Source organism: Limnohabitans sp. JirII-29, assembly GCF_003063395.1.
Classification (GTDB): Bacteria; Pseudomonadota; Gammaproteobacteria; order Burkholderiales; family Burkholderiaceae_C; genus Limnohabitans.
On the sequence record NZ_NESB01000014.1, the window covers coordinates 1 to 49859 of the forward strand.

General features: G+C 56.0%; 55 protein-coding genes, 2 tRNA genes and 3 pseudogenes. 40 read left to right on the plus strand and 20 right to left on the minus strand.

Features of this window, described 5'->3' with window-relative positions; all coding sequences use genetic code 11:
- Window positions 1–224 precede the first annotated feature (224 nt).
- Window positions 225–374: pseudogene (locus tag B9Z39_RS17305) on the minus strand (IS110 family transposase); the annotation flags it as partial.
- A 69-nt stretch (window positions 375–443) separates the two neighbouring features.
- Here B9Z39_RS17305 and B9Z39_RS16205 point away from each other — a divergent pair.
- A protein-coding gene (locus tag B9Z39_RS16205) for an IS3 family transposase (RefSeq protein ID WP_369908148.1) occupies window positions 444–1573 on the plus strand; the annotation gives its coding sequence in 2 pieces (ribosomal slippage) (window positions 444–693 and window positions 693–1573; 1131 coding nt in all).
- Window positions 1574–1635: 62 nt separating this feature from the next.
- Here B9Z39_RS16205 and B9Z39_RS16210 read toward each other — a convergent pair.
- Window positions 1636–2004: pseudogene (locus B9Z39_RS16210) on the minus strand (transposase); the annotation flags it as partial.
- 164 nt (window positions 2005–2168) lie between these two features.
- Here B9Z39_RS16210 and B9Z39_RS16215 point away from each other — a divergent pair.
- From B9Z39_RS16215 to pdxA, 13 genes are all read left to right on the plus strand, one after another.
- Entirely contained in the window at window positions 2169–2576 is a 408-nt protein-coding gene (locus B9Z39_RS16215; RefSeq protein ID WP_108302618.1) for a hypothetical protein, read from the plus strand.
- Window positions 2577–2852: 276 nt separating this feature from the next.
- On the plus strand, window positions 2853–3467 hold the full coding sequence (locus tag B9Z39_RS16220) for a LysE family translocator (protein WP_108302620.1): 615 nt from the start codon (window positions 2853–2855) through the stop codon (window positions 3465–3467).
- 97 nt (window positions 3468–3564) lie between these two features.
- Window positions 3565–3933, plus strand: coding sequence for a VOC family protein (locus B9Z39_RS16225; protein WP_108302622.1), 369 nt, complete (start codon window positions 3565–3567; stop codon window positions 3931–3933).
- Window positions 3934–4009: 76 nt separating this feature from the next.
- Window positions 4010–4399, plus strand: a complete 390-nt coding sequence (hisI, locus tag B9Z39_RS16230; RefSeq protein ID WP_100146259.1) for a phosphoribosyl-AMP cyclohydrolase — start codon at window positions 4010–4012, stop codon at window positions 4397–4399.
- The gene (locus tag B9Z39_RS16235) at window positions 4396–4788 is read left to right on the plus strand and encodes a phosphoribosyl-ATP diphosphatase (RefSeq protein ID WP_369908149.1); all 393 of its coding nucleotides are present in this window, start codon (window positions 4396–4398) and stop codon (window positions 4786–4788) included. Before hisI ends, B9Z39_RS16235 begins: the two co-directional genes overlap by 4 nt.
- A gap of 8 nt (window positions 4789–4796) precedes the next feature.
- Entirely contained in the window at window positions 4797–5183 is a 387-nt protein-coding gene (locus tag B9Z39_RS16240) for a hypothetical protein (protein ID WP_100146480.1), read from the plus strand.
- Between the two features lie 10 nt (window positions 5184–5193).
- Window positions 5194–5550: a histidine triad nucleotide-binding protein gene (locus B9Z39_RS16245; RefSeq protein WP_100146481.1), complete on the plus strand. Its 357-nt coding sequence runs from the start codon at window positions 5194–5196 to the stop codon at window positions 5548–5550.
- A gap of 30 nt (window positions 5551–5580) precedes the next feature.
- A complete protein-coding gene (gene tatA, locus B9Z39_RS16250) occupies window positions 5581–5811 on the plus strand; it encodes a Sec-independent protein translocase subunit TatA (RefSeq protein ID WP_100146260.1) in 231 nt (76 codons plus the stop codon).
- 19 nt (window positions 5812–5830) lie between these two features.
- Window positions 5831–6301, plus strand: coding sequence for a Sec-independent protein translocase protein TatB (gene tatB, locus B9Z39_RS16255; protein WP_100146261.1), 471 nt, complete (start codon window positions 5831–5833; stop codon window positions 6299–6301).
- On the plus strand, window positions 6294–7070 hold the full coding sequence (gene tatC, locus B9Z39_RS16260; RefSeq protein WP_108302624.1) for a twin-arginine translocase subunit TatC: 777 nt from the start codon (window positions 6294–6296) through the stop codon (window positions 7068–7070). Before tatB ends, tatC begins: the two co-directional genes overlap by 8 nt.
- 18 nt (window positions 7071–7088) lie before the next feature.
- The gene (locus tag B9Z39_RS16265; RefSeq protein WP_100146263.1) at window positions 7089–8231 is read left to right on the plus strand and encodes a Do family serine endopeptidase; all 1143 of its coding nucleotides are present in this window, start codon (window positions 7089–7091) and stop codon (window positions 8229–8231) included.
- The gene (locus tag B9Z39_RS16270; RefSeq protein WP_108302626.1) at window positions 8228–9001 is read left to right on the plus strand and encodes a Nif3-like dinuclear metal center hexameric protein; all 774 of its coding nucleotides are present in this window, start codon (window positions 8228–8230) and stop codon (window positions 8999–9001) included. Before B9Z39_RS16265 ends, B9Z39_RS16270 begins: the two co-directional genes overlap by 4 nt.
- A gap of 2 nt (window positions 9002–9003) precedes the next feature.
- Window positions 9004–10077 carry a 4-hydroxythreonine-4-phosphate dehydrogenase PdxA gene (pdxA, locus tag B9Z39_RS16275; RefSeq protein WP_108302628.1) on the plus strand — a complete coding sequence of 358 codons (1074 nt, stop codon included), beginning with the start codon at window positions 9004–9006 and terminating at the stop codon, window positions 10075–10077.
- A gap of 3 nt (window positions 10078–10080) precedes the next feature.
- Here the strand turns inward: pdxA and mscL are convergent, their stop codons facing one another.
- Window positions 10081–10500 carry a large conductance mechanosensitive channel protein MscL gene (gene mscL, locus B9Z39_RS16280; RefSeq protein ID WP_100146266.1) on the minus strand — a complete coding sequence of 140 codons (420 nt, stop codon included), beginning with the start codon at window positions 10498–10500 and terminating at the stop codon, window positions 10081–10083.
- Window positions 10501–10653: 153 nt separating this feature from the next.
- Here mscL and petA point away from each other — a divergent pair, with 153 nt between their 5' ends.
- The 6 genes from petA (at window position 10654) to B9Z39_RS16310 (ending at window position 14765) form a co-directional block, all read left to right on the plus strand.
- Window positions 10654–11253, plus strand: a complete 600-nt coding sequence (petA, locus tag B9Z39_RS16285; RefSeq protein ID WP_100146267.1) for a ubiquinol-cytochrome c reductase iron-sulfur subunit — start codon at window positions 10654–10656, stop codon at window positions 11251–11253.
- Window positions 11254–11267: 14 nt separating this feature from the next.
- Window positions 11268–12677, plus strand: coding sequence for a cytochrome bc complex cytochrome b subunit (locus B9Z39_RS16290; RefSeq protein ID WP_100146268.1), 1410 nt, complete (start codon window positions 11268–11270; stop codon window positions 12675–12677).
- A 21-nt stretch (window positions 12678–12698) separates the two neighbouring features.
- Window positions 12699–13457 (plus strand): cytochrome c1, encoded by a 759-nt coding sequence (locus tag B9Z39_RS16295; RefSeq protein WP_108302630.1) that lies wholly within the window; start codon window positions 12699–12701, stop codon window positions 13455–13457.
- A 94-nt stretch (window positions 13458–13551) separates the two neighbouring features.
- Window positions 13552–14163 carry a glutathione S-transferase N-terminal domain-containing protein gene (locus tag B9Z39_RS16300; protein WP_100146270.1) on the plus strand — a complete coding sequence of 204 codons (612 nt, stop codon included), beginning with the start codon at window positions 13552–13554 and terminating at the stop codon, window positions 14161–14163.
- 5 nt (window positions 14164–14168) lie between these two features.
- Window positions 14169–14654, plus strand: a complete 486-nt coding sequence (locus tag B9Z39_RS16305) for a ClpXP protease specificity-enhancing factor (RefSeq protein ID WP_108302632.1) — start codon at window positions 14169–14171, stop codon at window positions 14652–14654.
- 35 nt (window positions 14655–14689) lie between these two features.
- A tRNA-Thr gene (locus B9Z39_RS16310) sits at window positions 14690–14765 on the plus strand.
- A gap of 42 nt (window positions 14766–14807) precedes the next feature.
- Here B9Z39_RS16310 and B9Z39_RS16315 read toward each other — a convergent pair.
- Entirely contained in the window at window positions 14808–15194 is a 387-nt protein-coding gene (locus B9Z39_RS16315) for a DciA family protein (RefSeq protein ID WP_158236146.1), read from the minus strand.
- A 112-nt stretch (window positions 15195–15306) separates the two neighbouring features.
- Between B9Z39_RS16315 and secA the strand changes: the two genes are divergently transcribed.
- From secA to B9Z39_RS16335, 4 genes are read left to right on the plus strand one after another with little or no spacing between them, the layout of a single operon-like run.
- A complete protein-coding gene (secA, locus tag B9Z39_RS16320) occupies window positions 15307–18051 on the plus strand; it encodes a preprotein translocase subunit SecA (protein WP_108302634.1) in 2745 nt (914 codons plus the stop codon).
- Window positions 18052–18056: 5 nt separating this feature from the next.
- Complete coding sequence (argJ, locus tag B9Z39_RS16325) at window positions 18057–19298, plus strand: bifunctional glutamate N-acetyltransferase/amino-acid acetyltransferase ArgJ (protein ID WP_108302636.1); 1242 nt, start codon at window positions 18057–18059, stop codon at window positions 19296–19298.
- A 1-nt stretch (window position 19299) separates the two neighbouring features.
- Window positions 19300–20187, plus strand: coding sequence for an ATP-binding protein (locus B9Z39_RS16330; RefSeq protein WP_108302670.1), 888 nt, complete (start codon window positions 19300–19302; stop codon window positions 20185–20187).
- Window positions 20188–20196: 9 nt separating this feature from the next.
- Window positions 20197–20667: a (deoxy)nucleoside triphosphate pyrophosphohydrolase gene (locus tag B9Z39_RS16335; protein ID WP_108302638.1), complete on the plus strand. Its 471-nt coding sequence runs from the start codon at window positions 20197–20199 to the stop codon at window positions 20665–20667.
- Between the two features lie 26 nt (window positions 20668–20693).
- Here B9Z39_RS16335 and B9Z39_RS16340 read toward each other — a convergent pair whose 3' ends face one another.
- From B9Z39_RS16340 to B9Z39_RS16370, 7 genes are all read right to left on the minus strand, one after another.
- Window positions 20694–20891 (minus strand): DNA gyrase inhibitor YacG, encoded by a 198-nt coding sequence (locus tag B9Z39_RS16340; protein ID WP_100146276.1) that lies wholly within the window; start codon window positions 20889–20891, stop codon window positions 20694–20696.
- A 3-nt stretch (window positions 20892–20894) separates the two neighbouring features.
- Window positions 20895–21647 carry a cell division protein ZapD gene (gene zapD / locus B9Z39_RS16345; RefSeq protein ID WP_100146483.1) on the minus strand — a complete coding sequence of 251 codons (753 nt, stop codon included), beginning with the start codon at window positions 21645–21647 and terminating at the stop codon, window positions 20895–20897.
- A gap of 87 nt (window positions 21648–21734) precedes the next feature.
- Window positions 21735–22352, minus strand: a complete 618-nt coding sequence (coaE, locus tag B9Z39_RS16350) for a dephospho-CoA kinase (RefSeq protein WP_108302640.1) — start codon at window positions 22350–22352, stop codon at window positions 21735–21737.
- Between the two features lie 12 nt (window positions 22353–22364).
- Complete coding sequence (locus tag B9Z39_RS16355) at window positions 22365–23183, minus strand: A24 family peptidase (protein WP_233249051.1); 819 nt, start codon at window positions 23181–23183, stop codon at window positions 22365–22367.
- Window positions 23180–24388, minus strand: coding sequence for a type II secretion system F family protein (locus tag B9Z39_RS16360; protein ID WP_108302642.1), 1209 nt, complete (start codon window positions 24386–24388; stop codon window positions 23180–23182). The genes B9Z39_RS16355 and B9Z39_RS16360 overlap by 4 nt, the downstream gene beginning before the upstream one ends.
- Window positions 24381–25601 carry a GspE/PulE family protein gene (locus B9Z39_RS16365; RefSeq protein ID WP_100146279.1) on the minus strand — a complete coding sequence of 407 codons (1221 nt, stop codon included), beginning with the start codon at window positions 25599–25601 and terminating at the stop codon, window positions 24381–24383. The genes B9Z39_RS16360 and B9Z39_RS16365 overlap by 8 nt, the downstream gene beginning before the upstream one ends.
- Before the next feature lie 116 nt (window positions 25602–25717).
- Window positions 25718–25794 (minus strand) — tRNA-Pro (locus B9Z39_RS16370).
- Window positions 25795–26013: 219 nt separating this feature from the next.
- Here B9Z39_RS16370 and B9Z39_RS16940 point away from each other — a divergent pair.
- Together B9Z39_RS16940 and B9Z39_RS16380 are read left to right on the plus strand one after the other, a co-directional pair.
- Window positions 26014–26364, plus strand: coding sequence for a hypothetical protein (locus B9Z39_RS16940; RefSeq protein ID WP_146183351.1), 351 nt, complete (start codon window positions 26014–26016; stop codon window positions 26362–26364).
- 226 nt (window positions 26365–26590) lie between these two features.
- Entirely contained in the window at window positions 26591–26974 is a 384-nt protein-coding gene (locus B9Z39_RS16380; protein ID WP_100146281.1) for an H-NS family nucleoid-associated regulatory protein, read from the plus strand.
- On the opposite strand, the gene B9Z39_RS16385 is transcribed toward B9Z39_RS16380, so the two are convergent.
- Window positions 26975–27904 carry a polyprenyl synthetase family protein gene (locus B9Z39_RS16385; protein WP_100146282.1) on the minus strand — a complete coding sequence of 310 codons (930 nt, stop codon included), beginning with the start codon at window positions 27902–27904 and terminating at the stop codon, window positions 26975–26977.
- 199 nt (window positions 27905–28103) lie between these two features.
- Here B9Z39_RS16385 and rplU point away from each other — a divergent pair, with 199 nt between their 5' ends.
- The 4 genes from rplU to proB all read left to right on the plus strand — a co-directional run bounded on the left by rplU (window position 28104) and on the right by proB (window position 30967).
- Window positions 28104–28415: a 50S ribosomal protein L21 gene (gene rplU, locus B9Z39_RS16390; RefSeq protein WP_100131651.1), complete on the plus strand. Its 312-nt coding sequence runs from the start codon at window positions 28104–28106 to the stop codon at window positions 28413–28415.
- Between the two features lie 12 nt (window positions 28416–28427).
- Window positions 28428–28685: a 50S ribosomal protein L27 gene (gene rpmA, locus B9Z39_RS16395; protein WP_100146283.1), complete on the plus strand. Its 258-nt coding sequence runs from the start codon at window positions 28428–28430 to the stop codon at window positions 28683–28685.
- 63 nt (window positions 28686–28748) lie between these two features.
- Window positions 28749–29816: an Obg family GTPase CgtA gene (cgtA, locus tag B9Z39_RS16400; protein WP_108302646.1), complete on the plus strand. Its 1068-nt coding sequence runs from the start codon at window positions 28749–28751 to the stop codon at window positions 29814–29816.
- An 11-nt stretch (window positions 29817–29827) separates the two neighbouring features.
- On the plus strand, window positions 29828–30967 hold the full coding sequence (gene proB / locus B9Z39_RS16405; protein WP_100146285.1) for a glutamate 5-kinase: 1140 nt from the start codon (window positions 29828–29830) through the stop codon (window positions 30965–30967).
- Window positions 30968–31006: 39 nt separating this feature from the next.
- On the opposite strand, the gene B9Z39_RS16410 is transcribed toward proB, so the two are convergent.
- A complete protein-coding gene (locus tag B9Z39_RS16410) occupies window positions 31007–31633 on the minus strand; it encodes an RNA pyrophosphohydrolase (RefSeq protein ID WP_100146286.1) in 627 nt (208 codons plus the stop codon).
- A gap of 107 nt (window positions 31634–31740) precedes the next feature.
- Here B9Z39_RS16410 and B9Z39_RS16415 point away from each other — a divergent pair, with 107 nt between their 5' ends.
- Window positions 31741–33486: a proline--tRNA ligase gene (locus tag B9Z39_RS16415; protein WP_108302648.1), complete on the plus strand. Its 1746-nt coding sequence runs from the start codon at window positions 31741–31743 to the stop codon at window positions 33484–33486.
- Between the two features lie 33 nt (window positions 33487–33519).
- Here the strand turns inward: B9Z39_RS16415 and B9Z39_RS16420 are convergent, their stop codons facing one another.
- The 3 genes from B9Z39_RS16420 to B9Z39_RS16430 are packed head-to-tail and all read right to left on the minus strand — an operon-like array spanning window position 33520 to window position 35988.
- A complete protein-coding gene (locus B9Z39_RS16420; RefSeq protein ID WP_158269524.1) occupies window positions 33520–34752 on the minus strand; it encodes a cytochrome-c peroxidase in 1233 nt (410 codons plus the stop codon).
- A 7-nt stretch (window positions 34753–34759) separates the two neighbouring features.
- Window positions 34760–35173 (minus strand): hypothetical protein, encoded by a 414-nt coding sequence (locus tag B9Z39_RS16425; RefSeq protein ID WP_100146289.1) that lies wholly within the window; start codon window positions 35171–35173, stop codon window positions 34760–34762.
- Window positions 35170–35988 (minus strand): amidohydrolase family protein, encoded by an 819-nt coding sequence (locus B9Z39_RS16430; RefSeq protein WP_100146290.1) that lies wholly within the window; start codon window positions 35986–35988, stop codon window positions 35170–35172. Before B9Z39_RS16430 ends, B9Z39_RS16425 begins: the two co-directional genes overlap by 4 nt.
- 171 nt (window positions 35989–36159) lie before the next feature.
- Between B9Z39_RS16430 and B9Z39_RS16435 the strand changes: the two genes are divergently transcribed.
- Window positions 36160–36837, plus strand: a complete 678-nt coding sequence (locus B9Z39_RS16435; protein ID WP_108302652.1) for a lytic transglycosylase domain-containing protein — start codon at window positions 36160–36162, stop codon at window positions 36835–36837.
- A gap of 12 nt (window positions 36838–36849) precedes the next feature.
- On the opposite strand, the gene grxD is transcribed toward B9Z39_RS16435, so the two are convergent.
- The 4 genes from grxD to hemA form a co-directional block, all read right to left on the minus strand.
- On the minus strand, window positions 36850–37167 hold the full coding sequence (grxD, locus tag B9Z39_RS16440) for a Grx4 family monothiol glutaredoxin (protein ID WP_100146292.1): 318 nt from the start codon (window positions 37165–37167) through the stop codon (window positions 36850–36852).
- Between the two features lie 25 nt (window positions 37168–37192).
- Window positions 37193–38032, minus strand: a complete 840-nt coding sequence (gene prmC / locus B9Z39_RS16445; protein WP_108302654.1) for a peptide chain release factor N(5)-glutamine methyltransferase — start codon at window positions 38030–38032, stop codon at window positions 37193–37195.
- Window positions 38029–39138: a peptide chain release factor 1 gene (gene prfA / locus B9Z39_RS16450; RefSeq protein ID WP_100146294.1), complete on the minus strand. Its 1110-nt coding sequence runs from the start codon at window positions 39136–39138 to the stop codon at window positions 38029–38031. The genes prmC and prfA overlap by 4 nt, the downstream gene beginning before the upstream one ends.
- Before the next feature lie 63 nt (window positions 39139–39201).
- Window positions 39202–40461: a glutamyl-tRNA reductase gene (gene hemA / locus B9Z39_RS16455; RefSeq protein ID WP_108302656.1), complete on the minus strand. Its 1260-nt coding sequence runs from the start codon at window positions 40459–40461 to the stop codon at window positions 39202–39204.
- 63 nt (window positions 40462–40524) lie between these two features.
- Between hemA and B9Z39_RS16460 the strand changes: the two genes are divergently transcribed.
- The 8 genes and pseudogenes from B9Z39_RS16460 to B9Z39_RS16495 all read left to right on the plus strand — a co-directional run.
- Entirely contained in the window at window positions 40525–40770 is a 246-nt protein-coding gene (locus B9Z39_RS16460) for a hypothetical protein (protein WP_233249052.1), read from the plus strand.
- Window positions 40771–40836: 66 nt separating this feature from the next.
- A complete protein-coding gene (locus B9Z39_RS16465; protein ID WP_108302658.1) occupies window positions 40837–44706 on the plus strand; it encodes an FAD/FMN-binding oxidoreductase in 3870 nt (1289 codons plus the stop codon).
- Between the two features lie 15 nt (window positions 44707–44721).
- Entirely contained in the window at window positions 44722–45138 is a 417-nt protein-coding gene (locus B9Z39_RS16470) for a gamma-butyrobetaine hydroxylase-like domain-containing protein (protein ID WP_108302660.1), read from the plus strand.
- 14 nt (window positions 45139–45152) lie between these two features.
- Complete coding sequence (gene ubiE / locus B9Z39_RS16475; protein ID WP_100146299.1) at window positions 45153–45884, plus strand: bifunctional demethylmenaquinone methyltransferase/2-methoxy-6-polyprenyl-1,4-benzoquinol methylase UbiE; 732 nt, start codon at window positions 45153–45155, stop codon at window positions 45882–45884.
- 28 nt (window positions 45885–45912) lie between these two features.
- Complete coding sequence (locus tag B9Z39_RS16480) at window positions 45913–46884, plus strand: Tim44 domain-containing protein (RefSeq protein ID WP_108302662.1); 972 nt, start codon at window positions 45913–45915, stop codon at window positions 46882–46884.
- A gap of 58 nt (window positions 46885–46942) precedes the next feature.
- Window positions 46943–47515: a hypothetical protein gene (locus B9Z39_RS16485; protein ID WP_108302664.1), complete on the plus strand. Its 573-nt coding sequence runs from the start codon at window positions 46943–46945 to the stop codon at window positions 47513–47515.
- On the plus strand, window positions 47512–49080 hold the full coding sequence (gene ubiB / locus B9Z39_RS16490) for a ubiquinone biosynthesis regulatory protein kinase UbiB (protein ID WP_108302666.1): 1569 nt from the start codon (window positions 47512–47514) through the stop codon (window positions 49078–49080). The genes B9Z39_RS16485 and ubiB overlap by 4 nt, the downstream gene beginning before the upstream one ends.
- 22 nt (window positions 49081–49102) lie before the next feature.
- Window positions 49103–49732: pseudogene (locus B9Z39_RS16495) on the plus strand (sodium:solute symporter); the annotation flags it as partial.
- Between the last annotated feature and the right edge of the window lie 127 nt (window positions 49733–49859).

Here is a 49859-nt window from a genome sequence, read left to right on the forward strand (position 1 = left end):
CTTGAATTCAAGTGAGTGAGTGCGGCGAATGAGAGTTTTGGGATGCATAGGTGTCCACCAAATTTAAGTGGACACCATCGTCTGGCCAAATAGATTTAACTTCAATATGGGATAACTGGACGCTCACCTTTTATCGTTGCCTATTGAGATCAAGGCATGTGGACGGCAAAACTACGAACGGTCATACGAGGCTGCGTTGCTTGCAGCGGACCCTGATGAACGGATCCGGGCAAGTCTTCGAGGTGTTTGTGCGCTTGGCGGCGCACGGTGGCGGCTTTGAGTGGCAGCACGATACGCAATTCAGACAACAGTCCCCGGATGCGATTGATCAACGCGGTGCGCTGCTCCACATAACCTTGGCTGGCACGGTGCACATGACCTGCCCCCAGCCAGCCGTACCAAGGTAATGGCAGTTAGTCCGCAAATTTTGGAGAATTGCGGATATGAAGACCACACGATTTACAGATGAGCAAATCATCGCTTTCCTCAAGCAAGCCGAAGCCGGCATGTCTATCAAGGAGCTATGCCGCAGCGGCGGCTTCAGTCAGCCAACCTTCTACAAGTGGCGCTCCAAGTTCGGTGGCATGGAGCCCTCAGATGCTTCTAGGCTGAGAGACTTGGAGTCCGAGAACACCAAACTCAAAAAGCTATTGGCCGAGGCCCATCTGGATATTCACGCCCTCAAGAGCGTGTTCGGCGTAAAGCGCTAGCCCCACAGGTCAAACGCGAGGCGATTGGCAAGATGATCCAAGACCATCAACTGTCCGAGCGCCACGCCTGCCGTCTTGTGGGGCTAAGCCGAGACAGCTATCGCAACCCACCTCAGCCAGATCAACTCACCCGTGATCTGTGCGAACGCATCGTGGACATTGCTCACGTAAGGCGCAGGTTTGGTTATCGGCGCATCCATGACTTGCTGCGCCCAGAATTCCCACATGTGAACCACAAGCGGGTGTATCGGCTTTACAGAGATGCCAACTTGGCCGTCCGCTGTCGCAAGAAGGCGAAACGACCATTAAATGAACGCGTGCCACTGCAATTGGCGCAAACCGTGAATGAGGTGTGGAGCATGGACTTTGTCTCAGATAGCTTGTCCAACGGTCGCAGGATCAAATGCCTCACAGTGGCCGATGACTTCAGTCATGAGTGCGTAGACATTGCGGTGGACTATGGCATTTCAGGCCAATACGTGACTCGTTTGCTGGACCAAGCGGCAATCTTCAGAGGCTACCCGCTAGCAGTACGAACAGACAACGGCCCTGAGTTCACGAGCCGAGCCTTCATGGCTTGGGCAACGGCGCATGGTGTGAGGCATATCTTGATTCAACCAGGACGCCCCATGCAAAACGGCTACATCGAGAGCTTCAATGGGAAGTTTCGTGACGAGTGCTTGAACGAGCAATGGTTTCAGACCTTGTCTCAAGCCAGAACGTGCGTTGCTGAATGGCGCAGGGACTACAACGAAGTCAGGCCACACAGCAGCTTGGGTCGAATACCACCGGCTCAATTCGCGCAGCGGCATCGGATTAATTCAAATGCTGCTGCAAATACAAACCATCAAGTTTTGGAATAACCTTGGCCCCTCGGACTAACTTCTAAATCAGTGGTACGGCTAGTGGGGGCAGGTCACACAAACAGGCGCGACTGCTGCTCGATGCTCTTGACTGGCACAAACCGCATGTTGGGGCGGGTCACCGCCTCACAGATGGCTGTCGCGTCTGCGGCGTCGTTCTTGCCGCGTTTGCCGCTCATGCGGTAAGGCACGACGAACTTGAGTGCCATAAGCCGCACGGTGTGGCCAAACTTGGCAAACTCCATTGCCCAGTAGTGGGCACCGGAGCAGGCTTCCATACCGGTCGTGGAGGGCGGCAACTGTGCCATAAGCTCTATCAGTTTGCCGCGTGGTACTTCTGGGCGTATCAGGGCAGGTTTGCCAGCTTCATCCACACCATGCACGGCAAAAACGTTCTTTGCCAGATCAATGCCAACGGTTACGATATTTATAAGATTCCCTTTCCGAATACAAGTGAGCAGATGAAAAGTACGACCTCTCCATCGTGGCACTCAGTTGCCGTTGACCGCAACCCTGACGCGGCGCGGATCACTTGGAACAGGGAAGTCCCTTTCATTCGTTAGGCAGCGCCATTCGCAACTCCGGAAACTCCAGCATGACTCAATGCTTCACCTACCTTTTCAAGCGGTCGTTCGAGTTCGTACCGATTGAAAAACTCAACACACTGCCAAAGCAGGTCCGTGGCTTGTACGTTCTGTACAGAGCGGAAGCAGAGAAAAAGATGGAGGTTGTTTATGTCGGAATGGTGCGCGGAGACAAAGCTGGAACGAAGGGACGACTAGAAACCCATCGGAGAACCAAGAAGGATTTGTGGACACACTGTTCGGTGTTCGAGGTCTGGGACAACATCACCAAGGAACAAGTTGAAGAGCTTGAAGGCCTTTTCCGGCACATCTATCGCCGTGATTCCATGGCGAACCAACTAAACAAACAGAGGGGCTACGGTCCGCTCTTCAAGTTGGCGAAGCAAACCAAGGCAACAGGCGAGCAAAGCGCTGCCTAACCCCTACAGGGACATCCCACGTAGCCAAGCACCGCAGGCGCGAGTTATTCACTGTTGACGTCTTTCTTGCACAGGCATGACGGGGATGGTGCGATACAACGGGAACGGAAGTTGGGTGTCAGTTGCTCCTTCGCTCTGGTGGCTTAGCTGGGGTGCGGCTTGCTAGCAGGAGATTAGACTGCGACAGAACTCCAAACCAGCGATGGGCTTGCATTTTCAACGCTTTCAGATGAAGAATTTAAGGCTCAATCATTTGCTGAAAGAAAGGCGCTTCACATGTTCACCACCGAGTTTTTGATCACATCGCTCATCGTTGTTCTCATACCCGGCACCGGGGTTGTGTTCACCGTCTCTACAGGCTTGTCGCAAGGGCGTCGTGCGAGCGTCCTTGCTTCTTTGGGGTGCACTTTGGGCATCGTTCCGCATTTGTTGGCCACCGTGTTGGGCTTGGCCGCTGTCATGCACACAAGTGCGCTTGCCTTTCAGCTTCTTAAGTACGCAGGTGTCGCGTATCTTTTTTATCTGGCGGTGGTCACGTGGCGTGACCAATCTGCGTTTACCGTACAGCCCATTCGGGCCGATGGTGGTGCGTTGGGCTTAGTCACCAAAGCGTTCTTGCTCAATATTCTCAATCCCAAGCTGACCATCTTTTTTCTGGCTTTTCTGCCACAGTTCATACAGCCAGATGGCGGAGCACCGCTGCTGCAACTCATGGGGCTAAGTGGCGTTTTCATGGTCATGACTTTTGGCGTATTCGTCGTCTATGGCTTGTTAGCGCATGCGTTTCGCAAGTCGGTCATTGAGTCTGCGCGCGTCCAAGCTTATTTGCGCCGTAGTTTTGCGGCGGCATTTGCCGGTCTTGGCACGCAACTGGCGTTTTCTGAACGTTGAATTCATCTCACCCGTAACCTTCAAAAAATAGAGAATCATTGTTGTTGCTACTCAACAGCGTCGCCGTAAGTCAACCTAAACCTCGAAAGGAAAACGTATGAACAACCCCGTCGGCTGGTTTGAAATTTATGTGCAAGACATGGCGCGCGCCAAAGCGTTTTACGAGGCGGTGTTTGACACCACGCTGTCTCAGCTCGACAACCCAGAGCTTGAGATGTGGGCTTTCCCCATGGACATGGCCACTTCCGGTGCTTCTGGGGCGCTGGTTCGCATGCCTGGTTTCCCCTCGGGTGCCAACAGTGTGCTGGTGTACTTCAAGTGCGCTGACTGTGCTGTAGAGGCTGACAAAGCCATCAAAGCGGGCGGCACAGTCCAAAAGCCCAAGATGTCCATTGGGCCGTATGGCCATATTGCGCTTGTCGTGGATACAGAAGGCAACATGATTGGTCTTCACTCCATGCAGTGATTTTTTGTGGTGGGCATGGCGTCAATCCATTGCCACCGCAAAGGCAATGCCGGCCAATGTCCTAAGATCACCCCTTATGAATTGGCTAGAAAAAATCAAATGGGACGACAAGGGCCTGGTCCCCGTCATCGCGCAAGAAAACGACAGCGGCGATGTGCTGATGTTTGCCTGGATGAACCGTGAGGCTCTGCAAAAAACAGCTGAGCTTAAACGTGCGGTGTACTTCAGCCGCTCGCGCAACAAGTTGTGGTTCAAAGGCGAAGAGTCAGGCCACGTGCAAACCGTGCATGACATTCGCCTGGACTGTGACAACGACGTGGTGTTGCTGCGTGTGACACAGCTGGGCCATACCCCCGGCATAGCCTGCCATACTGGGCGACACAGTTGCTTTTTTCAACGCCTAGAAGGCAACGACTGGCAAGCCTGCGAGCCCGTGCTCAAAGACCCCGAATCGATTTACAAATGACCGCCATGAGTTCGACCGACGTCAACAATTTAGACACTTTGCAACGCCTCGCTACAGTGATTGAAAGCCGCAAACCCGCCAACGGCGGCGACCCTGAGAAGAGCTACGTCTCACGCTTGCTGCACAAAGGGCCAGATGCTTTTTTGAAAAAGATTGGCGAAGAAGCCACTGAAACCGTGATGGCCGCCAAAGATGTGGACCATGGTGGTGACCCCGCCAAACTGGTGTACGAAGTGGCTGATTTGTGGTTCCACAGCATGATTGCCTTGGCCCACTATGGCTTGACGCCTGCCGATGTGGTGAACGAATTGGCGCGTCGTGAAGGGCTGAGCGGTCTGGAAGAGAAGGCCCTGCGCAAAGCCCAGGCACGCGAACAGACGGGCGAATGACGCACGCCATGGCACTGCCGCCTGATACCTCCGCACAGAACGACTCGGTCCAGACCATCAGTCTGGTGAGCTACGTGCTGCACTTGATCGTGGCGGTGAGTGCGGTGGTTCCGGGCGCTCAGGTGGGGCCTGCTTTGCTGGTGGTGGCCTTGATTTTGGATATGGTGAAGAAGGAAGACGCCCAGGGTACGTGGCAGGCTTCTCACTTCAGCTACCGCATTCGCACAGTGCTGTGGGTGGCGGCTTTGTATGTGGTCACGGCACCGCTGTGGTTCTTGTTCTTTTTTCCAGGCTGGATGGCCTGGGCCTTGATTTCAATTTGGTTTCTCTACCGCATCGTGCGGGGTTTGGTTCGCATGAACAAGCAGCAGCCGATGGATGATTTCGTTCTTTAAAGTGATCAGCATGACGAGTGACAACTGTATTTTTTGCAAAATCATTGCGGGCCAAATTCCCTCGCGCAAAGTGTATGAAGACGATGAGGTGTTCGCCTTTCACGACATCAACCCTTGGGCACCCATTCATTTTTTGATGATTCCCAAGCTGCATATCCCCTCCATGGCGCACGTAGGCCCTGAGCATGAGGGCTTATTGGGGCGCATGATGTTGCTGGCCCCTAAGCTGGCTTTGCAAGAAGGCGCGCGCCCTTACCCGGAGGGTGGGTTTCGAATTGTGACCAACACCGGTGCTGAAGGTGGGCAAGAAGTCCACCATTTGCACTGGCATGTCATGGGTGGGCCGCGCCCGTGGTTGCGTGGCTGATTAGAATTCCCCGTATTCAAGGAGAAAGACATGGGTTCATTTTCAATTTGGCACTGGCTGATCGTGTTGTTGATCGTCATCATGGTGTTTGGCACCAAGAAGCTCAAAAATTTGGGCGGTGATTTGGGCGGGGCTGTGAAAGGCTTCAAAGACGGCATGAAAGAAGGCTCGACGCCTGAAGACAAGCCTGCTGCGCAAGTCAACGCTGCGGCTGCGGCAGACAAGACCACCATCGACGTTGAAGCCAAGCAAAAGTCTTGATGCACATTGATCGTTTGCTGTGATTGATCTTGGTATTTCCAAAATTGCGCTGATCGGCGCCGTGGCGTTGATCGTCATCGGCCCCGAGAAGTTGCCACGCGTGGCAAGAACGGTGGGCGCGTTGATCGGCAAGGCGCAACGCTATGTGGCCGATGTCAAAGCCGAGGTCAATCGGTCGATGGAGCTCGACGAGCTCAAAAAGATGAAAGACACGGTGGAGAGTGCGGCACGTGATGTGGAGCATTCGGTGCAAACGGCGACCAGCGATTTTGAAAAAGATTGGGCCGACACCACCGCAGGTTTGACCGGCAATGAATACACCCCGCTGGAAACACCGCCCCTGAGCTACCAGCACCCCGGTAAGAAGTGGCGTCTCAAACGCGGTAGCGTGCCGCAGTGGTACAAAGCCCGCCAAGGCGTGCGCACCAAGGCCCTTTCAAGCGCAGCCCGTGTGGCGCGCTTTCGTCCCGCTGTGAGGCCTGATGTCTGATACCCCTTCCCCTGACGAACTGGCTGGCACCGAGCAGCCGTTTGTTCAACACCTGATTGAGCTGCGTGACAGGTTGGTCAAATCAACCATTGCAGTGGCGATTGCAGGCGCAGTGCTGGCGATTTTCCCTGGGCCTGCCGAGTTGTATGACCTGCTGGCCGCGCCGTTGGTGGCGCAGTTACCCGCTGGCGCCACCTTGATTGCGACATCGGTAATTTCGCCATTTTTGGTGCCGCTCAAAATTTTGCTGATGGCCGCATTTCTGTTGGCTTTGCCTGTGGTGTTGTATCAAGTGTGGGCATTTGTGGCGCCCGGCTTGTATTCGCATGAAAAGAAACTGGTGTTGCCGCTGGTGGTGTCGAGCACTTTGCTGTTCATGATCGGCGTGGCCTTTTGTTACTTTTTTGTGTTTGGCCAGGTGTTCAAGTTCATCCAAAGCTTTGCGCCTAAAAGCATCACGGCCGCACCTGATATTGAGGCCTACTTGAGTTTTGTGATGACCATGTTCATCGCGTTTGGCTTGGCGTTTGAGGTGCCGATTGTGGTGATCGTGTTAGCACGCATGAATGTGGTGAGCATTGAAAAGCTCAAAGGCTTTCGTTCTTATTTTGTGGTGTTGGCGTTCATCGTGGCGGCCATCGTGACCCCACCTGATGTGGTGTCGCAGCTGGCTTTGGCCATTCCGATGTGCGTGCTCTACGAAATCGGTATTTGGGCCGCACAGATTTTTATCAAGCACACGCAAGCGCCAGCGCCAGACGCTGAGTGAGCGTACCCAGAGAGCTCCATGAAACGTCATTGGTTGCTTTTTTCACAAGTGGTCACGGTGGCGCTAGCGCTGTGGTTTGTCGTCGCCACACTCAAACCTGAGTGGCTCAGTCGAGTGCCACGCATGGTGGGTGTGACTTTGCAAGAGGCACCGCCATTGCCCGCTGGGGCAGTGATGCCGGGCAGCCTGAGCCCGGCAGCCAAGCGTGCAGCACCCGCGGTGGTGAGCATTGCCACCACCCAGGCAGCCGCCAAAAACCCGCAACAAAACGACCCATGGTTCCGGTTCTTTTACGGTGACCGTGAAGACGATACGCCGCAAGCGGGTTTGGGCAGTGGTGTCATCGTCAGCGCCGAGGGGTACATCCTGACGAACAACCATGTGGTGGAGGGCGCGGAGGAAATTGAAGTCACCCTCAGCGACAGCCGCCATGCCCGTGCCACAGTGATTGGTACCGATCCCGAGACCGACCTGGCGATTTTGCGTATCCAGTTGGATCGTTTGCCTGTGATCACGCTGGGCAATTCCGATACCTTGCAGGTTGGCGACAAGGTGCTGGCCATTGGGAACCCTTTTGGCGTGGGCCAAACAGTGACCAGTGGCATTGTGTCGGCGCTGGGTCGCAACCAACTGGGCATCAACACATTCGAGAACTTCATTCAGACGGATGCCGCCATCAACCCAGGTAATTCGGGTGGAGCGCTGGTGGATGTGAATGGCAGTTTGTTGGGCATCAACACTGCCATCTATTCGCGCTCTGGCGGCAACATGGGCATTGGCTTTGCCATTCCCGTGTCGACTGCGCGTCAAGTGTTGGAGGGCATCGTGCGCGATGGTCAGGTGATGCGTGGCTGGATCGGCGTTGAGCCCAACGAACTCACGCCCGAGTTGGCTGAGACTTTTGGGTTGAAAGATGCGACCGGCGTGCTCATCACTGGGGTGTTGCAAAACGGACCAGCGGCGAAAGCTGGTTTGCGTCCTGGCGATGTGTTGGTGCGTGTGGCAGGGGAGCCCGTGCGCAATGTGGGCGAGTTGTTGACGCGCATTGCAGCGCTGACGCCGGGAGTGTCGGCCAAGCTTGACGTGATGCGTCGCAACCAAGCCCTGAGTTTGGATGTGACCCCAGCGCAACGCCCCAAAACCAAGGCAGCACCGCGATGAGTTCTTCGCATGGCGTGACGCGGACCTTGCTGGTTGATACATGCAACACCTTGTTGCAGCCTACGCGGTTCAAAGACTACGGCCCCAATGGCTTGCAGGTTGAGGGCAAAGCCCAGGTCAAGCACCTCGTCTCAGGCGTCACCGCCAGTCGGGCCTTGATTGAGGCTGCGATTGAGGTCAAAGCCGACGCGATTTTTGTGCACCATGGCTTGTTTTGGCGTGGTCAAGATGGTTCTGTGACAGGCTGGATGAAGCAACGTTTGGCGCTGCTGCTGGCCCATGACATCAACTTGTTGGCCTATCACTTGCCGCTGGACGCGCATCCTGAATTGGGTAACAACGCGCAATTGGGGCAACGTCTGGGGCTGGTGGCGCAAGGCACATTTGGTGACCAAGATCTTGGCTTGTGGGGTGAGCGTGCGGATGGGCAAGCATTTGCTTCGGTCGACGGTTTGACCCACACCTTGACGCAGGTGCTGCAACGCTCTCCGTTGGTGGTGTCGGGTGTCAATCGTCCTATCCGTCGTATTGCTTGGTGCACGGGTGGTGCGCAAGGTTTTTTTGAGGCGGCTATCGCGGCGGGTGCGGATGCTTTCATCACCGGTGAAATTTCTGAACCTCAAACGCATTTGGCGCGTGAGACCGACGTGGCCTTTTTGGCTTGTGGTCACCATGCCACCGAGCGTTATGGTGCGCCTGCGGTTGCAGCCCATGTGGCGGCGCAATTGGGGCTGACGCACCAGTTCATCGACATCGACAACCCGGCTTGACGATGGCCACCGCTTTCAAGCCAATTGCCATCACCGTGGGGGATGCTGCGGGCATAGGCCCTGAGATCATTGCCCTGGCTTACCGTGATGCGCCGCAACAAGTGCAAGGGTGTGTGGTGGTTGGCGATGTGGCCGTCATGCAGCGTGCTGTGGAGGTGTTGGCTCGAACCAACCCCGGCACTATGCGCGTCACGTTGCTGCCGCTGTCGAGCTTGTCTGACTTGCCCTCAACTTTGCCCGCCCTGACTTTGCCGGTCTTGCAGGTGGGTCAAGCCTTTGACGCGGCCCAGTTACCCGCTTGGGGCCGCATCAGTGCGGCCGCTGGCGCGCTGGCTGCTGATGCGGTGGTGTGGGCCGCGCAAGCGGCTTTGCGAGGCGAGTTGGCGGCAATGGTGACGGCTCCTTTGCACAAAGAGGCTTTGTCTGCGGCCGGTGTGCCGTTTCCGGGACACACCGAAATGTTGCAAGCCTGTGCAGCCGCGCATGTCGGTGTGTCGGTGGACGATATGCCTGTGCGCATGATGCTGGCCAACCGCGAGTTGCGCACGGTGCTGGTGAGCATCCATGTGCCTTTGCGTCAAGCCATTGAGGCGGTGACCGTAGAGAATATTTCGCAAACCTTGCGCATCACGCATGCAGCGCAATTGGCGTCGACGGGGCGCGCGCCGCACATGGGAGTGGCAGGCTTGAACCCACATGCAGGAGAGGGTGGGTTGTTGGGGCGCGAAGAAATTGACATCATCGTGCCCGCACTGCAACAAGCCCGTGCCGAAGGCCTGCACGTCAGTGGCCCGTTTGCGCCGGATACGATTTTTATGAGAGCTCGCGCCAAAGACGGTCAACCTGGCGAGTTTGATGTGGTGATTGCGATGTACCACGACCAGGGTTTGATTCCCGTCAAGTATCTCGGGGTTGAGCAGGGGGTCAACGTGACGTTGGGTTTGCCGCTGGTGCGCACCAGCCCTGATCACGGTACGGCGTTTGACTTGGCTGGGACAGGGCGGGCAGACCCGGCCAGTTTGTTGGAGGCTTTGGCCATGGCGCGCCGCTTGGCTGGAGGCGGCGCTCAGGCGTAAGTTTCAACGTTCGCGCAGGTTGTCGCGGATTTCACGCAGCAGCAACACATCTTCTGGGGTGGCGGGTGGTGCGGCAGGGGCTTCGGCGTTTTTGAGGCGGTTGATTTGCTTGATCATCACAAAAATGATGAAGGCCAACAAAACAAAGTTGACGGCAACCGTGATGAAGTTGCCGTAAGCAAATACCGGAACGCCTGCTTTTTTGAGGGCCTCAAGCGTCATGGGGGTGCCAGCGGGTGGCGTGCCGAGGGCTAAGAAAAAGTTGGAAAAATCAAGCCGGCCAATCAAGGCCGAGATGATCGGCATGATCAAGTCATTCACTGCGGAGTCCACAATTTTTCCGAAGGCCGCGCCGATGATGACGCCAACGGCCAAATCCATCACATTGCCCTTGATGGCGAAGGCTTTGAACTCTTTCAGCATATCGAATCCTTAATGAGGGTGAAGGGTTGTCAAATTCCAGCATAGCGCAAAGCTTGCATCTGGCAAATGATGCTCGCGCGCGAGAAGTGACCGCAAACTGGTCAGCTACAATTCGCTGTTAACCCAACCAGTGACAATTGTTTGAGGAATTCCATGAGTGACACCCCAGTAGACACCAGTAAACGCACGTGGCTGATTGCATCCACCTGCGCGGGTGCAGTGGGCGGCGTAGCAGTTGCCGTCCCCTTTGTGAGTACCTTCCAACCCTCCGAGAAGGCCAAGGCCGCCGGCGCGGCTGTGGAAGTTGATATTTCAGCCCTCAAGCCCGGTGAAAAAATGACCGTGGAATGGCGCGGCAAACCCGTTTGGATTGTCAAACGCACGCCTGAACAGCTGGAGAGTCTGAACAAGACCGAATCACAGCTGGCAGATCCCAAGTCAGAGCGCAAGCCTGCGGAATTCACACCTGAATACGCACGTAATCAAGCACGCTCGATCAAGCCAGAAATTTTTGTCGGTGTGGGCATTTGTACACACCTGGGCTGCTCGCCCTCGGACAAGTTCACGTTGGGGGCACAGCCCTCATTGCCAGACGACTGGCAAGGTGGTTTCTTGTGCCCTTGCCATGGATCGACTTTTGACATGGCCGGTCGCGTGTTCAAGAACAAACCTGCACCTGACAACCTCGAAGTCCCGCCACACATGTACCTGTCCGACACCAAGTTGTTGATCGGTGAAGACAAGAAAGCCTGATAGGACAACACACCATGGCTGAATTCAAAGAAATCTCTCCCAACGCCAGTGCTGGCGCAAAACTGCTCAACTGGGTGGACAACCGTTTTCCGGCGTCCAAGATGTACAAAGAGCACCTGTCTGAGTACTACGCGCCGAAGAACTTCAACTTCTTTTATTTCTTTGGCTCGCTCGCACTGTTGGTGCTGGTGATCCAAATCGTGACCGGTATTTTCTTGGTCATGCACTACAAACCTGATGCAGCACTGGCCTTTGGCTCGGTTGAGTACATCATGCGTGATGTACCCTGGGGCTGGCTGATTCGCTACATGCACTCCACAGGCGCTTCGGCGTTCTTCATCGTGGTCTACATGCACATGTACCGTGGCCTGATTTACGGTTCGTACCGCAAACCCCGCGAACTGGTGTGGGTGTTTGGTTGTGCCATTTTCTTGTGCCTGATGGCAGAAGCCTTCATGGGCTACTTGTTGCCTTGGGGCCAAATGTCCTACTGGGGCGCACAGGTGATCGTGAACTTGTTTGCTGCTGTGCCCTTCGTCGGTCCAGATCTGGCCTTGCTGATTCGTGGTGACTATGTGGTGGGTGATGCCACCCTGAACCGCTTCTTCAGCTTCCACGTGATTGCAGTGCCTTTGGTGCTGTTGGGTTTGGTGGTGGCACACATCATCGCTCTGCACGAAGTGGGGTCGAACAACCCAGATGGCGTAGAAATCAAGGGTCCGAATGCACCGAAAGATGCGCAGGGTCACCCACTCGACGGCATTCCATTCCACCCTTACTACACGGTGCACGACATCTTGGGCGTGAGCGGTTTCTTGTTGGTGTTCACTGCGATCATCTTCTTTGCACCTGAATTCGGTGGCTACTTCCTCGAATACAACAACTTCATTCCAGCAGACCCGCTCAAGACCCCGTTGCACATTGCCCCCGTTTGGTATTTCACGCCTTTCTATTCAATGCTGCGTGCCATCACCAGCGAGATGATGTATGCCTTGATCGCTTGCGTATTGGCAGGAGCCGTACTGGGCGTGACTCGTACCAAGCTGTCTGTCTTGTTCAAAGGTGTGGTCGTTGGTGGTGCGGTGGCCTTGGTGTTGATGATGCTGTCGATCGACGCCAAGTTCTGGGGTGTGGTCGTGATGGGTGGTGCTGTGGTCATCTTGTTCTTCCTGCCTTGGTTAGACAACTGCGGCGTCAAGTCGATCCGTTACCGTCCTGATTGGCACAAGTACCTCTACGGCATCTTTGTGATCAACTTTGTGGTGCTGGCTTACTTGGGTGTGCAACCTCCGTCAGCCATTGGCGAGCGCGTGTCCCAAGTGGGCACCCTGTTCTACTTCGGTTTCTTCTTCTTGATGCCTTGGTGGAGTCGCCTGGGCCAGACCAAGCCGGTCCCTGACCGTGTGACGTTTGCCCCTCACTGAGATTCACGGAGCACATTCACCATGAAAAAAATTATTCTCAGCTTGGCTCTGGTTCTCGGTGTGGTCACCGGTGCCCAGGCTTCAGGTGGCGACACCATTGCGTGGGACAAAGCGCCCAATAAAACCAATGATTTGGCGGCCTTGCAAAACGGCGCCAAGTTGTTTGTGAACCATTGCTTGAACTGCCACTCGGCAGCGTTCATGCGCTACAACCGTCTGACCGACATCGGTTTGACCCAGCAGCAGATCAAAGACAACCTGTTGTTCACCACTGACAAAGTGGGTGAAACCATGAAGTCCAACATTGATCCCAAGCAGGCCAAAGAGTGGTTTGGTGCCAACCCTCCTGACTTGACCGTGATTGCACGTTCACGTGCAGGTCATGGCGGAACGGGTGCAGATTACCTCTACACCTACATGCGCACTTTCTACCGTGACGAAACCAAAGCCACGGGTTGGAACAACTTGGTGTTCCCCAACGTGGGCATGCCCCACGTTCTGTGGGAGATGCAAGGCGTACGTCGTCCTATCTATGAAGAGCATGAAGAACACGGTCACACCGTCCATGTGTTCAAAGGTTGGGAACAAGTCACGCCCGGCACCATGACGCCGTTGCAGTACGACCAGGCCATGGGTGACTTGGTGGGTTACTTGCAATGGATGGCTGAGCCCGCTCAAAATACCCGTGTTCGCATTGGTGTGTGGGTTCTGCTGTTCTTGGTTGGATTCATGTTCATTGCTTGGCGCCTGAACGCTTCGTTCTGGAAAGACATCAAGTAATCACATAACTTCGGTGATGGGTTTGCACCTGTCATCACCCCGCGGAGTGACAGGTCAGCCTGTCACTCTTTTTGATTTTTAGGAGCTGCCCATCATGATGGTGCTTTACTCGGGAACCACGTGTCCCTTTTCTCATCGCTGCCGTTTTGTCCTGTTTGAAAAAGGCATGGACTTTGAGATTCGTGACGTGGATCTCTACAACAAACCCGAAGACATCAACGTGATGAATCCCTACGGCCAGGTGCCTATCCTGGTTGAGCGTGATCTCATCTTGTACGAGTCAAACATCATCAATGAATACATTGATGAGCGCTTCCCGCATCCTCAGCTGATGCCCGGTGACCCCGTGGACCGCGCACGCGTGCGTTTGTTTTTGCTGAACTTTGAAAAAGAGCTGTTCACGCACGTGTCGACGCTGGAGTCGCGTGTGGCCAAGGCCAATGACAAGGCTTTGGAAAAGGCGCGCGCGCACATTCGCGACCGCTTGACCCAATTGGCGCCAGTCTTCTTGAAGAACAAGTACATGTTGGGCGATAACTTCTCGATGCTGGATGTGGCCATTGCCCCCTTGCTGTGGCGCTTGGATCACTATGGCATTGAGCTGTCAAAGAACGCTGCGCCGTTGCTGAAATATGCGGAACGTATCTTCTCGCGCCCTGCCTACATCGAAGCATTGACGCCGTCTGAAAAAGTGATGCGCAAATAATTGGCATGCTGAATACGCCCGACGCTTCATCGACCCGTCCATATCTGCTGCGTGCTTTGCACGAGTGGTGCACCGACAACGGCTTCACGCCTTATGTGGCGGTGTTGGTGGACGAGACGGTGCAAGTTCCTATGGAGTATGTGAAGAACGGTGAGATTGTGTTGAACGTCAGTTATGACGCCACCAGCAGCATGACCTTGGGCAATGAGTTCATTGAATTCAAGGCCCGCTTTGCGGGTACTGCCCGTGAAATCATCGTGCCTGTGAGTCGCGTGCTGGCTATCTACGCCCGAGAAAACGGGCAGGGTATGGCGTTTCCGATGCCGGTGGCGAAGTCAGATGACGCGCCTGTGCAGACAGCCACTTCTCCTGTCCGTACTGGACTGAGTGCTGTCGATGCAAGTCATGCAGAGGCGTCTTCTGCCGATGGTGACGAGCCACCACATCCCACATCTCCCAGCGGACGTCCAACTCTCACGCGTGTGAAATAAAAAACAGCCTTCTTCGAGGCTAAAATAATGATCATGCCGATTTAGCTCAGTTGGTAGAGCACCCGCCTTGTAAGCGGTAGGTCGTCAGTTCGAATCCGACAATCGGCACCATACAAAAGTCCGCTGTGCGCAAGCCCAGTGGGCTTTTTCCATTCAAGTGGGTGATTTCACTTTCACACGAATCGTGGTGACATTCCAGCCTTTGGTGCGCAGGTGTGCACACAAGGCGGGCAAGGTTTGGCGCAGTTTGGCTGCAACTGCGCTGTTGGGTACCAACAGGCACCACGTGTCGCCTTCCACTGAGCCCGATTGCACCAAACTGCGCAAGGACACGGGCAGCAAAGGTGCGATAGCGCGCAATCTGTTTTGGTTATCGCGAGCGATGGCGGAGAGTTGAGCCAAGCCGGGCGCCGAGTCCACAACTTGTTCCAGCGTTTGGGCTCTGCCACGCAAGATGGTGCGTGTTTTTGGCGCTGTGCTGTATCCCAGGGCTCGGTAAGCTGCAAGGGTGTCAGGATGAGGTGGTTCTCGGGTGGCCATGGACCAATTATGGGGCTGCGCACGGTTAAAATTCGCCGCTTCTATCCAGCCTTTCACAAAGGATCAAGCGGCTCTCTGTCTTGCATGAGAGAGAGGCCGCCGCAGCGCTCGCATGGCTTTCAATTTCCTCACCCAAATTTTCGGTAGTCGCAATGAGCGCTTACTCAAGCAGTACCGTAAAACCGTCGCGCAAATCAACGCTTTGGAGCCCGGCTTAGAGCAACTCAGCGATACGGCGTTGCAAGCCAAGACCGATGAGTTCAAACAACGTGTCCAAGGTGGCGAGACGCTGGATGCTTTGTTGCCAGAGGCTTACGCCGTGGTGCGTGAAGCCTCAAAGCGTGTGATGAAAATGCGCCACTTTGATGTGCAACTGGTGGGCGGTATTGCTTTGCACCAAGGCAAGATTGCAGAGATGCGCACGGGCGAGGGCAAAACTCTGACTGCGACGTTGCCGGTTTACCTGAACGCACTGTCCGGACAAGGCGTGCACGTGGTGACAGTGAACGATTACTTGGCCAGCCGTGATGCGCAATGGATGGCGCGCTTGTACAACTTCCTTGGGCTGTCGGTAGGCATCAACCTGCCGCAAATGCCGCGCGAAGAAAAGCAAGCGGCTTATCGTGCAGACATTACCTACGGCACCAACAACGAATACGGCTTTGACTATTTGCGCGACAACATGGTGTACGAGCCTGTTGATCGGGTGCAGCGAGGTTTGAATTACGCCATCGTGGATGAGGTGGATTCGATCTTGATCGATGAAGCGCGTACGCCTTTGATCATCAGTGGCCAAGCGGAAGACCACACCGAGCTGTATGTGGCGATCAACCAAGTGGTGCCACTGCTGACGCGCCAAATTGGTGAAGAAGACCCACGCACAGGCGAAGGCATCATCACGCCAGGTGACTTCACGGTCGATGAAAAGTCGCACCAGGTTTTCATGACCGAGCAGGGCCATGAAAACGCCGAGCGCATTTTGGCCAGCCGCGGGCTGTTGCCTGAAGGTGCGTCGTTGTACGACCCCGCCAACATCAGCCTGATGCATCACTTGTATGCGGCGCTGCGTGCCAACCACCTGTATTACCGCGACCAGCACTATGTGAACCAGGGTGGCGAGATTGTGATTGTGGATGAATTCACGGGACGCCTGATGTCGGGACGCCGCTGGAGCGATGGCTTGCACCAAGCGGTGGAGGCTAAAGAAGGGGTTGAGATTCAAGCGGAAAACCAAACGCTGGCATCGATCACATTCCAGAACTATTTCCGCCTTTACAACAAACTCGGCGGCATGACGGGGACGGCCGATACCGAGGCCTATGAGTTTCAAGAAATTTACGGGCTTGAAACTGTGGTGGTGCCACCTAACCGCATCAGCCGTCGTGACGACCAACTCGATCGTGTCTACAAGACCACCGACGAAAAGTACAAAGCTGCAATTGACGACATCCGCGACTGCTACGAGCGCGGTCAACCGGTGCTGGTGGGCACCACCTCGATTGAAAACTCGGAGTTGATTGCGGGCATGTTGGAGAAGGCCAAGTTGCCCCACCAAGTGCTCAACGCCAAGCAGCACGCGCGCGAGGCTGACATCGTGGCGCAAGCAGGCCGTGCCAAGATGATCACCATCGCTACCAACATGGCCGGTCGCGGGACCGACATTGTGTTGGGCGGCAACGTGGAAAAACTGATTGCTGAGGTGGAGGCGGATGACAGCCTTGACGCCACAGCCAAGCAACAAAAAATTGACGCTTTGCGCGTGCAGTGGACCAAAGACCATGAACTGGTGAAGTCACTGGGTGGGTTGCGCATCATCGCCACCGAGCGCCATGAGTCACGTCGCATTGACAACCAACTGCGTGGGCGTTCAGGCCGACAAGGTGACCCAGGCTCTTCGCGTTTTTACCTGAGCTTGGATGACGCCTTGATGCGCATTTTTGCGGGTGAGCGCGTCAAGTCCATCATGGACCGCTTGAAGATGCCTGAAGGCGAAGCCATTGAAGCGGGCATCGTCACACGCAGCATTGAAAGCGCCCAACGCAAAGTCGAAGCACGCAACTTTGACATTCGAAAACAGCTGTTGGAATACGACGATGTGTCCAACGACCAGCGTCGCGTGATCTACCAGCAGCGCAACGACATTTTGGATGCGACCGATTTGACGGCTCAAATCGCGGGTTTGCGTGAAGGTTGCTTCACGGATTTGGTCCGTCAATTTGTGCCGCATGAGTCGGTGGAAGAGCAATGGGACATTGCGGGGCTGCAACGCGCTTTGTTACAGGAGTGGCAGCTTGACCTGCCATTGCTGCAAGAGATTGAAAAAGCTACAGCCATCACCGATGAAGATATTTTGGCGCAGGTAATTGCGGCGGCACACGCCGCTTTCCAGGCCAAGGTGGAGCGTGTGGGCATCGACCAGTTCACGCCCTTCATGCGCGTGGTCTTATTGCAAAACATCGACAGCCATTGGCGAGAGCACCTGGCGGCTTTGGACTACTTGCGTCAAGGCATCCATTTGCGCGGCTATGCCCAAAAACAGCCCAAACAAGAATACAAGCGCGAAGCGTTTGAGTTGTTTGGTCAGTTGCTGGATGCCGTCAAAAACGAAGTCACCCGTGTGCTGATGACGGTCAAGATCGAATCGACCGAGCAAATTGAGCAAGCTGCCAGTGAACTGGAAGACCGTGCCGAAAGTTTGCACAACGTGACGTATACCGCGCCCAATGAGTCGGGTGTCGCCGAGACCACGGCGGATCCCCAGACCTTTGCGGCTCAAGTGCCGGTGGTGGGTCGCAACGAGCCTTGCCCTTGTGGCAGCGGTAAAAAATACAAACACTGCCACGGCCAATTGGCCTGATCTTTATGCCTGTTCATTTGATTCCCCCAGTTGCTTCGGCTTTGCACGCCATTGCCGGTGTGCGCATTGGCGTCACACAAGCCGGCATTCGCAAAGCCGATCGCAAAGACTTGACCGTGGTGTTGATCGACGAAGGTGCGTCGGTCAGTGGCGTGTTCACCCAGAACCGTTTTTGTGCCGCGCCGGTGCAAGTGTGTCGTGAGCACTTGGCTTCGGGTCAAGGGATACGTGCCATGCTCATCAACACGGGCAATGCCAATGCTGGCACGGGTCAGCCTGGGCTGGTGCGTGCACGTGCCACCTGCGTGGCTTTGGCCAAAGCACTGGATATTACACAAGAGCAGGTGTTGCCTTTTTCGACCGGTGTGATCATGGAGCCGCTGCCGCACGACCGCATCATGGCGGGTTTGCCCGCAGCCATTGCGGCCGCAGGTCACAGCACTAGCGCTCAGCAGTGGGTAGACGCCGCTGAGGGCATCATGACCACCGACACCGTGCCCAAAGCAGCCAGCACACAGGTGCAGCTGGCCGGCACGACCGTCAGCATCACGGGCATCAGCAAGGGCGCAGGCATGATTCGCCCCAACATGGCCACCATGCTGGGCTTTGTGGCAACGGACGCATGTGTCGCCCCTGAGTTGATGAAAGAGCTGTCGTTGGCCTTGGCGGAAGGCTCGTTCAACCGTGTGACCGTGGACGGCGATACCTCGACCAATGATTCGTTTGTGGTGATTGCCACCAACAAGGCGCCTCATGCACCGATCACCAGCCTGCAAAGCCCAGAAGGCCAGGCCTTGTTCCAGGCCATGTTGCAGGTGGCCAGCCAGTTGGCACAAGCCATCGTGCGCGATGGCGAAGGCGCGACCAAGTTCATCACCATTCAGGTCGAGGGTGGCCGTGATGGCGCCGAATGCCGTCAGGTGGCTTATGCCATCGCACATTCACCCTTGGTCAAAACGGCTTTCTATGCCAGCGACCCGAATTTGGGCCGCATCTTGGCGGCTGTTGGTTATGCCGGTATTGCTGATCTCGACCAGACAGGCATTGACCTGTACTTAGACGATGTACATGTGGCCATTCAGGGCGGCCGTCACCCAAGCTACCGCGAAGAAGACGGTCAACGTGTGATGAAACAAACTGAAATCACCGTCCGTGTGGTGCTTGGGCGTGGTCATGCCAGCGACACCGTGTGGACGTGTGATTTGAGCCACGAGTACGTGACCATCAATGCCGATTACCGAAGCTGAAATGAACGATTTGTCGAACCACCCCCTTGAACGTTTGGTGCAACGCGCCGAAGCCCTGATGGCACGCATTGAGTCCGTGTTACCCCAACCTTTGTCGGCACCTGATTGGTCAGCCAGTGTGGCTTATCGCTACCGCAAGCGCAGCAGTGGCCATGGCAGCTTGGAGCCCGTGCGTCATGTGGCAAGCTTGGGGCTGAAAGATCTGCAAGAGATCGATGGACAGAAAGAAAAAATTCAACGCAATACCGAGCAATTTGTGAATGGTTTGCCGGCTAACAACGTGCTCTTGACGGGCGCGCGAGGCACGGGTAAGTCGTCGCTGATCAAAGCCTGTTTGAACGAGTACTCGCCGCGCGGCTTGCGACTGATTGAGGTGGACAAAGACGACTTGACGGACTTGCCTGACATCATTGATGTGGTGTCGACACGACCAGAGAAGTTCATGATTTTTTGTGATGACCTCAGCTTTGAGGATGGTGAGCCAGGCTACAAAGCCCTCAAGTCCATCTTGGACGGTTCGGTCGCTGCAGCAACGCCCAATGTGCTGATTTACGCCACCAGCAACCGCCGCCATTTGTTGCCCGAATACATGAAAGAGAACCTCACCTACACCCACACCGACGACGGTGAGGTGCACCCGGGCGAGGGTGTGGAAGAGAAGATTTCGTTGTCCGAGCGCTTTGGTTTGTGGGTGAGCTTTTATCCATTTAGCCAAGACGAATACTTGACCATCGTGGCGCAGTGGCTGTCTTCGTTTGGCGTGCCTTCTGCGCAAGTGGAAAGCGCCAGACCAGAAGCCCTGGTGTGGGCTTTGGAGCGTGGTTCACGCAGTGGGCGCGTGGCTTACCAGTTTGCCCGTGACTACGCGGGCAAACATGCCCAAGCTTGACGCGACATCATGACATCTCCGCATGTGCGTGTGGTCGATGCAGACCAACCCCGTTCTGTGGAGCGTGGCTTGGTGCAAGTAGCTGTGGGTGTGCTGATTCGTGATGACCATGCGTTTTTGATGACCACCCGTCCGCCCGGTAAGGCCTATGCGGGTTATTGGGAGTTTCCGGGTGGCAAGCTTGAAGCGGGTGAAACGGTGGCCGAGGCTTTGCGCCGTGAGCTGCAAGAGGAAATCGGTATCACCATCACCGACTGCCAGCCATGGCAGACCGAAGTGATTGACTACCCGCATGCCTTGGTTCAGTTGAACTTTTGCAAAGTCACCCATTGGACGGGGGAGCTCCAAATGCGCGAAGCCCAAACTTTTGCTTGGCAGCAATTGCCTGTGGTGGTGGAGCCTGTGTTGCCAGGCACGGTGCCGGTGTTGCAGTGGTTCGCGCAAGAGCGCCAGTTTGTGGGTGCCACCCACAAGGCGTGATCAACAAGGGTTAACTCACCCAGCGCCTACTGCAGGGGCGTGTTTTCGAAATCCGCATCGTCTTGCGGCGTTTGATCGGGCAAGCGGTGTTCTTCGTTGGCCCAGGCACCCAGGTCAATATTGCGGCAACGTTCGCCACAAAAAGGTCGGTAGACGTTGGCCGTTTCGTACCGGCTAGGACCGCCACACTGCGGACATTTGACAATGCGAACCTCGGTGCTCATGGCTCAAACGCACAAGGCCATTTCAAACGGCACATCGTCAGTGCTAGGTTGTAAACGGCCATCGCCGTCTTGGCGCATCATGCGCACCCAAATCATCAAGCGGTTGCCGCTAATTTCTGGAATCAGACCCAGGGCGGGATCAATGGCGACGCGCATGAGTTGGAACTTGCCCTGCGCGAGGGACTGTTGAAACTGACCACCCATGGCCATCATTTTTTGCGTGTTGCCTGTGTCGCGCATCAAGGTGAGCAGCAGCTTGACGGAGGCGTTCATCGGTTGAAAGCTCTCGGCCCAACGCAAGATATCAGTACGGCGTGCGTCACCGCTTTGTTGTTGCCATGCGTGGTAGGCGGGCAGGTCGAAGCAGCAGGTACCACCGGGAATAGCCACTCGGTTGCGCAAGGCAGTCAGCCATTCGTTGTCGGTCACGGACTGACCGATTTTGCCGACGGCATTGTTCATGGCATCAAAGCAGCGGTCCAGTTGATAGAGCAATTGGTCCAAAGCCTGTTCTGATACCGAAGGGTTACCACGCAGGCCATTGAACATTTGTTTGTGACGATCTAAGTCTTTGAGGATGTCTGACTTGAGGTCGGTGCGGCCTCCTGCTTCAACCAACTCAAACAGCGTGGTGAGCGCGAAGTGGTTGTCCACCGGGTGGTTGCGTGTGGTCAGTTCTTCGAAACGCTGAAACAGGTGTTCCAGGCGCAGATAGGTGCGCACACGTTCGTTGAAGGGATGTTCGTACAGAATCACGCAGTAAAACGAATAGATCGGAGGGCCGTTTTGGACAGCATGGATCATACCCTCTGAAATCTCGTTTTCTGAGCAGAGTCGCCTGGGTTACAGAGGCAAATTCAGAACCTCTGCGTGCAACTCATCCAAGCTAAGTTTCTCATTGAAGATCACCCAGTCTGCCGCAGCCAGACGCGCTGGTCGCTTGGCCTGAGTATCGATGATGCGTTGTACAGCCTCTTGGCTTAAGGCGCTGCGAGCCATGACACGTTGAATTTGTGTTTCCACCAGGCAGTCCACCACCAACACGCGGTCAAGCCGCTGACGCCACCGGTCTGACTCCACCAGCAAAGGCACATCAAACACCACCGTATGACGACCTGCTGCAAGGGCGGCGTTTGCTTGACGCTCGGTTTCTTGTGCGACCAAGGGATGAATGATGGCTTCCAGCGCACGTTTGGCATGAGGGTCGTTGAACACGAGGACACGCATTTGGTCCCTGTCCAATGCGCCTTCAGCGGTGAGAAAGTGAGCGCCAAACTGCTGGCTGATCGGGACAAGTGCAGCACCTCCCGGTGCCGTCACAAGACGGGCAATGGCATCTGCATCCACAAGAGCCGCGCCGCGCTTGAGCAACATCTGAGCGACTGTGCTCTTGCCACTGCCAATGCCACCGGTCAGTCCAATGCGAACTGAATGAAGAGGGGAGGTTGTGATGGAGGGCATGATGGGGCCTGCTTACCAACCGATCAAGCGCATGACACGTTCACCGCCGCATAACGCCAATAGACCTCCAGCGATAGCGAGGAACGGACCAAATGGCAGGTAGCCACCTTCGTGCAATTTGTTGTGTGTTTTCAGTACCAGGCCCACCACAACTCCTGCGGTGCTGGCCAACAACACCAGGGGAATCAGAGCCAGGGGTCCAAGCCAAGCCCCCAGTGCCGCCAGTAGTTTGAAGTCACCTGCTCCCATGCCTTCTTTGTGTGTGAGTTGCTCAAAGACATAGGCAACCGACCACAGCGAGGCATAGCCAGCCACAGCGCCCCAGACGGCATCTTCAAGCGGCATGGCGACCCAGTGGTTGGCGCTGGCGATCAGCCCTGCCCATAGCAAGGTTTGGGTCAAGTCGTCGGGCAGCAATGTCGTTTGCCAATCGATCACAGCCATGGCCAACAAGCTGGTGCCAAACCAAGCCCAGCACAAGGCGTTGAGGGTCAAGCCCCAGCGCCAGGCGCAGGCCAGCCACAACAAACCTGTTGCGGCTTCAATGGCTGGATACACCCAGCCAATGGGATGTTGGCAAAAACTGCAACGTCCTCTGAGCAAGAGAAAGCTCAAGAGTGGAATGTTGTGCCAAGCCCGCAAGGGCGTGTGGCATTGCGGGCAATGTGATACGGGTTGGCAAATGTCATAGCGTGCGGCCGCGTCGTGTGTTGATTCCACGGGGTTCATCACCATCAGGGGCAGACGATGAATGAGCACATTCGTAAAACTGCCGACGAGGACGCCCAAGATGACGACCAAAACACCAGATCCAAAATTAAGTTCTGTCACACCACTTGTCCCAGTTGAAAAATAGGCAGATACAAGGCCACCACCATGCCACCAATCAGCACACCCAAGACCACCATGATGAATGGTTCCAGCAGCGTGGACAAGCGCGCCACGGCGGCACTCACCTCGTGCTCATAGTAAGTGGCGGTTTTGTCCAGCATCTGATCGAGCGAGCCAGACTCTTCACCAATGGCACACATTTGCACAGTCATTGGTGAAAACAAACGCCCATTTTTACTCATGGCTTGGGCCAGCGAGCTGCCGTGCATCAGTTCATCACGCATCGACTGAGTGGCAGCCTGGTAATGCAGATGCCCGGTGACACCTTGGATGGCTTCCAGTGCATCTGTCAGCGTGATACCTGCTGCAAACAAGGTGGCGAGTGTGCGTGTCCAGCGTGCCAAGCAGGCATGGTGAACCAAGCGGCCCAGCACGGGTAGTCGCAGTGCAAGGGCATGCCAATGCCATGTCAGTGTGGGACGATGGCGCACCAGATGCTGTGTCCCCCAAATCACCAAAGCACACAAAACAACAAGTATTCCCCCGTGTTGCTGCCAGACCTGGCTGAGTTTGATCACACCACGCGTCAATGCGGGCAACTCTGCGTCAAACGACGCAAAGATGTTTTGAAACGCAGGCACCACAAACGACAAGAGAAATACCATGACGGCCAAGGCTATCACGAGCACCGCACATGGATAGACCAAAGCTGAACGCAGGGTTGTGCGCAAGGCGTCTGATTTTTCGCGATGCTGTGCCAAGCGACTCAGCATGGTGTCGAGCATGCCCGACATTTCACCGGCAGCGACCAAGTTGCAAAACAAAGGGTCAAACACCACATGACGGCGTAGTGCGTGGTTCAAAGCCATGCCACTTTCCACTTGATGTCGCAAATCTTGAACCAATGCTTTGATGGCCGGGCGACGCAGCCCCCGCGCAATGATGTCGAACGCTTGCAGCAATGACACGCCCGACTGCAAGAGGGTGGCCAGCTGGCGCGTCAGTCGCGTGATCTCTGTTGGGCGTATGCGTGGGCTGGTTTTTAACCAGTTGGGCAAACTGAATTCACGACGCACATGTGTTGGGCGTATGCGTTGCGCATGCAGTTGGGTAATGACTTCTTGCTTGGTCGCTACTTGCATCTTGCCCTTGACCAAGCGGGCCTCGCGGTCATGGCCATGCCAAAGAAAGACGGGATCAGCCATGGTGCGTCAAGGCCATGACTTCTTGAGCCGAGGTGAGGCCTTGCAAGACTTTGAGCCAACCGGCTTGGCGCAAGTTACGGATGCCCTCTCGTGCAGTTTGTGCTGACAAGGCCTGTCCATCGCTGTTGTCCAAAATCAGGGTTTGCAGCGCATCGCTGATGGGCATGACTTGAAAAATACCGACACGTCCTTTGTAGCCTTGATCGCACGCATCGCATCCCACGGCTTTGAAGAGTGGACGGGTTTGAATATCTTCCAGGGTAAACATGGTTTGAGGTGTTGCAGTCAATGCTTCCCGAATGAACTGCGTCTGCGACGCTTCCATGGGCGCTTTGCATGCTTCGCACAATCGTCTGACCAGGCGTTGCGCGGTGATCAACACCACGCTCGCTGCCACATTGAACGGCTCTACGCCCATATGTCGTAAACGAGCCAAGGTGCTTGGGGCGTCGTTGGTGTGCAAAGTCGACAAGACGAGATGCCCGGTTTGTGCAGCCTGAATGGCAATCTCGGCAGTTTCCAAATCACGAACCTCTCCCACCATGATCACGTCCGGGTCTTGTCGCATCAAAGCTCGCAAAGTGTGCGCGAAAGTCAGTCCAGCACGCTCATTGATGTTGACCTGATTAGCGCCATGGAGGTGTATTTCAGAAGGATCCTCTACGGTGGAGATGTTGACTTCTGGTCGATTTAACAACTCCAGGCAGCTGTAGAGTGAGAGCGTTTTGCCCGAACCTGTCGGGCCTGTCATGAGCACCATACCGTGCGGGCTTTTAATGGCAGCTAACAAGCGAGCCTGATCATCAATCTCGTAACCCAAATCGCTCAAGTTGGGTCGTTTCTTGCTGAAATTTAAAACTCGTACCACCATCTTTTCACCGTGGATAGTCGGCAACGAACTCACTCGCAAATCCACCAATTGCCCTGCCTGGGAATATTGAATTCGTCCATCCTGAGGCAATCGTTTTTCGGCGATGTCCATGCGTGCCAATATTTTGAGGCGTGAAACCAGCGCATCACGCAAGCTCATGGGCGGCGTAGCCACTACGCGCAAAAGACCATCAATGCGAAAGCGAACGCGTAAATCGGTTTCTCCGGTTTCAATGTGAATGTCTGAGGCGCCTTTGAGCAATGCTTGCTGGAACAAATCATCCAGTGCTTTGACTGCTGGGCCGTCTGGTGACATCGGCACGGTTTTGGGTGGAGTTGGCATGCAAATTCTGAATCGGTGATACAGAATTTTTCAGCCCAGACCGCTGCTGCGGAGCGAGTGGACCTCACATAAAAAATCCCCTGGCCTTTACGCAACAGGGGATTTGTTTGACTATTTGGTCGGGGTGAGAGGATTCGAACCTCCGGCCTCTACGTCCCGAACGTAGCGCTCTACCAGGCTAAGCTACACCCCGATGTCTGCTGTAAGGTGAACTGCATGACCTCACAGGAATAATTTTAACAAACGCATGCGATGGCACGGGCGCTCTCTCGCTAGGACTTTGCGGATCAACCCAAAGTCGTATTTGGCTTTGAGCGAGTTGATGTCGATCAATCTCAGAAGGTTAAAGGCTCACCCTGCTTAGTCCAGGCCCTAAAATTTATAAGGCTTAACAAAATACCAAGAGGTAGATATGAATTACGTTTTTCATTCAATCCAAGGAGTTGCTTTGCGTTTCCTGACAGCTCTGACGATGGCTTTTTCACTTGCAGGTATTGTTCATGCAGGACCTTTCCCCACCATTCCTCTAAAAGAATTACCCGATCCGTTGCGTTCTGTTTGGAAAGAGCTCAAGCCTGAAATGACGGAAATGAGCCACTGTGCTGCGGCATTTGATAGTCACAGCGATGGCGACAAAATGGTCTTTCGATGTTCGATTCACATCAAAATGTCAGCGGAAGGAGCTCGACGTGCCATGAAATATTGCGAAGAAAAGCGCGAAGAAAAAAACATCAAAGCGCCTTGCCGACTGGTGGTTGAGTAACTGACAGCATGTATTTGTATCCGCATGCCCGCATCTATCGACATGGCATATTTTCAAAAATGATATTTAAATTCCATATTGGATATATTTTTGTCTGATTTTTTAAATCCACACCAATGAATTAAATTCAATTCATTGGTATTGATGCTGGTTTTTATCTTATTGAATAATTAAATATCATGTATATAATCTAAATATATATTTATTTTTTTATTGGAGATCACTCATGGCACGTACCACCATAGCCGCTCAATTGGCCAAATTGCGCAAAGACCGTGAAATTTTGGAAAAGCGCGAAAAAGCTTTGATGGCAAAAACAAATGACAAAGTGCTGGGCAAAATTGTTCAAATGGCAAAAGAGGCGGGTATCACTGCTGCTGATATTGCAAAAGCCATGGGTACTGTCAAACCCGCCAAGGTCAAGGCTGTTCGCGTTGCCAAAAAAGGAGCTTTGGCAGGTAAGAAAGTAGCGCCTAAATACCGCAATCCTGCCAATCCCGAGCAGACTTGGACGGGCCGTGGTGTTTCCCCTTCTTGGGTGCAAGCCTTGAAGGCTTCCGGTACCTTGGATTCGGCGTTGATCGCTGTGGCAGCCACACCCCAAGAATAACTAGCTCCGGCGGTCCAGTAACTGGGCCGCCAAATCATGTAGGGCCTCTTGATAGGGGCCTTTCGGCAATATGCCCAGCGCCGCAATGGCGCGTTCTGCTTCAGCGCTTGCAGCGGCCCGGGTTGCGTCTAGCGCACCTGTGCGACGAACGATTTGAATAATTTCGTCCAAACCATCCATTTCGCCATTTTCAATAGCGCGTTGAATGGTTTCTTTTTCTTGTGGCGTTCCACGCTGCATGGCAATGATCAGCGGCAAGGTGTTTTTGCCTTCGCGTAAATCATCCCCCAAATTTTTTCCTAATTCTTGGGCATCGCCATCGTAGTCCAGCACATCGTCAATCACTTGAAATGCCGTACCCAGAGCTTGTCCGTATTCGGCACATGCGGCCTCCACTTCGGGTGAGCTCTGTGCAATCACTGCGGCTAGGCGGGTGCTGGCTTCAAAGAGCTTGGCTGTTTTCGAGCGAATGACGCGCAAATAGCCAGCTTCATCCAAGGATGCGTCATGCATATTCATCAATTGCATGACCTCACCCTCTGCGATCACGTTGGTCGCATCGGCCAATATTTCCATGACGCGCATTTCGCCTGAATCGACCATCATTTGGAAAGCGCGTGAATATAAAAAATCACCTACTAGCACACTGGCGGGGTTGCCAAAAGACTCGTTTGCAGTAGGCCTGCCGCGTCGCAATGTAGATTCGTCTACCACATCGTCGTGCAGCAAAGTGGCTGTGTGAATGAATTCAACCACGGCTGCCAAATTAAAGCGTTGCGAGGCTGTATAGCCGATGGCACCGGCCATCAACAATAGCAACGCAGGTCGGATGCGCTTGCCACCGGCGGAAATGATGTACTGAGAAACTTGCCCCACCAATGGCACGCCAGAATCCAAGCGTTGGGCGATGACGCGGTCGACTTCTGCCATATCGGCAGAAATCAGGGACAAAGCGGAGGAGGGTGCTGTCGACAAGTAGAGCCTTAAACCAATGAAAAGCTTACTGATTATAGGGATGGTACTGCGCGTAGCCTAGTTGATCTGCACAAGAGGCAGAGAGCTGCTATAATTTTTGGCTCTGCGGAAATCCGTCCGTAGAGTTCACTCAGATTTTATCTAGAGGTCTTACATGTACGCGGTCATAAAAACCGGTGGCAAACAGTATCGTGTTGCTGCTGGCGAAAAAATTAAAGTAGAACAGATTGCTGCGGACGTTGGCCAAGAGATTGTGATCGATCAAGTGTTGGCAGTCGGTAACGGCGCTGAACTCAAGATCGGCACACCCTTGGTGTCCGGCGCAACTGTCACAGTCACAGTGTTGTCTCACGGTAAGCACGACAAAGTGCGCATTTTCAAAATGCGTCGTCGTAAGCACTACCAAAAGCGCCAAGGGCATCGTCAGCAATTCACTGAATTGCAGATTGCTTCCATCAACGGCTAAGGAGCATTTGACATGGCACAGAAAAAAGGCGGCGGCTCTACGCGAAACGGGCGCGATTCCAAGCCCAAAATGCTCGGTGTCAAAGCGTTCGGTGGTGAGTTGATCACTGCAGGCGCCATCATCGTGCGCCAACGTGGTACCAAATTTCACCCCGGCACCAATGTCGGCGTGGGCAAAGACCATACCTTGTTCGCTTTGGTGGACGGCCACGTGTCGTTCGGCGTCAAAGGCGCTTTGAACAAGCACATGGTCAACATCACACCCGTTTGATTCCATCGAACTGACTTGTGACAAAGCCCCGACCTGTCGGGGCTTTACTACTTTAAGACATCCATGAAATTCGTTGACGAAGCCTATATCGACATTGCCGCTGGTGATGGGGGGAACGGCTGTGTCTCGTTTCGCCATGAGAAGTACAAAGAGTTTGGTGGCCCCAATGGCGGTGACGGTGGTCGAGGCGGCCACGTGTTTGCCGTCGCGGACCCGAACCTCAACACGTTGGTCGACTTCCGATTTTCTCGCCGTCACGAAGCTAAACGTGGCCAGCACGGTTTAGGTTCCGACATGTTCGGTCATGCCGGTGACGACATCACCCTCAAAATGCCCGTGGGCACCATCATCACTGACGCTGAAACTGGCGATGTGTTGTACGAGTTGCTTACTCCCGGCGAGGTGATCACCATCGCCAAAGGGGGCGATGGTGGCTTTGGCAATATGCGCTTTAAAAGCGCCATCAATCGTGCACCCCGCCAAAAAACGCCGGGCTGGCCGGGTGAAAAAAAGGAACTCAAACTAGAGCTCAAAGTGCTGGCCGATGTGGGGTTGCTGGGGATGCCCAATGCCGGCAAGTCCACGCTGATCTCCGCCATTTCCAACGCGCGTCCAAAAATTGCCGATTACCCCTTCACCACCTTGCATCCTAATTTAGGTGTTGTTCGTGTAGGGCCTGAGCAAAGCTTTGTGGTGGCCGATGTGCCGGGGTTGATTGAAGGTGCGTCCGATGGTGCCGGACTGGGTCATCAGTTCTTGCGTCACTTGCAGCGCACACGTTTGTTGCTGCATCTTGTGGACATTGCACCGTTTGATGACGGTGTGGATCCGGTCAAGCAAGCCAAAGCCATCGTGGCAGAACTGAAAAAATACGACAAAGCCTTGTATGACAAGCCACGTTGGCTGGTCTTGAACAAGCTCGACATGGTGCCCGCTGATGAACGCGAAGCGGTGGTGGCTGACTTCGTCAAACGGTTCAAGTACAAAGGTCCTGTGTTTCAAATTTCAGCGCTCACGCGCGAGGGATGCGAACCTTTGATCAAAGAAATTTACAAGCACATCAAAGCGCAACAGGTGTCGGAACAGCCACCGGAGTATGTCGACCCGCGCTTTGTCGATCCCGCGGTCTAACTTTCATTCACATGACCCACACCTCTACCCACTTGTTACGCGACGCGCGTCGCATCGTGGTCAAGGTCGGCTCTAGCCTGGTGACCAACGAAGGCCGTGGCTTGGATGAGCACGCGATTGGTGAGTGGTGCCGTCAACTGGGCGTGTTGGTACGCGATGGCCGAGAGGTCATCATGGTCTCCAGTGGTGCCATTGCTGAAGGCATGAAGCGTTTAGGCTGGACCAGCCGTCCCCACGAGTTGCACGAACTACAAGCGGCGGCTGCCGTAGGACAAATGGGCTTGGCTCAGATGTATGAGACCAAGCTGCGCGAGAACGGTTTGGGTTCTGCCCAAGTCTTGCTCACCCATGCCGACTTGGCGGACCGCGAGCGTTATCTCAACGCCCGTTCCACCTTGCTGACCTTGTTGACCCACGGCGTTCTGCCGGTGATCAACGAGAACGACACCGTGGTCAACGACGAAATCAAATTTGGTGACAACGACACCTTGGGCGCCTTGGTGGCCAACTTGGTAGAGGCCGATGCCTTGATCATCTTGACCGATCAAAAAGGTCTTTACACCGCTGATCCACGCCGCGACCCAGCTGCCACGTTTGTGCACGAAGCCCGCGCAGGAGATGCTGCACTGGAAGACATGGCCGGAGGCGCTGGCTCCAGCATTGGCAAAGGTGGCATGATCACCAAAATTTTGGCTGCCAAACGCGCTGCAGGTTCTGGTGCGTCTACCGTGATCGCCTGGGGACGCGAGCCTGATGCTTTGGTGCGTTTGACCCAAGGCGAGGCGATCGGCACCTTGTTGGTCGCACCGACCCAAAAGCAACAAGCTCGCAAGCAGTGGATGGCCGACCACCTGCAACTGCGCGGCTCCGTCACCATCGACGATGGCGCTGTGGGTAAGTTGCAGCATGAGGGCAAGAGCTTGTTGCCGATTGGCATGACGGGTGTGGATGGCGACTTTTCACGCGGTGAAGTGATCGCCATCTTGGATTCTCATGGTCACGAAGTGGCCCGTGGCCTGGCTAACTACGCTGCGGCTGAAGCACGCTTGTTGTGCCGCAAGCCCTCTGCGGATGTGGAGCAACTGCTCGGCTATGTGGCAGAGGCCGAGATGGTGCACCGCGACAACTTGGTGCTCACCAAACTCGTTTGAGCTTAGTCGGCACGAAGGCCTGAGGCCTTCGCAGTTTTTTCAATCACCTTGTTTGAGTGCAGACTGAGGGTCTGGGTCGAAACTGGCACCCGGTGGCAACTCTATGCTGATGGACATGCCAAATTGTTTCGTGCCCACATTCATTTCTTGCTGGATGTGATTCATTCCGCGCAAATAGCGGTTGCGGCCTTCTTGGCGCGGTAAATAACGTGACAGCTCGGTCAACGCCATTTCGTACACCCCACGTTTGAATTCCACCACCACATCCAGTGGCACCCAGTAGTCGTTCCAGCGCCAAGCGTCGAACTCGGGATGGTTGGTGGCGCGCAAGTTCAATGAATGATCGGGCGCCATCAATTGCAGCAAAAACCAAATCTGCTTTTGGCCTTTGTAAAAGCCGCGCGCATCGCGTCGGATGAACCGGTCTGGCACCTCATAGCGCAACCAGTCGCGGGTTCGGGCCACGATACGCACATGCTCTTGTTTGAGCCCCACTTCTTCGTGCAGTTCGCGGAACATGGCTTGCTCGGGGGTTTCGCCTCGATCAATGCCGCCTTGCGGAAACTGCCAACTGTGGGTGCGTATGCGCTTGCCCCAAAACACCTGATTTTTCTGGTTGAGCAAGATGATGCCGACGTTGGGTCTGAACCCTTCTCGGTCAAGCATAATCAAACCTCAAATTTTTTAAACTGAGTCCATTATGCACAGAGCTGCTGTGCTCACCTCAGGACTCACCCTGATTTCCCTCTGACATCACGTATTTTTGTGCCGCTATGAAAGCCTCTCAGTTCCTCATCTCCACCCTCAAAGACGCCCCCGCCGACGCCGAAGTGGTGAGCCACAAACTCATGATGCGTGCGGGCTTGATCAAGAAACTGGGCGCTGGCATTTACAACTACATGCCCATGGGCCTGCGTGTGATTCGCAAGGTGGAGGCCATCGTGCGCGACGAAATGAACCGCGCGGGTGCTGTTGAACTCAGCATGCCCGTGGTCCAACCCTCCGAGTTGTGGCAAGAAACCGGACGCTTCGAGAAGATGGGCCCTGAGTTGTTGCGTATCAAAGACCGTCATGGTCGCGACTTCGTGGTTCAGCCCACCAGCGAAGAAGTGGTGACTGACATTGCTCGCCAAGAATTGCGCAGCTACAAACAGTTGCCCAAAAACTTCTACCAAATTCAGACCAAATTTCGTGACGAACGTCGTCCCCGCTTTGGCCTGATGCGTGGGCGTGAGTTCATCATGAAAGATGCCTACAGTTTTGACCGCGACCAAACCGCTGCCAAAGCCAGCTACCAAGTCATGGCGCAGGCCTACCGTCAAATCTTTGACCGCTTCGGTTTGCAATACCGTGCCGTGGCTGCAGACAGTGGTGCCATTGGTGGCGACTTGAGTGAAGAATTTCAGGTGATCGCTGCCACAGGCGAAGACGCCATCGTCTATTGCCCCACCGGCAGCTACGCCGCCAATATGGAAAAGGCCGAGGCCCTGGCACCCGCGCAAGCCCGTGGTGCTGCGTCGCAAGCACTGACCAAAACCGCCACCCCAGGCAAAAGCACCTGCGAAGACGTGGCGGCTTTGTTGAATGTGCCCTTGAACACCACCGTCAAATCGCTGGTGTTGGCGACGGACACGCTCAACGACACAGGCGAAGTCGTCAAGTCGCAAGTGTGGCTTTTGCTCTTGCGCGGCGACCACGACATGAACGAAGTCAAAGTGGGCAAATTGCCCGGCTTTGAGGGTGGTTTCCGTTTTGCAACCGCTGGCGAAATTGACAGCCACTTTGGCTGCAAGCCCGGCTACTTAGGCCCCGTCAACTTGAAACAGCCTCTCAAAGTGGTGGCAGACCGCGACGTCGCCGTGATGAGCAACTGGGTGTGTGGAGCCAACGAGGTGGACTTTCACAACACCGGCGTCAACTGGGGCCGTGACCTACCCGAGCCCAGCCTCGTGGCCGACCTGCGCAACGTGGTGGCTGGTGATGCTTCCCCCGACGGGCAAGGTGTGTTGGCCATTGAGCGTGGCATCGAAGTGGGCCATGTGTTCTACCTCGGCACCAAATACAGCCAAGCCATGAACGCCACATTCCTGGATGAAAACGGCAAACCCCAATTCATGGAAATGGGCTGTTACGGCATTGGCATCACCCGCTTGCCAGCGGCTGCCATTGAGCAAAACCATGACGCGCGCGGCATCATTTGGCCCGACGCCATTGCCCCCTTCACGGTGGTGATCTGCCCCATCGGCATGGACCGCAGTGCAGAGGTCAAATCCGCTGCCCAACAGCTCTATGCAGACCTCATGTCTGCTGGTGTGGACGTTATCTTGGACGACCGTGGCGAGCGCCCTGGCGCCATGTTTGCCGATTGGGAACTCATTGGCGTGCCGCACCGCGTGACCATCGGCGACAAAGGCCTCAAAGACGGCTTGGTGGAATACCAAAACCGCCGAGACCCTGAAGCCACCAAAGTGCCCGCTGCTGATGTACTGGCCTTTGTGAAAGCCAAACTCAGCGTGTGACAAGCGTGTCCTTCTCCGATATTGCGCAATAGCTTATCGGTGCGATGCTTGTCGCTTGGGGCGATCAATAGCTTTCGGAGGGGATAGCTCCAAACTGGTGAGAGTCTCCAAGAACGCCACCAAGTCATGTGCCTCCTGCGCGCTCAAGTGCAGGGGTTTGAGCAAAGCTTCTCCATCTTGGTGTAACCGCTCTTCGTTCAGCGCTGAGTAGTGTTTCACCACATCTTGCAAAGTGGCCAGACTGCCGTTGTGCATATAGGGCCCCGTGCGCGCCACATTGCGCAGCGACGGCACCTTGAACTGACCAAATTGGCTGTGATGCTCCGTCAAGTGCCGGGTGCGCTCTCCTGAAGCGCGTGTGACGTCGTCAGACCAGACACCCAGACGGTTGTGCGCGTCCTCGCGCACCAAGCGAACACCTGCGTGGCGACCTGCATCCACCTGTCCGCGCGCCACAAAATACGGTACCCCCACGTCATGAAACTCGCCATTCGAAAACATGGGACCAACATGGCAGACATGGCATTGGCCCTTGCCCATGAAAATCGACAAGCCTCGTCTTGCTGCTGGTGGGTAACGTGCGGCGGCGCGCGCGTCATGGCGTGCCAGCGCATCACGCAACAGGTCAAAGCTGCTTTTGCCTGACTGCAAGGTTTCCATGTAGGCCGCCAGTGCCTTGGCTGCATTGACAAGCCGCACCTCATCAGCGTCGTTGAGCGATGGATGTAACAGCTGTGTCACGCCAAATGCCTGTTGGTACTGGTGCGCCAGCGTGGCATCACTTCTCAGCAGGTCAGCCACATGCGTCGCAGTGGCGCCCATCTCCTGAGGGCTCAACAAAGGCCGAAGCGCGAACGACCACAGGCTGTCCGAACCGCCGTCCCAGCCTAGCCAGTACGTGTGCGCCACATTCCACAGACTTGGCGTATGACGCACCAAGGGGGATTGACCGACAGCGCCTTTCGCCAGTGGCAAACCATCCGCCAAGCCTCGGGCGGGTTGGTGACAACTGGCACATGACATGTCCGCTCTTGGTGACAGACGCGCCTCAAAAAAAAGTGCGCGGCCCAGCGCAATCGCTGCTGGTTTGCCCGAGACGTGGTTGGACGCATCGTTTTCCCGCTTCAAAGGCCAGGGACCATGCGACAAGATGGCCTGCCGTTCCTCCTGCGTGAATGCTGGCGCGGCATGCGTCGCAGGTACCAACGCCACCAGTAGCCATGCCCACCACAAGCCGTTCATTCGCGCAGAGAAACCATAGCTCATGATGGCCTTACCGCAGGTTGTCATCCAAGCGCAGCGTCTCGCCCCCTTTGGACGTTTGCACCTCAAACACATATTGCCAGCGACCCGGCATGTGAAACAACAAACCAGTGACCTGGAACTGATCCCCACTGCCGCGCGACACCTGGGGCCGGTAGTTCATGCCATGCTTGTGCGCAGGCATCAGCGCATCCACTTTCAGGTCAAACACCACAACGCCGGGTGGCGCACACACCTCTGCTACCAGCCCAAAAGGTTGCCCCACTTTCACGGGAGAGGGCGTGGTGCGAAACGCCACTTGCAATTCACCTGACTGGGCCACTTGTATGTCAGGCCCCTTCTCGCACCCTGCATACGTTGTATTGGCCCAGCACAGCAGTACCAAGCCAAGTGTTGCAACCGCCCGATTGGATGGGGCAATCATGGCTTGACCATCTGGCCAAACAAGGCTTCACCATTTTTGTAGGCAATGCGCTCTGCCACTGGCGGTGGCAAGTCTTGCAACCACTGGCGTGACCAACGCGCATGCTCAGGTACGTACAACCAACGTTCCGGCGTGTAGGTGTCAGTGCCCACCAAAAACCGATCAGGAAACTCCATGAACGCTGCACGCCACTCGGGGTCTACCTTGCCCCCGTTGCCATGATCGCTGCGAAACGCCAAATCGGCCCACAGGTGTTTGTGCTTGCGCAACATCTCGCGCACCTTGGCGGGCGTATCAAAACCCGAATGCGCCCACAGCACCCGCGCATCGGGGTCTTGCTGAAAAATACGTGTGACAGCATCTGCATCTGAATGCGCATGCAAGAACAACTGGTGCTCCTTGGCCAACTGCACCATGCGCCGTGGAATGGGCAAATCCATGTCAGCACCAAAGATATGAAACTCACCAATTGCGGCGTATTTGTAGCGCTTGAGCCGGTCCTCCAGGTGCGCCACCATGGTGTCACTGCGGAACCAAGTGCTGGTTTCGCCGCGATTGCGATAGGGCCGCAATGCAGGAATGATCAAGTCAGGTGCCTGCGCATACAGCCTTTGCGTGCCCTCATCGCTTGAACTTGACACCATGGCACGGCGTACTCCGTTCTTGCGCAGCATGGTCACGATCTCTTCAGGCGAAATCCGCTCCCACGCATCGTGGCTGTAGTGCAGGTGCGCGTCAAAAATCGGCAATGCATCGTTTGCGTGTGCAGAACTGATGGTCAGCAGCAGACTTACAAGAAACCCAATGCGATTCATAAGAAGCTCCTATGCGGGAAAATTGGTGAAGGCAATTTTGTACTGTTCTGTATTTATCTGCTTTGCAATCTGCTGCAAGTAACGGCGTTGATCTGGGTAAATATGGTCAAGGTTGGTGTTCATTGTTCTCGCATCTGAGCCATATGACGATGCCCTGCGTAAACTGACCGAGTGAAAAATACCCGTCCTGTACTGCTCCCTCTCGTATTGGCCCTGTCGGCTTTGTGCGCCCAAGCCGGTCCCCAGCGTGAAGAACCGCTGGCTGACGCAGTGCGCACCGCCTTGAGTGCTGCGGTCACGCAGCAAGGCCCACCTGAACTTGTGCACGCTGACGTGCAGTCTGAGCAAACCTTTGCAGCCTGGCTGGCGCATACCCAAAACGTGTTGCGACAGCGTCTGCGTCCGAGAGGCTCGCCCAGTGCGCGCGCCCAGACAAACGTCGGGCAAAGCTCTGCCACACCCAACCATGAATTGGATGCCGACAGCTTGCAACGCGAGTTTTTGCACACCGTCTGGTACGAGAGCCAGCGTGCAGGACTCGACCCAGCCTGGGTGCTGGGGCTGATTCAGGTGGAAAGCGGATTTCGAAAATTTGCCATCAGCAGGGCGGGCGCGCGTGGCTACATGCAGGTGATGCCGTTTTGGACGCGCGTGCTGTCAGACGGCGACGCCAGTCAGCTGTTCCATGCCCAGGCCAATGTGCGCTTTGGTTGCGTGATCTTGCGCCACTACCTCAACTTGGAGCACGGTGATTTGGCGCTGGCACTGAGCCGCTACAACGGCAGCCGTGGGCAAAGCGCTTACCCCACGGCGGTGCTGTCAGCCAGCAAGGCCTGGCGGCCTCGCTAGCGAGGTGATGTTTTAGCCGTTCAAGGCTTTGGCCAGTTCGCCCGACTCGTACATCTCCATCATGATGTCTGAGCCGCCAATGAACTCGCCCTTGACGTAGAGCTGCGGAATGGTGGGCCAGTTGCTGTATTCCTTGATGCCTTGGCGAATCTCGGCGTCATCCAGCACGTTCACGGTTTTGATGGCTTTGGGCTCAACACCGCAGGCCTTCAAAATTTGAATCGCACGGCCCGAGAAGCCGCACATCGGGAAGCTGGCGCTGCCTTTCATGAACAGCAGCACCTCGTTGCTTTTGACCAGGTCATCAATGCGTTGTTGCACATCACTCATCGTCACTCTCCAAACTAAAACCAGATTATTTCATTGTCGGCCAGCGCCCGCCGGTGCAGCGCAAGATGCCCGCAAGGTCAGGGCGGCTTTGCACCTGTTCAAACCCAGCGTTGAGCAGCAGATCATGTACGGCCAAGGCTTGGTCAAAGCCATGCTCCATCAGCAGCCAGCCGCCGGGGCGAAGGTGTGAGCCCGCTTGTTGCACGATCTGTCGAATGTCGTTCAAGCCGTCGTGGCCAGAAGTGAGGGCTTGCAAGGGTTCGTGCTGTAAGTGCTCTAGGTGCGGGTCGTGGTCCGCCACATACGGTGGGTTAGACACGATGGCGTCAAACTGTGCCTCGCCCAGCGGCGCGCACCACGCGCCTTGGCGCCAAGTGATAGACAGGGCCAGCCGATCGGCATTGGCCTGTGCCACAGCCAGGGCGTCAGCGCTCAGGTCAACCGCCCAGACCTGGGCCTCAGAGCGACTGTGCTTGAGGGCCAGTGCAATCGCGCCACTGCCTGTGCCTAAGTCCACCACTTGGGGTGAGGGAATATCGGCCAAGCAACTCAAGGCCCATTCCACCAGCACCTCGGTGTCCGCGCGGGGGTCGAGCACGCGCGCATCCACTTGCAAAGACAGGCCAAAGAACTCTTTCTGACCGGTGATGTAGGCCAGCGGAACGTGCGCCAGGCGACGCGCTACCTGCGCCTGAAAAGCCAGGTGCGCGAGGGGATCGAGGGTTTCGGTGTCATGGCTGAGTAGCCAAACCCTGTCATGCAAGTCACGGCCCACGCTGTGCAACAACAGCATTTGGGCTTCCAGACGCGTCACGCCTTGTTGTTGAGCCCAGGTGAGGGCGCTTTGAACGTTCGCTGACGTCATGGCGTGCCCGGGTCCAGTGCTTGCAATTGCTCGGCTTCATGGGCGTGCCGCAAGGCCTGCAAGGGCTCAGCCAAGTCACCCTCCATGATCAGGTTGAGCTTGTACAACGTGAGGTTGATGCGGTGGTCCGTCCAGCGTCCCTGGGGAAAGTTGTAGGTGCGAATGCGGTCGCTGCGGTCACCGCTGCCAATCAGGCCTTTGCGCAACGCAGCGTCTTTGGCCGCACGTTCGCTGCGCTCTTTTTCTTGGATGCGCGCTGTCAACACCCGCAGCGCTTGGGCTTTGTTGCTGTGTTGACTGCGTCCGTCTTGGCACTCGGCCACGATGCCGGTGGGCAAGTGGGTGATGCGCACTGCCGAGTCGGTCTTGTTGATGTGCTGGCCACCCGCGCCGCTGGCACGGTAGGTGTCGATGCGCAGATCTGCCGGGTTGATCTTGACCGCTTGCGCCTCATCGGGCTCTGGCATCACCGCCACCGTGCAGGCGCTGGTGTGAATGCGGCCTTGGGTTTCGGTCGCTGGCACACGCTGCACGCGGTGGCCACCCGATTCGAATTTGAGCTGGCCATACACACCGTCTGTGCCGCTGGGGCTTTCCAGTCTCACCACCACTTCTTTGTAGCCGCCCAAGTCGCTGGCCGATTCGCTGACCAGTTCGCTGCGCCAACCTTGACGCTCTGCGTAGCGGGTGTACATGCGCAGCAAATCGGCAGCAAACAGGGCCGACTCATCGCCACCTGTGCCAGCGCGAATTTCTAAAAAAGCGGGGCGTGCATCATCTGGGTCTTTGGGCAGCAGCATGCGCTGCAACTCGGTTTCTAGCTGCGTCAACTCGGCTTGGGCGTGGGTGACTTCTTCTTCTGCCATGGCCCGCATGTCGGGATCATCGGCACCGTCTTGCAGCATTTGTTGCGCCGCGTGCAGGTCAGATTCACGTTGCTGGTAGCGTGCATAACGCCCGGCGGTTGCGGTGACGTCGGTGTGCTCGCGCGACAAGGCGAGGAACTGCGTCATGTCCTTCATGATGTCTTCACGCGACAACAAAAAGTCCAGCTCAGCCAGGCGTTGCGCGTAGCGCTCCAGTTGAGCGCGCAGAAAGGCTTTCATGGCATCAGGCTGCCGTCACCCAAGGCAGGGCAGGCGCACGAACGGGGTGATGAACATGGGGGGTCATGGCTTGCTGCGCAAAAAGAAGCGCTCAATGGCCTGGCGTGCGTGTTCACGTGACGCGACGTCACCTGCATGCAGTTCAGTCATGGCGCCGTGCAGCATTTTTTGGGTCAAACCCCGCGAGAGGGCTTCAAGCACGGCTTCCACGTCATCGCCTTTGGCCAGCAGTTTGCGAGCACGTGCCAGTTCGGCGTCTCGCCACTCGTCGGTTTGGGCGTTGAGTTGCTGAATCAGCGGTACGTTGCTGCGTTGCTCCAGCCAATGGGCGAAGTTTTGTACGCCCACATCGATGATGGCTTCGGCTTGGGCCACCGCTGCTTGGCGGTTGGCTTGGCCGGTTTGCACCACCTCTGACAAATCGTCCACGGTGTAGAGGTAGGCGTCTTCGAGTGACTTGACCTCAGGCTCGATGTCACGTGGCACGGCCAGATCGACCATGAACATGGGGCGGTGCTTGCGCTGGCGCAGGGCCCGCTCGACGGCACCCAAGCCAATCAAAGGCAGGGTGCTGGCGGTGCAGCTGATCACGATGTCAAATTCATGCAACCGCTGAGGCAGGTCAGACAAGCGCATTACCTCGCCGCCAAATTGCAGGGCCAGTTTTTCGCCACGCTCCAGGGTGCGGTTGGCAATGGCCAACGACTTGGGTTGCTTGGCTGCGAAGTGAGTGGCGCACAGCTCAATCATTTCCCCTGCTCCCACAAATAGCACTTTGGTTTGAGCCAAGTCTTCAAACAGCTGCCCTGCCAAACGCACCGCCGCCGCCGCCATGCTGATGGAGTGCGCGCCAATTTCGGTCGAGCTGCGCACCTCTTTGGCCACTGCAAATGAACGTTGAAACAGCTGGTTCAAGGTGGTGCCCAGGGCGCCGGCTTCAGAGGCGGCACGCACCGCGTCTTTCATCTGGCCCAAGATCTGAGGTTCACCCAACACCATCGAATCCAGGCCACTGGCTACGCGAAACGCATGGCGTGCTGCTTCGCTCTCCATCAGTTCATAGGTGTGGCCTTGCAGGGCAGCCATGGGCACGCCGCCCGATTGGGCCAGCCATGCCAGGGTTTGTTGCATTTGGTGGTGCGTGCCTGCCCCGTAAATTTCGGTGCGGTTGCAGGTGGACAAAATGGCCACCTCGCTCTCGCCGCTGAAGGTGTTGCGCAGCGTGGTGAGGCTGGGGCCCATTTGATCGACCGCAAAGGCGAAGCGACCCCGCAGATCCAGCGGGGCTGTGTTGTGATTGAGGCCAAGAGCCCAGACTGCCATAACTGTCGATTATAAAATTTACCGATGGGTCCTTACGAGCAACTCTTCCACGTCCTCAATTTCATGGCACCCGCCTGGTGTTTGGCCCTCCTGTGCGCGCTGTGTGCGCGTGCCATGGTGCGTGTGGGCCTGCCCAAAGCGCCTTGGTCCATGCGTGCGCAAGTGTTAACCAACGGTTTGTTGGGTGTGGCCGTGTTGTTGGGTGGGCTGGCGCTGTGGGGCGTGGACGGCAAGATGGTTACTTGGGGTGCCCTGGTGCTGGTGTCTGCCAGCACCCAATGGCTGATGTGCCAAGCCTGGCGTCGCTGAATGGCGCACAACCCGTAGGGAGATACCCTGCGGTAACATTCAAACCCCTCTCGCGCACCCTCCAAAATGAACGCTCCTACCTCGCTGAACCACTTGCTGTCCATGGCCGAAGAGAGTCCACGGCTGCGCGAAATCCCTTACAACTACACCTCGTTTTCCGACCGCGAAATCGTGCTGCGTCTGCTGGGTGCCGAGGCCTGGGAGTTGCTGCTGCGCTTGCGCCAGGAACGCCGTACCGGACGCTCGGCCCGTATGCTCTACGAGGTGTTGGGTGATATCTGGGTCGTGCAACGCAACCCCTACCTGCAAGACGACTTGCTGGACAACCCCAAGCGTCGCCACCAGCTGGTAGAGGCTTTGCACCATCGTTTGGGTGAAGTGGAGCGTCGCCGCACGCCCAATGAAGACGCGGAACGTGATGCTTCGGTGGGGCAGTTGCTGGTGGCCGCCTCGCGCGCCATTGAAAGCTTCAACGCTCAATTTGAAGCGATTGCCGCTTTGCGCAAAAAAACCGAGCGCTTGCTCAAGAAGCACACCGCCTCTGACAACATCAAATTCGATGGTTTGTCGCGTGTGTCGCATGTGACCGACGCCACCGACTGGCGGGTGGAATACCCCTTCGTGGTGTTGACCCCTGATACAGAGGCCGAAATGGCCAAGATGGTCAAAGACTGTATTGATCTAGGGCTCACCATTGTCCCGCGTGGTGGTGGCACGGGCTACACCGGGGGCGCGATTCCTCTGACCTGGAAGAGCGCGGTCATCAACACCGAAAAGCTCGAAGCCATGTCGTCCGTGGATATGCGTGACTTGCCAGGTGTGGGCCATCCGGTCCCCACCATCTGGACCGAAGCCGGTGTGGTCACGCAGCGCGTGGCCGATGCCGCTGAGCGCGCCGGCTTTGTGTTTGCCGTTGACCCCACCTCCGCTGAGGCCTCGTGCATTGGCGGCAACATCGCCATGAATGCGGGCGGTAAAAAAGCCGTGCTGTGGGGCACCGCACTCGACAACTTGGCCAGCTGGCGCATGGTCACCCCCGATGCGCAGTGGCTCGAAGTCACCCGCGTTGGGCACAACCTGGGCAAGATTCACGACGCTGACATTGCCAGCTTTGACTTGCAGTATTTCGAGGCCGATGGCAAAACCCCGATTCGTCAGGAGCGCTTGGACATTCCGGGACCCTCGTTCCGCAAAGAAGGTCTGGGCAAAGACGTCACTGACAAATTTTTGAGCGGCTTGCCTGGCATTCAAAAAGAAGGGTGCGACGGCCTGATCACCAGCGCCCGCTGGATCTTGCACCGCATGCCCCAGCACACCCGCACGGTGTGCATGGAGTTCTTTGGCAACGCAAAAGACGCAGTGCCAAGCATCGTGGACATCAAAGACTTCATGTTTGCCGAGCAAAAGCGCAGTGGCGTGTTGTTGGCAGGACTGGAACATTTGGATGACCGCTATTTGCGTGCGGTGGGTTATGCCACCAAGAGCAAACGCGGTGGCTTGCCCAAGATGGTGTTGATTGGGGACATCGCCGGTGACGACCCCGATGCGGTGGCGCGCGTCACCTCTGAAGTGGTGCGCTTGGCCAACTCGCGCAGCGGCGAAGGCTTTGTGGCCATCAGCCCCGAAGCGCGTAAAAAATTCTGGTTGGATCGCAAACGCACCGCCGCCATCAGCCGTCACACCAACGCCTTCAAGATCAACGAAGACGTGGTCATTCCGCTGCCCCGTATGGCCGAATACACCGACGGGATCGAGCGCATCAACATCGAACTGTCGTTGCGCAACAAGATTGCCCTGTGCGATGCGCTGGATGAATTCTTTGCCCGTGGCAACCTGCCCTTGGGCAAGTCGGACGATGCGGCGGACATCGCCTCGCCCGAGTTGCTCGAAGACCGCGTCACGCAAGCCCGCTCGCTGATTGCCGAGGTGCGTGGACTGTGGCAGCAGTGGCTGCACGATTGCGACGCGTTGTTCTTGCCCTTGCAAGACCACAGCTTGCGCGCCAGTTGGAAGACCCAGATTCGCGCCGTGTTGCAAAACATCTTCACCGGGGCGGCTTTCTTGCCGATCTTGGAAGAGTGCAACGCCATTCACCAACGCGTGCTCAAAGGGCGCGTGTGGGTAGCCCTGCACATGCACGCCGGTGACGGCAATGTGCACACCAACATCCCCGTCAACAGCGACGACTACGCCATGCTGCAAACCGCCCACGAAGCGGTGGCGCGCATCATGACCTTGGCACGCTCTCTCAATGGCGTGATCTCGGGCGAACACGGCATTGGCATCACCAAGCTGGCGTTTTTGACCGACGCTGAGTTGCAACCCTTTGCCGACTACAAAGCCCGTGTCGACCCCGAAGGACGCTTCAACAAAGGCAAACTGCTGCGCAACAACGACGCTGATGCCAATTTGCGTCACGCTGATTTGAGCCAGGCCTACACCCCGAGCTTTGGCTTGATGGGTCATGAGTCCCTCATCATGCAGCAGTCTGACATTGGGGCCATTGCGGCCAGCGTCAAAGACTGCTTGCGTTGCGGCAAGTGCAAGCCGGTGTGTGCTACCCACGTGCCACGCGCCAATTTGCTCTACAGCCCGCGCAACAAAATTTTGGCCACCTCGCTGTTGGCAGAAGCTTTTCTGTACGAAGAACAAACCCGCCGTGGTGTGTCCATCAAGCACTGGCAAGAGTTTGAAGACGTGGCTGACCACTGCACCGTGTGCCACAAGTGTTTGACACCTTGTCCGGTCAATATTGACTTTGGTGATGTGTCCATGAACATGCGCAACCTGTTGCGCAAGATGGGGCAGCGTTCATTCAGACCTGCTGCTGAATTCCAGTCATGGTTCATTGGTACTGCGAGCCCCAGTGCGATTCGCATTGCACACACATTGACCGATTGGAGTTTCAAAGCGCAGCGCTTGGGCAACCAAGTGTTCCGTGCGCTTGCGCGACAACAAACCAAGGCACCACCGGCCACTGTTGGTGTCGCGCCCATCAAAGAGCAGGTGATTCACTTCATCAACAAAAAAATGCCGGGCGGCTTGCCCAAGAAAACCGCCCGCGCTTTGTTGGACATTGAAGACAAAGACTACGTGCCCATCATCCGCAACCCCAAGACCACCACCTCCGACACCGAGGCTGTGTTCTATTTTCCTGGGTGTGGCTCTGAGCGCTTGTTCAGCCAAGTGGGCTTGGCCACGCAGGCCATGCTCTGGCATGCCGGTGTGCAAACCGTGTTGCCACCCGGCTATTTGTGCTGCGGTTATCCGCAGCGCGGCAGCGGGCAGTTTGACAAGGCTGAAAAAATCATCACCGACAACCGTGTGCTGTTTCACCGTGTAGCTAACACGCTCAACTACCTCGACATCAAAACCGTGGTGGTGAGCTGTGGCACTTGTTACGACCAGTTGCAGGGTTATGAGTTCGACAAAATCTTCCCGGGATGCCGCATCGTCGACATCCACGAGTACTTGCTGGAGAAGAACATCACGTTGCCATCAGGACAGGGTGGGTATCTTTACCACGATCCTTGCCACAGTCCTATGAAGCTGCAAGAACCCATGAAGACTGTCAAGGCGCTGATGGGCGACGATGTGATCAAGAGCGATCGCTGCTGTGGTGAGAGTGGCGGCTTGGCATCATCGCGACCCGATATTTCGACCCAAATCCGCTTTCGCAAAGAAGAAGAGATTCGTAACGGTGAGGCCAGTCTTCGCGCTTCAGGCAGCGTGGGACAAAACGAGAACGTCAAAATCTTGACCTCTTGCCCGAGTTGCCTCATGGGACTCAATCGTTACCAAGACGACCTGCAAAACGGTTTGCTCGAAGCCGACTACATCGTGGTCGAGATGGCGCGCAAGATTTTGGGTGAACAGTGGATGCCCACCTATGTGGCCCAAGCCAATGCCGGTGGCATTGAGCGCGTGTTGGTCTGAGGCGGGAGAACAAACATGGCTGGTTTAGACAAAAACACCCCCACGCCGCAAGACATCACGGTGCATGGGGCCACCCGTGTGCTAGAGGTGAGCTTTTCGGATGGTGCGTCGTTTCGCATTCCGTTTGAACTCATGCGGATCTACAGTCCCTCGGCTGAAGTGCAGGGCCACGGGCCTGGCCAAGAGGTGTTGCAAACCGGCAAGAGCGATGTCACCTTGACCGAGCTGGCGCCGATCGGCAACTATGCTGTGCAACCCACCTTCAGCGATGGCCACGACACGGGTATCTTTTCGTGGGAGTACCTCTACTTTTTGGGCGCCCAGCAAGACCAACTGTGGGCCGATTACGAGCGCCGCTTGGGCGAAGCAGGCGTCACGCGTGATGCCCCAATGCCCGAGGCAGCAGGTCCCGGTTGCGGCCACTCACACTGATAACATTGACAACCATGAGCAGCACCCATTTCGGTTTTAAAACGGTCGACGAAACAGACAAAGCCCGTCATGTGCGTGGCGTGTTTGATTCGGTGGCGTCCAAGTACGACGTCATGAACGACCTCATGTCCATGGGCTTGCACCGTGTCTGGAAGCGCTACACCGTGATGGTGGCTGACTTGCGCGAGGGTCACCAAGTGCTCGACATCGCAGGGGGTACCGGCGACTTGGCCATGGCCTTTGCCAAAGAAGTAGGCAAAACCGGTCGCGTGGTGCACACCGACATCAACGAAGCCATGTTGCGCACTGGGCGTGACCGCTTGCTAGACCACGGGGCGGTCTTGCCCACCTTGGTGTGCGATGCCGAAAAACTGCCTTTCCCAGACAACCACTTTGATGTGGTGAGTGTGGCCTTTGGCTTGCGCAATATGACGCACAAAGATGCGGCACTCAAAGAGATGTGCCGCGTGCTCAAACCCAACGGCAAATTGTTGGTGCTGGAGTTCTCCAAAGTGGCCAAGCCCTTGGAGAAAGCCTACGACTGGTACTCCTTCAACATCTTGCCTAAGCTCGGCAAGTTGGTCGCAGGTGACGATGCCAGTTACCGCTATTTGGCCGAATCAATTCGCATGCACCCTGGTCAAGAGGAATTGAAATCCCTTATGAAACAAAATGGCTTTGGCCATGTGGACTTTCACAACATGAGCGCCGGGGTTGTGGCACTTCATGTTGGAATCAAGTGCTGAGCGCATCCTAATTTTTGGAGACAAGAAAATGAAAATTTGGTCCACGGTGTTGGTCATTGCTTTGGCCCTGACAAGTTTGCAAGCCGATGCTGCCAAGCGTTTGGGCGGTGGTAAATCTGTCGGTCAACAGTCCAACCAAGTCACACAACGTGAAGCGGCCAAGCCTGCCACGCCAACACAAAACGCTGCGCCTGCGGCGACACCTGCCGCACCTGCTGCTCCTGCACCAGTGGCGCAACCCCAACGTAAACCTTGGGGTGCCATGTTGGGTGGTTTAGCTGCTGGTTTGGGTTTGGCTTGGCTCGCGCACTCCATGGGCTTGGGCGCTGAATTTGGGCAGTTCTTGATGTTTGGTTTGATCGCTTTGGTGGTCATGATGGTGATTGGCATGGTCATGCGTCGTCGCCAACCTGCGGTTGCCAACACCAGCCCTTATGCTTTTGAAGGTGCTGGCGCTCCTGTGGAGCCACGCACCATGCCACAGTACAACCCACAAAACGTAGGCAACGATGCCTCGGCTCGCCCGGTGGACACCGACCCCCGTTACACACCAGGTGCCGCAGGTTCTGGTGCCGTCATTGGTTCTGGCTTGGCAGGCAGTCAGACTTGGGGCATTCCGGCCGACTTTGACACCGTGGGTTTTGTGAACGCGGCCAAACAAAACTTTCATACCTTGCAGCAAGCCTGGGACCGTGCCGATGTGAGCACTTTGCGCTCGATGATGACTGACAGCATGGTGGAAGAAATCAAAGCGCAATTGGCCGAGCGCGAAACCACCGCCAGCGGTCAGCCCAACCATACCGAAGTGGTGATGCTGGACGCACAGTTGCTGGGTATTGAAGAGGCGGGCGCCTTCTACATGGCCAGTGTTGAGTTCTCTGGTCTCATCCGTGAAGAGCCTTCTGCGGGCCCCACCCCCTTCCGCGAAGTCTGGAACATGACCAAGCCCAAAGACGGCAGCTTGGGTTGGTTGGTGGCAGGCGTTCAAGCGCTTCAATAACGGGCGTGATTACCCTGCCGTCTGAGTGACGTGCAAATACAAGGAATAATTGGGGACTATGGCCACACAGTCCCCTTTTTCTTGGTTGAGTGACGCCGCAGACAAACTGCGCGCCAACCTTCCCGCAGACTTACCTCAAGCTTTGACGCCCCCTCCTTGGGCGGTGCAAGAGTTGCAACAGCGGGTGGTGTTGTTCTTGAACCATGTGTTGATGCAAGAACCTGCGGCGCGTGAGCGTTTGCAGCGCCAACGCGGTCGCAGCGTGCAACTGCATTGGCGCGATCAAGTGTTTCAATGCCAATTCACCCCAGCAGGCTTGCTGGACGTGGCACCTGCCGAGCAACCTGCCAAAGCACCTGACTTGGTGTTGCGTGTCAGCGAGACCTCTCCTTTTGCGTTGGCCCGTACTGTGCTGCAAGGTGACAAACCAGCGATTCGCATCGAAGGGGATGTGCAACTCGCAGCCGAGGTGAATTGGCTCATCGACCATGTGCGCTGGGATCCGGAAGAAGATTTGGCTCGCCTCATTGACGATGCACCAGCCCACACCTTGGTGCAAACAGGCCGTCGTGCGGTAAGCGCTTTGCGTGACTTTGTGCAACAACGCACCACACCGAAGGCACCGTCATGACACGTTTGTTTCGCGGTGTGTACATCGTCTTTATTGTTTTGCGTTACGGTTTAGACGAAGTGGTGTTGACCAGTTTTCAAACACCCGGTTTGCGCTTGCTGGCGCGCATTGTGTCGGTCGGGCGTGATCTGCGGGCACCGCGCGGTCAGCGTTTGCGTGAAGCGCTGGAGCAACTGGGACCCATTTTTGTGAAGTTTGGCCAGGTGTTGTCTACGCGACGCGATTTGTTGCCCCCAGACATTGCCGACGAGTTGGCTTTGTTGCAAGACCGCGTGCCGCCGTTTCCATCCAGCGTGGCCGTGGCCACCATTGAGCGCGCCTTTGGGCGCCCCTTGGCGGATGTGTTTGTTGAGTTCACCCATCAGCCGGTGGCCAGTGCTTCTATTGCCCAGGTTCACTTTGCTGTCGCCAAAGAGCGCAATGGACAGTTGCGTGATGTAGCGGTCAAGGTGCTGCGCCCCGGCATGCTCACGGTGATCGACAAAGACCTGAGCTTGATGCGCACGATGGCGGGTTGGGTTGATCGCTTGTCGGCGGATGGCAAGCGTTTGAAACCACGTGAGGTGGTGGCTGAGTTTGACAAGTACCTGCACGACGAGTTGGACTTGGTGCGTGAAGCCGCCAATGCCGCGCAACTGCGCCGCAACATGGAAGGCCTCAACCTGGTGTTGATTCCGGAGATGTTGTGGGACTACTGCCACACCGACGTGATCGTGATGGAGCGCATGAATGGCGTGCCCATCAGCCAAGTTGATCGTTTGCGTGAGGCCGGGGTGGACATTCCGAAGCTGGCGCGCGATGGCGTGACCATCTTCTTCACGCAGGTGTTTCGCGATGGGTTCTTCCACGCCGACATGCACCCGGGCAATATTCAAGTCAGCATTGACCCGGCCACTTTTGGGCGCTATGTGTCGCTGGACTTTGGCATCGTGGGCACGCTCACAGAGTTTGACAAAGAGTACTTGGCGCAAAACTTCACCGCTTTCTTCCGGCGTGATTACAAGCGTGTGGCCGAGCTGCACGTGGAGTCGGGCTGGGTGCCCGCAGACACCCGCGTGGACGAATTGGAGTCAGCCATTCGCGCAGTGTGTGAGCCGTACTTTGATCGCCCACTCAAAGAAATTTCTTTGGGCATGGTGTTGATGCGCTTGTTCCAAACCTCGCGTCGTTTCAATGTCGAGATTCAGCCGCAACTCGTGTTGTTGCAAAAAACCTTGCTCAACATCGAAGGCCTGGGTCGACAGCTCGACCCCGAATTGGACTTGTGGAGCACTGCCAAACCATTCCTGGAAAAGTGGATGTTGGAGCAAGTTGGGCCCAAAAAGTTGTGGGACCAACTGGTGGCGGAGGCGCCGCGTTACGCCAAGTTGTTGCCAGAGTTGCCGCGTCTGGTACATGACTTTTTGAAACATCGCCAAAGCGATGCCAACCCCCAATTGCAAACCCTGATCAACGAACAACGTCGCACCAACCGCCTGCTGCAGCGTTTGATGTGGTGTGGTGTGGGTTTTGTGGCTGGCTTGCTGGCCATGCAATTTTTGGTTCGCCTGCATCCGTATTTTTGAGTTTTCAAAAGGAGTTTGACCCGTGTTGCTCACACTCGTCATCGTCTACTTGTTGGTCACCATCGCCATCGGTTTGATGGCCGCCAAGCGGGTGCAAAACTCGGCCGACTTTGCCATTGCAGGGCGTCACTTGCCGCTGGCCATGATTGTGACCACCACCTTTGCCACGTGGTTTGGGTCGGAAACCGTGCTGGGTATTCCCGCCAAGTTTGTCAATGGCGGCTTGCACGGCGTGGTGGAAGACCCCTTCGGCGCAGGTTTTTGTTTGATCTTGGTGGGACTGTTTTTCGCGGGCAAGCTCTACCGCATGACCTTGCTCACCATTAGCGACTACTACCGTGAGCGTTACGGACGCACGGTCGAAGTGGTGTGCTCATTGATCATCATGGTCAGCTACTTGGGCTGGGTGTCGGCACAAGTGACCGCGCTGGGGCTGGTGTTCAACGTCTTGTCCAACGAGGTCATCAGCATTCCTGTGGGCATGGTGATCGGCGTGGTGTCGATCTTGGCCTACACCTTGTTTGGTGGCATGTGGTCGGTGGCTATCACCGACTTCATTCAGATGATCATCTTGGTCGTGGGCTTGTCGATCTTGGCCGTGTTTGCGGCTGACCAAGCCGGGGGCGCTGACAAGGTGGTGGCCCTGGCCATCTGAGTTAGCCCCCTGAAAAACAGTCCCGTTGGTATTCCTTAAACTAACAACTAGGAATACGACTATGGATATGACTATGTCTTCAGCAAGGCCCAATCGGGTTGAGGTGGTCACAAGCGTTCAACGG

What these genes read in the sequence shown, in the direction of transcription:
- tatC (WP_108302624.1), top strand. Translation starts at nt 6,294, where the DNA reads ATGTCTGATACCCCTTCCCCTGACGAACTGGCTGGCACCGAGCAGCCG.
- B9Z39_RS16315 (WP_158236146.1), bottom strand. Translation starts at nt 15,194, where the DNA reads ATGGCCACCCGAGAACCACCTCATCCTGACACCCTTGCAGCTTACCGA.
- ubiE (WP_100146299.1), top strand. Translation starts at nt 45,153, where the DNA reads ATGAGCAGCACCCATTTCGGTTTTAAAACGGTCGACGAAACAGACAAA.
- B9Z39_RS16245 (WP_100146481.1), top strand. Translation starts at nt 5,194, where the DNA reads ATGACGAGTGACAACTGTATTTTTTGCAAAATCATTGCGGGCCAAATT.
- secA (WP_108302634.1), top strand. Translation starts at nt 15,307, where the DNA reads ATGGCTTTCAATTTCCTCACCCAAATTTTCGGTAGTCGCAATGAGCGC.
- rpmA (WP_100146283.1), top strand. Translation starts at nt 28,428, where the DNA reads ATGGCACAGAAAAAAGGCGGCGGCTCTACGCGAAACGGGCGCGATTCC.
- B9Z39_RS16330 (WP_108302670.1), top strand. Translation starts at nt 19,300, where the DNA reads ATGAACGATTTGTCGAACCACCCCCTTGAACGTTTGGTGCAACGCGCC.
- B9Z39_RS16225 (WP_108302622.1), top strand. Translation starts at nt 3,565, where the DNA reads ATGAACAACCCCGTCGGCTGGTTTGAAATTTATGTGCAAGACATGGCG.
- B9Z39_RS16215 (WP_108302618.1), top strand. Translation starts at nt 2,169, where the DNA reads ATGACTCAATGCTTCACCTACCTTTTCAAGCGGTCGTTCGAGTTCGTA.
- B9Z39_RS16360 (WP_108302642.1), bottom strand. Translation starts at nt 24,388, where the DNA reads ATGGCTGATCCCGTCTTTCTTTGGCATGGCCATGACCGCGAGGCCCGC.
- B9Z39_RS16220 (WP_108302620.1), top strand. Translation starts at nt 2,853, where the DNA reads ATGTTCACCACCGAGTTTTTGATCACATCGCTCATCGTTGTTCTCATA.
- B9Z39_RS16365 (WP_100146279.1), bottom strand. Translation starts at nt 25,601, where the DNA reads ATGCCAACTCCACCCAAAACCGTGCCGATGTCACCAGACGGCCCAGCA.
- B9Z39_RS16415 (WP_108302648.1), top strand. Translation starts at nt 31,741, where the DNA reads ATGAAAGCCTCTCAGTTCCTCATCTCCACCCTCAAAGACGCCCCCGCC.
- B9Z39_RS16480 (WP_108302662.1), top strand. Translation starts at nt 45,913, where the DNA reads ATGAAAATTTGGTCCACGGTGTTGGTCATTGCTTTGGCCCTGACAAGT.
- B9Z39_RS16305 (WP_108302632.1), top strand. Translation starts at nt 14,169, where the DNA reads ATGCTGAATACGCCCGACGCTTCATCGACCCGTCCATATCTGCTGCGT.
- mscL (WP_100146266.1), bottom strand. Translation starts at nt 10,500, where the DNA reads ATGCTGAAAGAGTTCAAAGCCTTCGCCATCAAGGGCAATGTGATGGAT.
- B9Z39_RS16385 (WP_100146282.1), bottom strand. Translation starts at nt 27,904, where the DNA reads ATGGCAGAAGTCGACCGCGTCATCGCCCAACGCTTGGATTCTGGCGTG.
- B9Z39_RS16430 (WP_100146290.1), bottom strand. Translation starts at nt 35,988, where the DNA reads ATGAATCGCATTGGGTTTCTTGTAAGTCTGCTGCTGACCATCAGTTCT.
- B9Z39_RS16470 (WP_108302660.1), top strand. Translation starts at nt 44,722, where the DNA reads ATGGCTGGTTTAGACAAAAACACCCCCACGCCGCAAGACATCACGGTG.
- B9Z39_RS16240 (WP_100146480.1), top strand. Translation starts at nt 4,797, where the DNA reads ATGGCACTGCCGCCTGATACCTCCGCACAGAACGACTCGGTCCAGACC.
- B9Z39_RS16460 (WP_233249052.1), top strand. Translation starts at nt 40,525, where the DNA reads ATGGCACCCGCCTGGTGTTTGGCCCTCCTGTGCGCGCTGTGTGCGCGT.
- B9Z39_RS16940 (WP_146183351.1), top strand. Translation starts at nt 26,014, where the DNA reads ATGAATTACGTTTTTCATTCAATCCAAGGAGTTGCTTTGCGTTTCCTG.
- proB (WP_100146285.1), top strand. Translation starts at nt 29,828, where the DNA reads ATGACCCACACCTCTACCCACTTGTTACGCGACGCGCGTCGCATCGTG.
- argJ (WP_108302636.1), top strand. Translation starts at nt 18,057, where the DNA reads ATGCCTGTTCATTTGATTCCCCCAGTTGCTTCGGCTTTGCACGCCATT.
- pdxA (WP_108302628.1), top strand. Translation starts at nt 9,004, where the DNA reads ATGGCCACCGCTTTCAAGCCAATTGCCATCACCGTGGGGGATGCTGCG.
- B9Z39_RS16340 (WP_100146276.1), bottom strand. Translation starts at nt 20,891, where the DNA reads ATGAGCACCGAGGTTCGCATTGTCAAATGTCCGCAGTGTGGCGGTCCT.
- B9Z39_RS16425 (WP_100146289.1), bottom strand. Translation starts at nt 35,173, where the DNA reads ATGATTGCCCCATCCAATCGGGCGGTTGCAACACTTGGCTTGGTACTG.
- B9Z39_RS16290 (WP_100146268.1), top strand. Translation starts at nt 11,268, where the DNA reads ATGGCTGAATTCAAAGAAATCTCTCCCAACGCCAGTGCTGGCGCAAAA.
- petA (WP_100146267.1), top strand. Translation starts at nt 10,654, where the DNA reads ATGAGTGACACCCCAGTAGACACCAGTAAACGCACGTGGCTGATTGCA.
- B9Z39_RS16380 (WP_100146281.1), top strand. Translation starts at nt 26,591, where the DNA reads ATGGCACGTACCACCATAGCCGCTCAATTGGCCAAATTGCGCAAAGAC.
- prfA (WP_100146294.1), bottom strand. Translation starts at nt 39,138, where the DNA reads ATGAAAGCCTTTCTGCGCGCTCAACTGGAGCGCTACGCGCAACGCCTG.
- B9Z39_RS16265 (WP_100146263.1), top strand. Translation starts at nt 7,089, where the DNA reads ATGAAACGTCATTGGTTGCTTTTTTCACAAGTGGTCACGGTGGCGCTA.
- prmC (WP_108302654.1), bottom strand. Translation starts at nt 38,032, where the DNA reads ATGACGTCAGCGAACGTTCAAAGCGCCCTCACCTGGGCTCAACAACAA.
- B9Z39_RS16270 (WP_108302626.1), top strand. Translation starts at nt 8,228, where the DNA reads ATGAGTTCTTCGCATGGCGTGACGCGGACCTTGCTGGTTGATACATGC.
- B9Z39_RS16335 (WP_108302638.1), top strand. Translation starts at nt 20,197, where the DNA reads ATGACATCTCCGCATGTGCGTGTGGTCGATGCAGACCAACCCCGTTCT.
- B9Z39_RS16420 (WP_158269524.1), bottom strand. Translation starts at nt 34,752, where the DNA reads ATGAGCTATGGTTTCTCTGCGCGAATGAACGGCTTGTGGTGGGCATGG.
- B9Z39_RS16300 (WP_100146270.1), top strand. Translation starts at nt 13,552, where the DNA reads ATGATGGTGCTTTACTCGGGAACCACGTGTCCCTTTTCTCATCGCTGC.
- rplU (WP_100131651.1), top strand. Translation starts at nt 28,104, where the DNA reads ATGTACGCGGTCATAAAAACCGGTGGCAAACAGTATCGTGTTGCTGCT.
- B9Z39_RS16410 (WP_100146286.1), bottom strand. Translation starts at nt 31,633, where the DNA reads ATGCTTGACCGAGAAGGGTTCAGACCCAACGTCGGCATCATCTTGCTC.
- hisI (WP_100146259.1), top strand. Translation starts at nt 4,010, where the DNA reads ATGAATTGGCTAGAAAAAATCAAATGGGACGACAAGGGCCTGGTCCCC.
- grxD (WP_100146292.1), bottom strand. Translation starts at nt 37,167, where the DNA reads ATGAGTGATGTGCAACAACGCATTGATGACCTGGTCAAAAGCAACGAG.
- B9Z39_RS16235 (WP_369908149.1), top strand. Translation starts at nt 4,396, where the DNA reads ATGACCGCCATGAGTTCGACCGACGTCAACAATTTAGACACTTTGCAA.
- tatA (WP_100146260.1), top strand. Translation starts at nt 5,581, where the DNA reads ATGGGTTCATTTTCAATTTGGCACTGGCTGATCGTGTTGTTGATCGTC.
- ubiB (WP_108302666.1), top strand. Translation starts at nt 47,512, where the DNA reads ATGACACGTTTGTTTCGCGGTGTGTACATCGTCTTTATTGTTTTGCGT.
- B9Z39_RS16465 (WP_108302658.1), top strand. Translation starts at nt 40,837, where the DNA reads ATGAACGCTCCTACCTCGCTGAACCACTTGCTGTCCATGGCCGAAGAG.
- coaE (WP_108302640.1), bottom strand. Translation starts at nt 22,352, where the DNA reads ATGCCCTCCATCACAACCTCCCCTCTTCATTCAGTTCGCATTGGACTG.
- hemA (WP_108302656.1), bottom strand. Translation starts at nt 40,461, where the DNA reads ATGGCAGTCTGGGCTCTTGGCCTCAATCACAACACAGCCCCGCTGGAT.
- cgtA (WP_108302646.1), top strand. Translation starts at nt 28,749, where the DNA reads ATGAAATTCGTTGACGAAGCCTATATCGACATTGCCGCTGGTGATGGG.
- B9Z39_RS16485 (WP_108302664.1), top strand. Translation starts at nt 46,943, where the DNA reads ATGGCCACACAGTCCCCTTTTTCTTGGTTGAGTGACGCCGCAGACAAA.
- B9Z39_RS16295 (WP_108302630.1), top strand. Translation starts at nt 12,699, where the DNA reads ATGAAAAAAATTATTCTCAGCTTGGCTCTGGTTCTCGGTGTGGTCACC.